This is a genomic window from Rhodococcus sp. 7Tela_A2 (assembly GCF_049311045.1).
GTDB lineage: Bacteria > Actinomycetota > Actinomycetes > Mycobacteriales > Mycobacteriaceae > Rhodococcus.
Window position 1 is genome coordinate 1 of sequence record NZ_JAXION010000005.1, and the last position, 56,636, is coordinate 56,636.

Below are 56,636 nucleotides of genomic sequence, written 5' to 3' on the forward strand. Positions count from 1 at the left end.
GGCCCCCCGCCGGGCCCCCGGAGCGGCCACGACCCGGGGCACCTGCGTCGGTATGCCCGCGTCAGATCAGCGAGATCGCGGCGAACGCGGCGAGGCCGACCAGAGCGGCACCGGTCACGGCCTGCACGCGCCGATCGACGAGGCACATCACCGAGAGGAAGGCGGGCATCGAACCGCCGCGGCGGGTGTGGGCAATGGCAGCGACGCTCGGCATGCAGCGGCCGAGGGACACGACGGTGAACATCGCGGCGCCGAGGGCGGGCGACCCGACGGCGAGCACACCGAGCACGAGCAGGTAGTACGCGCTGGACCGGATGAAGATCAGGAATCCGGGGCCGATGATCGCGCCGAACAGCAGCGACACCTTCCACGGAGACATGGTCCGGCGCAGGTGCCGGGGCAACTGCTGCCGTCGCATCGGAGCAGGCATCGACACGACGCCGATCTCGTGCAAGCCGTAGGCCAGCGCGAACACGGCCCATCCGAACAGCAACCACAACGGAGACAGGTTTGCCGCCGTGACCGAACCGAGGGCGCCGAGGGCAGCACCGGTGACGGCACCGGTGGTCACCGACCCGAGCGCGTGCCAGCCCAAGCGGCGGACAGGTGTGGACGCACCCTTGCGTCCGGGTTGCTTCGGAGCCGCGACGACACCGGCCACGGACATTCCGCAGGTGGACCAGTTCGCCGCGAGTGACGTGACGAGCCCGGCGCCGACGACTGCGGCGGTCAGAGCCGTCGCTGCCGTCGGGGCCGCGAGCGTCGCGGCACCGGCGCCGGCCACTGCGGCACCGACGGCCAGGCCGAGCCGCGCAGTGGTGGATACGGCACCCGCGAGCGTCGGGCGGATGTCGGGGAGATCGGTGGAGATCGGTTCGTGGGTGAGGACGGTGGTCATCGGAAACCTCCAGAGTCGTTGCTGTGTATGAAAATCCCGCTCGTTTCTCAGCGGACGGTGACCGTTCCGGTCATGTACGGGTGGATCGAGCAGGTATAGGTGTAGGTGCCGGGACGGTCGAACGTGTACGAATAGGTGCCGTCGCCGGTGATCCCGCTGTCGAACTCGCCGGGCGACTCCACGTGGTGGAGGAGGCCGCCGTCGTCGAACCGCCATTCGACGGTGTCGCCGACTCCGACCGTGGCGTCCATCGGACTGAACTGCACATTGCTGATCTCGATCACCGCGTCGGGAGTGTCTGCGACGGCGCATCCCGTCAGGGGCACTGCGGCGATCCCGGCGGTGATCGCCCAGCGTCCGATTCGGTTGTGGTGCAGCATTACCGGCTGCCGCACTACTGGACGATGACGGTGCCGACCATCGACTTGTGCGGCGTGCAGTGGTACGTGTAGGTGCCCGGATCGTCGAAGGTGTACTCGTACGTGCCCTCGGTGAGCAGTTCGCTCTGCAGAATGCCTTCGAGCGGACCGTCACCCGCGACGTCGTGGGGCAGGCCGTTGTCGTCGAAGCGCCACTGCACGGTCTGCCCGGCCTCGATCGTGACCGAGGCGGGCGAATAGGCCATGTTCGCCACATCGATGACCACGGCAGGTTCGTCCGAAGTGTCGGACGAACCGCACGCGGTCAGCGCGGCGGAGGCGACCAGTGCCACGGCAAGGGTTGTCAGTTTCTTCACAGCTGTCCTCTCATCGGATGTACCGCAGGTTCGCGGTCATCCCTGCCTCGAAGTGATAGGCATTGTGGCAGTGGAACATCCACTCGCCAGGATTGTCGGCATCGAACTCGATGGCGAGTTCGGTGCCGGGGAGCACGTTGACGGTGTCGCGCCGGAGTCCTCCGTACTCCGGCACCGCGAAGGTGTGTCCGTGCGTGTGCATCGGGTGCCACATCGTGCTGTTGTTCGCCATCGTGATGCGGATCCGTTCGCCTTCGCGCATCACCAGTTTTCCGGCGTCCGGCCCGGCCATACCCCATACGTAGCGGTCCCCGGCCTGGATCAGCTCCACCCGGTAATCCCTGTCGGGCGAACGAGATTCCAGGCGGACCGAATCGGCCGGCCGCAGTGCGCTCTCGGGAAGCAGACGTCCGCCGAGTTCTGCGATCGAACCCCCGACGTCGGGGTTCGGCAGCGGCGCGGCGTCGTTCGAGCGCAGTACCGACGACGCATACCCGTCCCGGCCCTCGACTTTCGCGACGATCGGCCACGCACCGGACTTCAGCGTGACGAGCACGTCGTACCGCTGCGCCATCCCGATGATGAGGGTGTCGGTGGTGGTGGGAGTGACGTCGAAGCCGTCGGCGGCGATCACGGTCAGTTCGTGGCCCGCCACCGCGAACCGGTACGGCGTCTCGGCGGCGGCATTGACGATCCGCAACCGCACGCGGCTGCCGGGTGCAGCCGTGACGACCTCGGGGTCGTTCGGCGGCCGTCCGTTGATCAGGTGCAGCGGGTATCCGATGTGCTGGGTCATGCCCCCGAGAGGCACGGACGAACCGTGCCCCCCGTTCACCAGTGTGTGCGCCACCGACGATTCCTCCGGAGAGGGTTCCGCCGGCGCGCCCCCGCCGTGGCCGCCGTGACCGCCGTGCCCACCCGTCATCGCGGGATTGAGAGCGGCCAGTACCGCATCGGGGGTCGTCCCGAGTCCGTCGACCCAGTCGTCGAGGACCAGGGTGAAGTCGACGTCGGCGCCCGACGTGTCGTCGGGGTCCTCCACCACCAGTGCCCCGAAAAGGCCGCGGTCGGCCTGTAGCCCACTGTGCGAGTGGTACCAGTGCGTGCCCGGGTCGGGAACGACGAAGTCGTAGAGGAAGTCGCCGCCCTGACCGATCGGATCCTGGGTGGCCGGTGCAGCACCGTCCATGTCGTTGCGGATCCGGATGCCGTGCCAATGAACCGTCGTATCCGCAGGGAGGTCGTTGCGCACCGACACGAGCATCTTGTCGCGCACGCTCGCCCGCAGTTCGGGTGCCACCGCGCGACCGCCGTACGACCACGTCTCGACGAGACGTCCGCCGAGGTCGACGGTCGCCACCGCTGCCGTCAGTGAGGCAGCCACTTCACGCCCGTTCCACCCGCGCGCCTGCTCCGCAGCCGCAATCTCGGGATCGGTGGCGGTGATGTAATCAAGCGGGGTGGCGGGATCCGCCGCCGGGCCCGAACCGCAGGACGCCGCACCGAGACCCAGAACTCCGAGTCCCACCGCGCCGGCTCCGAGGGAGCCGACGCGGAGGAAACCGCGGCGATCGAGGGTAGGGCCCGAACGAGTCATTCCAGCACCTGTGGGGTCAGGAGGGTGCTGACGTCGTCGACGGTGCCGGTCACTTCGGCCGAACTGACCTTGTCGCCGGTCTCGGCGGAGACTCCGACGATCGTCTGTGCCGATTCGCCCTCCACCTCGGGTCCGTCGCCCACCACGTACAGCGTCTCACCGTCGACCGAGAAGGCCATGCTCGAGATGCCGGTGAGCCCGAGCGTCGCCAGATCGAGGGTCTTCACGGGCGCGAACGTGGCTGCGTCGTAGAGGTCGATCTTCACGACGTCACCGCCGCGAGCGGAGTGGGGGTGGACCACCGAGTCGGTGTACTCGATTGCGATCCGGGTTCCGGTGTTGTTGATGGCATTGCCCGCGAACCGCCCGGAGTCCTGCCCCGCGTTGCCGATCGGCGTTACGGGGTCCGACGGGAGACCGTTCGAGAAATCGAGGACGAACACGTCGCCGTTCGCCCCCACCAGCAGTGCCGAGTCGGCGTCGTCGGCCCAGGTGACCGTGCGGTTGCTGACGAAATCGTCGGGCAGGACCTTGGCCCGCGCGGTCTCGGTGGGAACACCCGCGTCGTCGATCGAGATCTGGATCAGCTCGCGCGTGTCTTCGCAGACGCTGTAGAGCTCGTGCCCGACCATCCAGGTGAACGGGCCGCAGCCGATGATCTGGAGTGCCCCGCTCTCCTTCTTCGCCTCGAGGTCGACGACCCGCACGCCGTACAAGCCGTCGTCCCAGGTCACGAAGTACTTTCCGTCGGAGGTCACCGCATTCGAGCCCGGCCGCGAGTGGACGCGCGCGTAGTCGGGGAGGAGGACCTCCGACGGCTCGAGCAGGTTGCCCGAGTACGTGCTGACGGTGAAGTCCGCGGCACCGCGCGACCCGCGGGGGCGCCACACCTCGGCCGCGAGAACGGCGGGGTCATCGGGCGTATTACCGACGAATCCGTGGATCACCGGATCCCAGATGCCCGGGCCCACGACGAAACGGCTTCCCGCGACGCCGGTCACGGGATCGAGCGCATTGAGGCCGATCTCGAGACCGTAACCGTCACCGACGGCAAGCAACTCGGTCGACTTGATCGGCTCGATCTCGGAAACGTGCACCGGTTCGGGGAAGGTGGAGCCGATCTCCTGGTCCTCGCTACCGAGACCGATGCCCTCACCGGGTGTCGTGAAAGGCACGGTCGGATAGGTGACCTCGCCGGCGGCGGGACTTTCGTCGTCGCCCGAACTGCATCCGGTGAGAACGATCGCGGCGGCGAGCGGAACGGCGATCGCGGCGGTACGGGGAATGCGCTTGCTGGATCGAGATGTCATGCTCCGGCACCGACCTTCGGACGAGCTGCGGGGCGGGTCTGGCAGTCCTCGCCGATGATGGGCGCCATCGTGCAGGTGTACGCCTGGGACTCGTCCGAGACGCACCAGATGATCTCCTGGTCGTAGCTGCCGGAGACGGGGTTGTACATGATGGCCTGCATGTCGGGTTCGCCGCAGAAGGCGTTGGAGCACGACGGTGCGCCACAGCAGTCGTAATAGGCGATCAGGTAGGTCTTTCCGGTGTCCGGGTTGGTGCAGCAGCCCACCCAGAACTCGGCGCCCGGGCGGCTGCCGGGAGCGCAGGTGGTCACACCGCCGCCGTTGCACGCCGCGCACGAGGTGCCGTCCATGTTGCACCAGCGCCAGTACTCGCACTCCGCCGGATCTTTGCCGTCGAACGTGATGAACTGCGGATCCGGGACCTCGGGGGGCGCGGGCTCCGGCGGCAGTTCCTGTGCCATCGCGCTACGGGTGACCGGCAGCGAGCTGATCAGCGCGACACCCGAGACACCCATTGTCCAGCGGCCGATCTTGCTGAGCATCGAACGGCGCGAGGTGCTTTCGGACAGCTTGCGTCCTGTGCGGCTGACGAAGGATCCACCTTTGCCCGCCATCCAGTCCGCTTGTTCGCGGACGGTGTCCTCATCGACCGGATATCGGTTCTCGGTCATGTTGTGTTCTTCCATGGCATAGGCTCCTTCTCTCTCGGGACGGGTCAGGCAGACTTCGCCTGCGCATGCAGGTGCTGGAGGGACGGAGTGCCGGACTCGAGAGCGTTGAGCAGACTCTCGACCTGGGCCATGTGGTTGCACAGGCCTTTACCGCGGATCTTGCCGTGCTCGTCGAGGATCACCCCGTACGGTGTGGTGCCCACCTGGTAGGCGATGCCCACGTCGCGGGCGTCGATGTAGCTCAGTTCGTCGCCGATATTGCTGCCGGCCAAGAACTCCCGGTGTTCCTCGGGCGTGCCGTCCGAGACGATGACGACGTCGAGATCGGTTTCGGCGCGGGCCATCGCACGCAGGCCGGGCAGCAGACTCTTGCAGGTGCTGCAACTCGGCGCGGTGAACATCAGCAACTGCGCCTTGTCGCGGTGCCCGCCCACCCGCACGGAGCGGCCGACGTGATCGACGAGCCCGGCGAACGACGGGCCGGCCTGCTCGACCTTCGGGCCGGTATCCATCATCCGCGCTCCGAGGGGACCGAGCCGGACCTGGACGCGGCCGATCTCCCGTGCGAGCGCGAGGGTCATGAGGAACAGCAGTGCGACCGCGACGGTCAGCACCACGACGGCCACCAGCAGAAATGTTGTCATCGAAGTAGTCCTATCTGTGCAAGGTGGGGCTGAAGAGAGGGTTAGGAGCCGTACCGCGACTCGGCGCTCACAGCGCGGAGTTTGATCGACGCGGAGGTCAGGTAGTCGTCGACCGGACGCCGGCCGACGTGCACGACGGCTTTGATCTGCACGACCGCGACCACAGCCAGTACGACCAGCAGGCCGCTCGCCGCTCCGATGAGTCGCTCGAGCGGAGCGATCTCCGCGGAACCGGTCGCCGCGAGGACGAGTGCGGCGACGGCGAACGATGCCGCGCGGACCGCGTGGAACCACCCGATCCTCGGCACTTCGTGGGCAGAGAACGCGAAGCAACCGCAGTCGAGATCACGCCGCCCCCGCGCCAGGTTCGCTGTCAGCCCGAACGCGAAGGCGGCGAACAGCAGTGCGGCGCCCGACGCCGCCCACACACCGGCGATCCCGAGGATCAATGCGGTTCCCACCAGAACCTCGACGAGCGGCAGCGAACCCGCCACCACACGTTCCATTCGGTGCGGCAGCAGCCGGTACCCCTTCACCACGGTCAGAAGCCCGTCCCGGTCGCGGAGCTTCGGAATGCCCGCGAGCAGGAGCGTCCCCCCGAGTATCGATGCGACCATCGCCCACAACATGGATCACGCCCTCTCTGTCGTCGGGCCAATCCTGATGAGCAGATGCGGCACTTTTGCGTCGCGCAGGAAAACACTGTGCGGTCGCCGAGTGGAAAAGTGTCCTGCAACGTTCCGGACCTGTTTGTGCTGGTCACCCGGGGCGGGGTGTGACGCGGATCGCGGCGGAGGGCAGGAAGGCGGCGTTGTGGCAGGTGGCGGGGGCTTCCCCGATTTCCACTTGGATTCACACGACCGTCACGTGCGCCACACTTCTGAAACGAATGAGACAAATGAGGCGAAGAAACCAAGTGGAAACACGGGAGTTCTACTGTTTCCGCTGGTGGCCCGGGTCCGAAGACGGGCCGACGGACGATCGGAGTGCCCGTGGCGAGCGGCAGGCGTGGCGGTGGTGGGTCACGGATCGGTGGTGCGCTGGGAGCGGCGATCGCGCGATCCCGGAATACGGCACCGGCCGTCACACCGGTGTTTTCTCCCCTGCGGGCGCTGAACCGACGTCAACTCTCGCAGATCGACCTGATCGGTCAGTCCCTGTCGACGGTGGCCCCCGCGACGGGAATGATCTTCATCGCCTCGTGGATCATTTCCGCCGATCCTGGAGTCGCAGGGCTGGCGGCGATCCTCGGCACCACCGCGGTGGTCGTCGCGGTCGCGTTCTGCATCTCCCAGTTCACCCGCCGGCTCGCTGCCGCGGGGTCGTTGTACAGCTTTGCGTTCCAGGGACTTCCCCGGCGTGCCACCCTCACCATGGGCGCGGCCCTGCTGCTCGGTTATCTCGGCATCGCGATTTCGGTTCTGGCCAACTCCGCGGTGAGCCTGCTGGGAATCGCCACCGCTCTCGGTAGTGCCGTGTCCGGGACTGTACCGCTGCTGGTGTGCGCGGGGCTCGTCGCAGGTGTCGTCGCGACCATTGCGGTGCGCGGTGTCCGTCTCGCGACGCGGGCGATCCTCGTCGTGGAACTGTGTTCACTGGTGGTCATCTGCGCACTGATGGTCACCGACTCCGGGACTCCGACCTCCTCGGTCGCACCCGGCACCGCCGCAACGTTGCCGTTCCTGGCGCTGATGGTGGTGTTCGGGATGGCGGGATTCGAGAGCGCGGCGTTCTTCGGGGCCGAGGCCAGGCGACCCCTGATCACAGTGACCCGGGCAGTGCTGGTCACCCCGATCCTGTGCGGAACAGTTTTCGTCTTCGCCGGATGGGCCGCACTGACCGGGCACGCGGACGTGGTCGTGGCCGCGTATTTCGAGGGCACTGCCTCGGGAGCGAGCACTGCGATGGTGGTGGCGGTCAAGGTCGGAGTGACTTTCTCCTGGTTCGCATCCGCCCTGGGATGTGCGCAGGCGGGTTCGCGGCTGTTGCTGGCGATGGGCATCGAGGGCACCGTTCCACGACGCCTGTCCCGTGTCCATCGACGGTTCCGCACACCGTATGTCGCAGTGATCGTGTTCACCGCCGCGGTGGTGATCGGCGCGTGGATGTACCTGGTGATCTTCCTCGGCGACTCGATCGTGTTCGACGGTTTCGTCGAGGTCGCCGTGGTCGGTGCCTACACGTTGCTCGCCGTCTCGTGTCTGAGGTTCCTGCGACGTATCGGCGAGGATGCCCGCACGACCACCGTGGTCGCAGTGGGTATCGCCTGCGTGGGCGCCGGACTGCTCGGATATCTCACGCTCTCCGGGATCAGCGACGGGCAGTGGGGGATACCGACCGCCGTGCTCGTCGTCGGACTGGCCGGCGTGGTGTGGGCGGCCGTGCTGAAGCGGCTCCGGCCGGAGTCGCTGGCGACGATGGGCGCCTTCGACAGCCCGGAAACCACCGACCTGCTGCCCGGCGCAGGCGAATTGGTACTCGACGACGACGGACGACCGCAACTCGTTTCGGCTCATTCGCTGCCGGGGGACCGGCGATGACCACCCAGTCCGACGCCGCAGTGGGGTTCGGTGGGCAGCAGCCCAAGGCTGTACAGAAAGCACTGGGAATGCTAGAGGCCGTGGCGCATCTCGGACCGGGTGCCACAGCGAAGGAAATCGCCCACTTTGCCGATGTTGCCCCCACGACCGCCTACCGGATGCTCAATCTGCTTGTTGCCGAAGGTTTCCTGGTGCGCGTACCCGACCTGTCGGGCTTCGCTCTCGGGCGGCGCACCGCCGAACTGTCCCGTGCCGCGGTGGAGACGGACACCTCACCCACACTGCACGAGACGGTCGAGGAGTTGCGCTCGCACACCCGTTTCGGGTTGCACGTGGCCTCGTTCGCCGGTGGCAGGCTGCGGTTCGTCGATCAGGACCCCGACCACGAGATCGTCGGTATCGCGCTGCTGGCCAAGAACCTTCACTCGAACGCGCTCGGAAAGGTGATGCTCGCCCACAATCCCGGGATGAGCGTGGGTCTCGAACTCCGCAAACTGACCGAGTACACCGTCTGCGACCCGGATGTTCTCGAATCGGAGCTGTCCAGGACCCGGCTCGTCGGTCACGCGTTCGAGAATCAGGAATGCCGCGTGGGACGATCGGCGCTGGCCGTGCCGATCCGCAACCACGATGCCGAGGTGGTCGGGGGGCTCTGCTTGCAGGGGTCGCCGCTACGCGTGTCCCCGGCGGAGTACGACCAGCTGACATTCCTTCACGACGGCTCGCGGCGCCTCACCGGATTGTTGTGAAGCTCTGCATCATTCCGGAATAACGTTTCGGAGGCGGAGGCGCGAACTCACCGCGCTTTCCTCCGGTGACGAGTCCCATCGTGACCAGCGACTGCACCGTCAGCGTTGCCGCGGTGACACCGTCGACGACGGGGACGCCGAGGTCGGCCGAGATCCGGGCGCACAGGTCTGCCATCCCGGCGCAGCCGAGCACCACGACGTCGGATCCGTCTGCGCACAACGCGTCGAGACAGGCTTCCGTGACGATCTTGCGAGCGTCCGGATCGGTGTCGAGCGCCAGCACGGGGACTTCGCACGCGTGCACACCCCGGCACGAGTCGCGCATGCCGTACCGGCCGGCAAGGTCCCGGGCCCGCCCGGTCGTGCGGCCCAGTGTCGTGACGACCGAGAAACTCCGGCCCAGAAGGGTCGCGGTGTGCATGGCGGCCTCGGCGATTCCCACGACCGGTCCGGTCGCGATCTCCCGCGCCGCATCGAGACCCGGGTCGCCGAAGCAGGCGATCACGTAACCGTCGACACCGTCGCGCTCTCCCTTCTCGATCTCCGCCAGCAGACCGGGGACGGCAAGTGCTTCGTCGTAGTGGCTTTCGATGGACGGCGGTCCCATCTCCGGGCTGACCGCCTCGATCTTGGCGGTCATCGCCCACGTGGTGTTCGGGTTGACGACCTTGAGGAACATGCGATCAGACGGCTTCCTGCGCGGGGGCGGTCTCGGGGATGCGGACTGCCCACCGGGTGCGGGTCGCGAGCAGGTGGTAGACGACGAAGCCGAGCCCGCACCCGATGAACCAGCTGTATTGCGCAGCGGTGCTCATGCCGGGGGCGCTGTTGAACAGCACCGGGGTCATCGCGACGGCCGCACCGACGACGGTGGCGACGACCGCAGCGGGGTTGTAGCCCTTGCTGTACCAGTAGGCGCCCTTCTCGGACATCGTGAACAGATCGTCGACGATCACCTTCTGCTTGCGGACCAGGTAGTAGTCGGCGATGAGAATGCCGAACAACGGGCCGATGAAGGCACCGAGGGTTTCCAGGGTGTAGTGGATGACCTCCGGGTTGTTGTACAGATTCCACGGGGTGATGAGGATCGAACCGACCGCGGCGATCATGCCGCCCGCCCGCCAGCTGATCTTCTGCGGGCTGACATTCGAGAAGTCGAACGCCGGCGAGATGAAGTTCGCGACGATGTTGATGCCGATCGTGGCGATCGCGAAGGTGAGTGCTCCGAGGACGATGGCGAAGGTGGAGTCGATACGGGCGACGGTTTCGACCGGGTCGGTGATCAGTTCGCCGTAGACCGGGAGCGTCAGCGACGCGGTGATCACCACGAGCAGCGAGAAGACCAGGAAGTTGAGCGGGAGACCGAGGAAGTTGCCCTTCTTGACGGCGCCGAACGACTTGCCGTACCGGGAGAAGTCTCCGAAGTTCAGCATGGGGCCGGAGAAGTACGAGACCACCAGGGCGATTGCGCCGAGCATGACCGGCACCGACGACCAGCCGGTGTGCGTGACATCGCCCAGCGTCAGGTCGATCGCACTCCAGCCGGCCTTCGAGATCAGGTATCCGCACAGCAGGAACATCACGACGTACACGGCGGGCCCACAGAAGTCGATGAAGCGCCGGATGGACTCCATGCCGCGCCAGAACACGCATGCCTGCAGCACCCACAGGGTGAGGAAGCTGACCCAGCCGAGAGCGGACAGCCCGGCGAACCCGTAGTCGGCGACCACGGCGTACGGGGCGAGCGAGGGAAACAGCTTGATGAGCACCACGTCGAGTGCGGCCGAGGCGAGAAAAGTCTGAATCCCGTACCACGCCACCGCGATCAGTCCGCGGATGATGGCGGGGATGTTCGCACCCAGCACGCCGAAGACACTGCGGCAGATCACCGGATAGGGAACACCGGTGGCCTGGCTCGGTTTGGCCACGAGGTTGCAGAAGAAGTAGACGATGGTGATGCCCGCCAGGAGGGCGACGAGGACCTGCCAGCTCGCCAGGCCCAATGCGAACAAGCTCCCGGCCGTGACGTAGCCGCCGACGCTGTGTACGTCGGACATCCAGAACGCGAAGATGTTGTACGAGCCCCAGCGCTGGTTCTTCAGCGGTGCCAGGTCGTCGTTGGTGAGCCGCGGATCGTAATCGGCGGCGGACGGACCCGGAACGGGGGCGTCGTCGCGTGGTATCAGCACTTCGGTCATGGGTGCTCCTGGGCGGTGGGGAAACTCGATGCGCCGAACGCTAATTGCGCGAGGTTGCCGCAGGATTACCCGAACTGTATATCTTCCGCGGGCAGCAGCCCGGCACCTGCCGCAAGCGTCGCGATGGCTGCGTCGAGGCGCCGGTTGTGATGCTCGTAGGCCGCGAGCAGTTGCTCGGTGTCACGCGCGAGGAACGCGTCGAGCATGGCCTGGTGTTCGTGGTGCAGGTCGGCACGTTCCGCGTCGCTCACGTGCACCATCGGCTGGACCGGTTCGGTGATGTTCCAGGCATATTCGAGCATGTGCAGAAGCCGGTGCATCCGGGACGGGCGAGCGAGCGTCATGTGGAACACGCGGCTCTCGCGGTGATAGGTGTGCGAGTCGTGCTCGTGCACTGCGCGTTCGAGTATTTTGTGTGATTGCTCGGCGAGCCGGTAGTCCTCCGGGGTGGCGTTGTGCACAGCCGCCGCGAGCGAGGCCGATTCGAGTGTTTCCCGGACGAGATACAACTCGCGCAGTTCCTCGGCCGTCAACTGGGCGACGGTGTACCCGTGATTCTGGCGATGGGTGACGAGTCCTTCACCGATGAGGGTCTTGAGTGCCTCGCGGACGGGGATGCGGCTGACTCCGAACATCTCCGCGACCTCACCCACCGGTATAGGTGTGCCCGGTGGTGCTGCGCCCGAGAGAAACACGCGCCGCAACTCCTCGAGGATCGCGTCCTGGGGCCGTCCGGGTACGTCCACTCGGAGCCGGTCGACAAGCACCGATCTGCGACGTGGCGCCACGGCGGTGGCTCCTTCCTGTCCGGCGAACACGGGCGACGACGACGCGACGGTAAGCCCCTGATGTGTCCGCTGCGTCTCGCTCGTGTGACAGCGACGAGTCGCCGGGCCCTCGGTCGACGCCGAGAACACCAACCGGCATCGGCGGGTGCGCTAGGGGGCCGCTGCCCGCGTGGTCGTCGGGAGCGTGGCGCGCGTCGTGGGCTGGGGCGTGGTCGCGGGGCGCTCGTCCCGCTCCTTGTCCTCCGAGCGACTGTCGTCCTGGGGCTTCGTCCGCCGCGGGTACCGAGTGATGTCGCGGGTTGTGGACGTGACCGACACCTGCTGAGAGGTGGGTGGAGAGGTGCGGGCAGAGGTGGTGACCACGTTTTCCTCGACCGGAATCACCGTGCCGGCGCCGGCGTCGGCACCGGGGTAGACGGTGGTCTCGACGATGGGTTCGGCTGTGGTGCTAGAGATCGGGGGTTCCGTCGTCGGCGTCTCGGATCTGCTTACGGGAGAGGCCGTGACGACGGGTGTCTGGGACGGGGGAAGATCCACCGAACGGGACGTCGGAGAGGGTGGTGCCGACAATTCCTCGGGTTCCGAACCTGGCAGGACGACCACGGCGACTACGGCGAGGACCAGCACCGCTGCCACCGCGGCGATCGCTGCCGTTTTCCGGCGCCCACGGCGGGCGACGGGGAATCCGTTCCGGTTCAACGGTTCGATACGGCGTCCCATGTCGGCGAGTTCCGTGTCGAGGGGCGTTGCCGTGAGCACACGGTCGCGCAGGCGGCGGGGGAGCGGGACGGGCGGCACGGCCGCGAACAATCCGGTCGCATTCGGAACGGCCGGTACCGCCAGGTCGACCGCTTGCTGAGCGCGAGCGAACGGGCGGCCGTCTCCGGCGGCGGATCCGAGGATCGCGTCGATCTCCTGGTTGGTGAAATGATGGCGCACCGCCAGTTCGAGGACCTCGCGTTCGATCGCGGCGAGGCTGCCCACCGCGTCGCGGACCGCGTACAACTGGGGACGGAGCGGTGGCGCCGCGGGATCGGTGGCGGGAACGAAGCCGACCGTGCCGGCAGCACGCCCGGGCTGCGCACACTCGGAGCGGACGATCGCGTAGAGCCACGCCCGCAACAAGCCGGTGTCGCGGAGAGCGTCGATTCGGCGCACCGCGATCCAGATCGAGTCGTGCACGACATCGGAGGCAGTCGATGCGTCGACGAACCCGCAGGCGTACGCGAACAATCCGGGCGCGTACAAGTCGTACAGCCGTGCTGTCGCCGCGGGATCTCCCTGCCGCAGTGCCTCGCCGACCTCGCGGTCGGCAGACCCGTTCCGGTACGCCATCGATGCAACCCCTCCCCTTCGTCCGCGCCCCCGTGTGCCCCTGCGGGACTCGCGCCCGGGTGCACTCTACGAGGCGCGGGGCAGACAGGGAATGCCTCGGTCCGGCGAGAGTCCGGCGAGCCCTGTTGCCGGTTCGGATGCGTACGTAGTGTGCGGGGTATGGCGGCATGGACAGCGAACGACATTCCCGATCAGAGCAACCGCACGGTCGTGGTGACCGGTGCGAACAGCGGCCTCGGCGCCGAGACGGCGCGGGCGCTCGCGCGTGCCGGCGCCCAGGTGGTGCTGGCGTGCCGCGACGTCGCGAAGGGAGAGGAGGTGGCCGCGGACATCGGTCCGAACGCGCAGGTGCGCAAAGTGGACCTCGCCGACCTGTCGTCGGTGCGTGCGTTCGCCGCGGACCTCGCCGCGACCCACCCGACCATCGATGTGCTGGTCAACAATGCGGGCGTCATGGCGGTGCCGCTGCGGCGGACCGCCGACGGCTTCGAGATGCAGATCGGCACCAACCACCTCGGCCACTTCGCGCTCACCATGCTCCTTCTCGGGCGCATCACCGATCGCGTCGTCACCGTGAGCAGCACCATGCACCGGATCGGCAAGATCGATCTGGACGATCTGAACTGGGAGCGGCGCCGCTACGAGCGGTGGCCCGCGTACGGCCAGTCGAAGCTGGCGAATCTCCTGTTCGCCTACGAGTTGCAGCGACGGCTCACCGCGCACGGATCACCGGTGAAATCCTTTGCGGTACACCCGGGTTACTCGTCGACGAACCTGCAGTACCGGAGCGAGTCGCGGTACGGGAAGCTCGTCGAGTGGGTGACTCCGGTCATCGGTCAGTCGGCCGCGATGGGAGCACTCCCGTCCCTCTACGCCGCGACCGCCGCGGATGCGGAACCCGGCGGTTTCTACGGGCCCGGCGGCCTGTTCGAGATGCGAGGACACCCCGGGAAGGTGCAGTCCAACGCGCGGTCGCACGACCGGGGCGTCGCCGCGAGCCTGTGGTCGCTGTCCGAGCAGTTGTGCGACGTGCGGTCACCGCTCACGTCAACGTGAACGACACGGGAGGCAGGGCGTCGCGGCGGCACAGACCGGTCTGGTCGACGAGGTCCAGGGTGCGCAGGTAGCGACGTACGAGATCACCCGCGGAGAGCCCCGATTCCGACGCGACGCGCAGCGCTGCGGCAAGGCCGTCGCCGCGGGCCCAGCTGTGGACGGCCCCGACGGCCACCGGGTCCGGGTCGGGGCTCACCGTCAAACCGTGGCGCTGTTCCGCTGCCGCCAGTTCGCCCCAGAGGCGCGTGGTGACGCGCAGGGCCTCGTCCACCGCCGGGGTGGTCCGTCCGGACGCCGCGGCGGTGCGGTGCCGCGTCTCGCCGAGCACGGTCGAGACCACTGCCGCGAGCTCGCAGGGTTCGAGCCCGTCCCATGCTCCGGTCCGCACGCATTCGGCCACCAGAAGGTCGCTCGTGCAATAGATCCGGCCGAGCCGTCGTCCGTCGTCGGTGACGTACGCCGACTCACCGGCCGGGTCGAGGATCACGTAGCCGCGTTCCTCGAGCACGGCGAGGGTGCGATCGAACGTGGTGCGCAGACGTCCGGTGACGCCCTCGATCCGCACGCGCATTCGTTCCGTGTCGGTGACCAGGGTGCCGAGCCGGCCCGCGACGGCCAGGAGGTGCGCCCGGTCGGGCCGCCGGTGGCCCGGGTGTGAACGCACCGCGCGGGCGAGCGCGGTGACGGTGTCCGCGGATGCCGTGGTGCGCGCGAACGCGAGACGCTCGTACAGACTCCGGTATTCGGTGAAACCTGCTGCATCGGCGAGTTCGGCTTCGAGGTCGGCGATCAGCGCGGTATTCGTCCGTACCGCGTCGGACAGCGCGCGCACCGATCGCTCCGCCTGGAATTGGGCGAACGAACGGTCCAGAAGTGTGCGTGCGCCGTCGAGGCCGACGCGGTCGATCAGATTGACGCAGGTGTTGTAGCCCACGCGCAGCGAGCTGTGCAGGGGATAGGCGCGCGTCGAGGCGAGTCCGGCAACGGTGGCGGGGAGGGTGTCGGGCTGCCAGAGCACCACGGCGTGCCCCTCCTCGTCGATCCCGCGCCGACCGGCGCGGCCCGTGAGCTGGGTGTATTCCCCGGGCGTCAGGCGCACAGGTCCGGCTGCCGTCGGTTTGACGAGACGTTCGAGTACGACGGTGCGGGCCGGCATGTTGACCCCCACCGCGAGGGTTTCGGTCGCGAACACCACGCGGACGAGCCCGCGCGTGAACAGGTCCTCGACCGCGTGCCGGAATGCCGGAACGAGGCCGGCGTGGTGTGCGGCGAATCCACGCTCGAGCCCCTCGATCCAGTCGGAGTAGCCGACCGCGTCGAGGTCGGCCGGGGGCAGAGAAGCCGTGTGCCGGTCGGCTATCGCGCGGATCTGCGGGACCTCCGCCGCCTCGGTGAGACGCAGGGAAGAGTCGAGGCATTCGGTGACGGCGGCGTCGCATCCCGACCGGCTGAAGCGGAACCAGATGGCGGGCAGGAGTTGTTCGGCCTCGAGCCGCGCCACGATCTCCGGGCGATCACCGCCCGCGGGAAGGGGTGCCGAGGTCCGGCGCTTACGGCGTTTCCTTGCTCCGGGGGATGGAGCGGCGTCGGCGAGTTGCCGATGTGCGATGTAACGGTCGAGGGTGTCGTCGATGGTCCCGGTGCCGGGGGAGAAGAGGGCGAACAACCGCCCCCCGGCGAGCATGTGCTGGGTGAGCGGGACCGGGCGGACCTCGTCGACGATCACGGTGGTCTCGCCGCGCACCCGGCGGATCCATGCCCCGAATTCTTCGGCGTTGCTCACCGTGGCCGACAGGCTGGCCAGCCGCACCGAGCGGGGAAGGTAGAGGATCGTCTCTTCCCAGACCGCGCCTCGTTCCCGGTCGGCCAGATAATGCACCTCGTCCATCACGACGTGGGTGAGGCCGTCGAGGAGGGGGGAGCGGGAATGCAGCATGCTGCGCAGGACTTCCGTCGTCATGACGACGACGGGGGCGTGCGGGTGAAGGGTGATGTCCCCGGTGAGCAGGCCCACCTCGCCCTCACCGAATCGCTCGACGAGGTCGTTGTACTTCTGGTTGCTCAGCGCCTTGATGGGCGTGGTGTAGAAGCAGGTGCCGCGAGGAGTGGAGTCCCGGGACGTGGGTGAGCTCTGACGAGACTCGAGCGCGAGGTAGGCCGCGAACTCACCGACCACCGTCTTCCCGGCTCCGGTCGGGGCGCAGACCAGCACGTCTCGGTTCTCTTCCAGCGCACGGCAGGCGTCGATCTGGAAGTCGTCGAGCGTGAATCCCACCTCGGCCGCGAACTTCGCGAGCCGCGACCCGTCCTGCATACCCACGTGTCCACGCTACGCGGACGCGGCGTGGACACGTGGTGAGGCCGGGTGGCCCGGGTAATCGGTCAGTCTTCGGAGATCTCGAGGGTGACCTCGATGTTGCCGCGGGTCGCGTTGGAGTACGGGCACACCTGATGAGCCTTCTCGGTGAGCTCGCGGGCCTGTTCGGCGGACAGCTTCGGCAAGGTGACCTCGAGGGTGACGGCGAGGCCGAATCCGCCACCGTCGGTCGGGCCGATACCGACGCGGGCGCCCACGGCGGAGTCACTGATGTCGGCCTTCTCCTGACGGGCGATCATCTGCAGTGCCGAGTGGAAGCACGCCGCATAGCCCGCGGCGAACAGCTGTTCGGGGTTGGTGCCTTCGCCGTTGCCGCCCATCTCGGTGGGCATGGCGAGGTCGACCTCGAGCTTGCCGTCGCTGGTGCGAGCGTGGCCGTTGCGTCCGGCTCCGGTGGCGAGGGCTTCTGCGGTGTAGAGGATCTTCATGGCGGTCCTACCTTTCCTCGGGGGTGTCGCCGGCTGCGTGCTGCAGCGCGGCGGTCAGGCGGTGGAGCGTGTCGCGGAGTTCGGCGAGTTCCTTGAGTTCCAGACGGCCTGCGCGCGCCACGCAGCCGGGGATGCCCTCGGCTTCTTTCCGGAGCGCGTTGCCGGCGTCGGTGAGGCGTACGACGACACGTCGCTCGTCGTCGCGTTGCCGTGTCCGTTCGACGAGCCCGGCCGACTCGAGTCGCTTCAGAAGAGGCGACAGTGTGCCGGTGTCGAGGTCGAGGGCGTCGCACAGGTCCTGCACTCCGCGCGCGTCGCGTTCCCACAGTGCGAGCAGTACCAGGTACTGCGGGTAGGTGACGCCGAGTCGGTCCAGGAGCGGCCGGTAGACCGCCGTGGTGGCGCGCGACGCGCGGTAGAGCGCGAAGCACACCTGCTGATCGAGAGCGAAAGGATCCGACACGTGAAATAAAGTAGCGCACCGTTGTGTTGTGCACAATACAAAGTCTTCTCGTTCGCCGTGACGTAGCTCACCTTCATTTGCCCTAGGGCTTCGGAATTGATGAAGTGTTCGGCACGTTAGTTGAGTGAGTAAGGCTCAAGTCAAGAGAAAGGCTTCGGAATGACGGCATTCTTCGGGCCTGGCGGACCCGGCCGAATCGACCTCTCCCGCTTCATGAGCCGCGGTACGCAGGAACTGATGGCGGTCGCGGCTCGCTTCGCCGCAGAACGCGGCGACGCCGACCTCGATGCGCTGCACCTCCTCCGCGCCATGGCGGAAACCGATCCGGCCCGCACCGTCATGGCCCGCTCCGGAGCCGATCCGGCCGCGGTCGTCGCGGCTGTCGACCAGCGGTTGCCGCAGAGCAACCCGGACTCCGGCGTGTCGGCTCCCGCACTCAGTGGGGCGGTCAAGACCGCGTTGCTGGAGGCACATCAGCTCTCGCGCGCGCTCGGCTCGACCTACATCGACCCCGAGCACGTGTTCTTCGCGCTCGCCGCGGACCAGACCCGCGCCCCGGGACGGTTGCTCGCCTCCCTCGGTGTCACCCCGCAGTCTCTGCAGACGGCGCTCCAGCCGGTGCCGCCGGCCGAAGCGGGTGGCGACTCCGCGACCCCGACGCTCGACCAATTCGGTGTCGACCTCACCGAGCGCGCTCGGAGCGGTGGCATCGACCCCGTCGTCGGCCGCGCCGACGAGATCGAGCAGACGCTCGAGATCCTGTCCCGCCGCACCAAGAACAACCCGGTTCTCCTGGGCGAGGCAGGTGTCGGCAAGACCGCGATCGTCGAAGGGCTCGCCCAGCGCATCGTGGACGGCGAGGTGCCGGAAAACCTGCGCGACAAGCGAATCGTCCAACTCGACCTGACCGGCATGGTGGCGGGCACCCGCTACCGCGGCGACTTCGAGGAACGCCTCACCAAGGTGCTCGACGAGATCACCGCACAGTCGGGCGCACTGATCGTCTTCATCGACGAACTTCACACCGTCGTCGGCGCCGGTGGCGGCAACGACGGGGCGATGGACGCGGGGAACATCCTCAAGCCCAAGCTCGCCCGCGGCGAACTGCACATCGTCGGTGCCACGACACTCGACGAATACCGCAAGCACATCGAGAAGGACCCGGCGCTCGAACGGCGCTTCGGTCCGGTGATGGTCGGTGAGCCGAGCCGTGAGGACACGGTCGCCATCCTCCACGGACTGCGTGACCGGTACGCCGAATTCCACGGTGTCCGCTACACGGACGAGGCCCTCGACGCCGCCGTCGACCTGTCGGTGCGATACCTGCCCGACCGGCACCTGCCGGACAAGGCGATCGACCTCGTCGACCAGGCCGGTGCGCGGTTGCGGCTGCACACCCCGCGCGTCGACGGTGCACAGCTGCGGGACCGGCTCGTCGAACTCGAAGCCGAGAAGGACCGCGCGGTGCAGGCCGAGGACTACGAGGAAGCCTCGCGCGTCCGCGACGAGATCGTCCGGATCCAGCAGCGCATCGACTCCGGTGCGCCGGCTGATGCGGACGTCCCGGTGGTCGGCACCGAACTGATCGCCGAGGTCGTCTCGCGCGCGACGGGAATCCCCGTCACGCAGATGACCAAGGTGGAGAAGGACCGTCTCCGCACACTGGAGGACGAGCTGCACAAGCGCGTCATCGGCCAGGACGAGGCGGTGCGCGCGGTGGCACGTTCCGTCCGCCGGAGCCGCTCGGGCATGAGCGATCCGCATCGCCCGGTGGGCAGCTTCCTGTTCCTCGGCCCGACCGGCGTGGGCAAGACCGAGCTGGCGAAGGCGCTGGCCGAGGTCCTGTTCGGCGACGAGCGCAAGATGCTGCGTGTCGACATGAGCGAGTTCGGCGAACGACACACCGTGAGCCGTCTCGTGGGCGCACCGCCCGGGTACGTCGGCTACGGCGAGGCCGGTCAGCTGACCGAGCAGGTCCGTCGCAACCCGTACTCGGTCGTGCTGCTCGACGAGATCGAGAAGGCGCATCCGGATGTGTTCAACACCCTGTTGCAGGTGCTCGACGACGGCCGTCTCACCGACGGTGAAGGCCGCACGGTGGACTTCACGAACACCGTCGTCATCATGACCAGCAACCTGGGATCGGACATCATCTCCAGCCGTGGTGGGGCCATCGGGTTCACCACCGGCGACGCGGAGGCGGAAGAGAAGCCGCTGCGCGACCGGGTGATGGGACGGCTACGCGAATCGATGCGGCCGGAGTTCCTCAACCGCATCGACGAGATCGTCGTGTTCCGCAGGCTCGACGACGCACAGTTGCACCGGATCGCCGATCTCCTGCTCGACGAGAGCCGGAAGCGGCTCCAGGCCAAGGGCATCGAGATCGACTTCAGCCCCGAGGCCGTGGAGTGGATCGCCCGTCACGGGCACCAGCCCGAGTTCGGTGCCCGCCCGTTGCGGAGGTCCATCGCACGGGTTGTCGACGACCGCATCGCGGATCTGCTGCTCGACGACACGCTGGTCGAGGGCGGACGCGTCGAAGTCGACGTCGCCGGCGCCGCACGGGAGGTGGAGGGGGGGTGTGCTTCCGAAAAACGGGGGGGGGGGTGGCCGGGCCCCCCCCCCCCCCCACCCGCCCTTTCGTACGTCGGTCGTCAGGCTTTGCACAACCTCCGGATCGCATTGAGGGGCAGACGGAGCCACGACGGGCGGTGCCGCGCTTCGTACACCACTTCGTAGACGGCCTTGTCGATTTCGTACGCACGGAGCAACGGCCCGATGTCGCGCGGATCGGATCCGGATGCTGCGGCGTACCCGTCGCAGAACGCGGCGGAGTTGCGTTCTGCCCATTCCCGCGCCCGGAACTCACGCTGCGCCGTGGCGCCGTCGGGATCCCGCTCTCGCACCGAATGGTGGGCGGCGTAATCGAACGAACGCAACATCCCCGCGACGTCGCGGAGCGGGGTGTCGGGATGCCGGCGTTCGACAAGGGACTTGGCGGGTTCACCCTCGAAGTCGATGAGCAGCCACCGTTCCGGTGTGCGCAGCACCTGCCCGAGATGGAGGTCGCCGTGGATGCGCTGCACCGTGACGGGACCGAGCGCGGCGGCTTCGTCGAACCTCGCCTGTATCGCGGGCACGAACTCCACCAGTTCCTCGACCTCGGCGGCGGCGGCCTCGAGCCTGCGGCTCATCGCGGCCGCAAGTCCGGACGCGGGACGCTGGGATTCCCCGAGCGCGGCGGCGAGATCCGAATGGACCTCGGCGACCGCCGTCCCCATCCGGTAGGACTCACCGGCGAAATCCGTACCGACCTCGTCGGCCCGGAGATCCCCTTCGATGAGGAGATCGCGGATACTTCCGAGCGCCATCGCCCACCCGTCCGCGGAATTGGCGGCGAAATCCTGGGCCATCGCGAGCGTCGTGCGGACACCTTCGACATCGGCGTCGATCCACGCACGGATCGGTGCCACGGAGCGGCAGCCCACTTCGGTCAACGCGAGGTGCAACTCCACGTCGGGGTTGATACCCAACGTGAGACGACGGAACATCTTGAGCAGGAGGCGTTCGCCGAGTACGACGGACGTGTTCGACTGCTCCGCGCCGAGCGGGCGCCCGCGCATGCCCGCCTCGAACTCCGCGCCCGGGAGGGTGTGGAGATCGACGGGCCCCTTCGGGCGGCCACTGCTCAGGCTCTGCGCGTACAGGCCGATGATGTCCTGGTCGTGCAGACCGTCGTAGACGAACACGCTGTGCCCCGCGTCGTCCGGTGTCGCCAACGTCCACGGAGCCAGATCGTCCGGCAGGTGCGATCGGTACCCCAACGGCACCTGGTAGATATGCTCGGCAGTGTCCTCGAAGTCGACGGCCACCAGGACGTGGTCGGCGCCGAACCCGGGTTCGTCGGCGAGTGTCTGCCGCAACACGATCCGCACGCCGGTGATGGTGTGGCCCTTCGCGGCGAACCAGCGCTGGCGTGGGAGCCAGTGTGCCAGGCCCGCTTCGAGGTCGGCGTCCGGATAGCGGCTGTCGTTCTGTTCGGTCATGGCTGCACCGCCGCTTCCGCTTCGCTGCTGACGGGATGTGATCCTGCGCCTTCTGTCGTGGGATCCGGTTGCAGAGCGAACCAGAAGAACCCGTGACCGGGGAGCGTGAGCATGTAGCCCTCCTCGGTGATCGATGGGAACGGCACCGACCCGGTGAGCTCGACCGGGATCCACCCGACGAACCTCGACAGATCCAGCACCACGGCCTGCGGATAGCGGGAAAGGTTGTTCACGCACAGGATGACGTCGCTGTAGTTGCGATCCGGGGTCGTTTCCATCTCCCGGAGATACGACAGGACCGCGGGGTTGGCGCTGCCGAGTTCGGTGAACGCCGCCTTGCCGAACGCGGGGTGCTGCTTGCGGACCTGAATCATCCTGCGAGTCCAGTGCAACAGCGAGTTCGTCGAGTTCAGCTGGGACTCGACATTGACCGCGTTGTACCCGTACGTGGGATCCATGATGGTCGGAAGATACAGCCGCGCCGGATCGGCGCGGGAGAAACCGGCATTGCGGTCGGGAGTCCACTGCATCGGGGTACGCACCGCGTCGCGGTCACCGAGCCAGATGTTGTCGCCCATGCCGATCTCGTCGCCGTAGTACAGCACCGGGGACCCGGGCAGGCTCAGCAGCAACGCCGTGAACAACTCCAACTGGTTGCGGTCGTTCTCGAGCAGAGGGGCCAGGCGCCTGCGGATCCCGATGTTCGCCCGCATCCGCGGGTCGGTGACGTACTCGGAGTACATGTAGTCACGCTCTTCGTCCGTCACCATCTCGAGCGTGAGTTCGTCGTGGTTGCGCAGGAAGATGCCCCACTGCGCGGTGCGGGGAATCGACGGGGTCTGCGCGAGGATCTCCGAGATCGGGAATCGGTTCTGGCGGCGAACCGCCATGAAGATCCGGGGCATGAGCGGGAAGTGGAACGCCATGTGGCACTCGTCGCCGATCTCCGGCTCACCGAAGTACTCGACCACGTCCGACGGCCACTGGTTCGCTTCCGCGAGCATGACCCGGCCCGGGTATTCGGCGTCCATCACCGCCCGGCACTTCTTCAGGAACGCGTGGGTCTCGGGCAGGTTTTCGCAACTGGTGCCCTCGCGCTCGAACAGGTAGGGCACCGCGTCGAGCCGGAATCCGTCGATGCCCAGGTCCAGCCAGAAGCGGAGGACGTCGAGCATGGCGTCCTGGACTTCGGGGTTGTCGTAGTTCAGATCGGGCTGATGCGAGAAGAACCGGTGCCAGTAGTACTGCTTGCGCACCGGATCCCACGTCCAGTTCGAGGTCTCCGTGTCCACAAAGATGATGCGGGCATCCTTGTAGGCCTCGTCGCTGTCGGACCACACGTAGAAATCCCCGTAGGGACCGTCGGGTTCGGCACGCGACTCCTGGAACCACGCGTGGGTATCGGAGGTGTGGTTCATGACCAGGTCCGTCACCACGCGGATACCGCGCTTGTGCGCTTCGTCGAGGAACGTCACGAAGTCGTCGACCGTCCCGAATTCCGGTAACACCGCGCGGAAATCGCGGATGTCGTAGCCGCCGTCCCGCAGCGGGGAATCGTAGAACGGGGGCAGCCAGATGCAATCGGCCCCGAGCCACGCGATGTAGTCGAGTTTTTCGGTCAGCCCCCGCAGGTCACCGGTCCCGTCGTGGTTCGAGTCGTTGAACGCGCGCACGAGAACCTCGTAGAACACCGCGGTCTTGAACCAGTCGGGATCGATCGGAAGGTTGCGTGCATGCGCGAAATCCTCGGACCGTGTCTCGACGATGTGCCCGTCGGGGGTGTGCTCGGGTTCCACAGCTCGGGCGGTCGGATCGGCTGGGCTTTCTGCTGGCATGAAACCTCCGGGCTCGTCATCGTGCAGGGCGGAACCTCAGGGTTCCCCGGCGTCGGCCGGTCCACACCCGGCCCGGCTGAAAGCGAGGTGAGGGCATGCGTGCGCGGATACATTGACGCCCATGACTGCGAATCGGCCGGAGGGCCGGGTGGCCGAACTGTGCACCCGGATGCGTTCCTTCATCGACGAGGAGGTTATCCCGCTCGAGCCGACATTGTCGCGGCAGGACGACGACGGCGCCGCGGCGCTGGACGGGCTGAAGAGCCGCGCGAAGGACCTCGGATTGTGGGCGCTCGGGCACCCGGAGGAGATCGGTGGCGGGGGAGTTCCGTTCCTGGACTTCGTCTATCTCAACGAGATCATCGGCCGGTCGGAGTTCGGTCAGCTCGCGGTGGGGTCGGTGTCGATGCAGGACGCGCTGATGCTGCATCGGCACGGCACCGAGGAACAGCGTCGTCGCTGGGTTCCCGGTCTCGTCTCCGGCGAGATCCTGCCGTCGGTCGGCATGACAGAGCCCGACGTGGCCGGCTCCGACCCGGTGCTCGTGCAGACGACCGCCCGTCTGGACGGAGCGGAGTGGGTCGTCAACGGCCGTAAGTGGTTCACCACCGGCGCCCGGCAGGCCGGCTACTGCACGGTGTTCGCGCGCACCGAACCCGACTCGACGCCGCTTCACCGCAGTATCAGCGCTGTCATCGTCCCGACGGATACGCCGGGCTTCGAGATCGTCCGGTCGATCCCCACGATGGGGTACGACCCGAGCGACCACTACGAGGTGCGCTACACCGACGTCAGGGTTCCTGCAGACAACGTGCTCGGGGGACGCGGCAACGGTTTCCTGGTCGCCCAGGACCGCCTCGGACCCGGCCGGGTCTTCCACTGCATGCGCTGGCTCGGGCAGGCGCAACGGGCATTCGAACTGATGTGTGCGCGCGCCAACGCCCGGTTCGCACACGGGTCGCTCCTCGCCGACAAGGGCGAGATCCAGCGGTACGTCGCCGAATCGGCCGCACAGATTCAGGCGGCGCGCCTCATGACGCTCGACGCGGCCCGGGTCATGGACGCTGGTGAGGACGCCCGGGTACAGATCGGTCTCATCAAGTTCTGGGGCGCGCGGATGCTGCACGACGTCGTCGACCGGGCGATCCAGGTACACGGGGCGCTGGGCCTGACCGCGGATACGCCCCTCGAGGCCATGTACCGGCGGGCACGGTATGCGCGCATCTACGACGGCCCCGACGAGGTGCATCGCATGTCGACCGCCCGCCGGATGCTGCGCGACCCGGAGCGAGTGCCGTGGCGGTAGGGACCGTCTCGTTCGCGCCGCCGAAGGGCGATCCGTTGCTCGGCACCGGGGAGCGGAACGGCGTCGCATACGGCCGCCTCGCGGAGGTGTCTGCTTGCCCGGGAACAGGTTCGGCGAAGATGCACCCGGACCCGAAGTTCCTGCCGGGGAGCGTCGGGGCGAGTCGGTGTGCCGCGTCACAGAACCGGTTCGGCGAGTTCTGGTAGAGTCCGTCGCTATGCAGCGCACCTATTTTTGGTTTAGCGGGCCGGCCCTGGGTGGGTCGGTCGGCGTGACCGCGCGCTGACTTCCTCACCCACGAGCCGGATACAGACCGGCTCGACGGGATCTCAGGGTTCTTCCGGGTCGGCTTCCTTCACCGAGAACAGGAACGCAACCCGATGAGCTCCACCACTGGAATCTCCACCACCAATCTCGACGAGCAGCGCACCGTGCGGGTGAGTCCGCTCGCCGCGCCGTCGGAGATCCGCGCCGAATACGCCCCTGACGCCGTCGTGGCGGCGACCGTGCGATCCGGCCGCGCCGACACCGTCAATATCCTGAACGGCACCGACGACCGCCTCGTCGTGGTGGTCGGCCCGTGCTCGGTCCACGACCCCGCCGCAGCCATGGATTACGCTCGCCGGCTCGCCGCGAAGGCTGACGAATTGCGCGACGACCTGCACATCGTGATGCGTGTGTACTTCGAGAAGCCGCGCACCACGCTCGGCTGGAAGGGTCTGCTCAACGACCCGCACCTCGACGGCAGCTACGACATCAACACCGGCCTGCGAATCGGCCGGAAGTTGCTGCTCGATGTGTCGAGCCTGGGCCTGCCCGTCGGCTGCGAGTTCCTCGATCCGATCCTCCCGCAGTACTACGCCGACCTGGTCACCTACGGCGCGATCGGTGCACGCACTGCCGCCAGCCAGGTGCATCGTCAGCTGTGCAGCGCCCTGTCGATGCCGGTCGGGATCAAGAACTCCACCGAAGGCGACGTGCAGGTCGCGGTCGACGGAACCCGCGCCGCAGGTGCGAGCCACGTGTTCCCCGGCACCGACCTCGACGGCCAGGCCGCGCTCATCCAGACCGTCGGCAACCCGGACTGCCACGTCATCCTCCGCGGCGGCAGCGCCGGCCCGAACTACGATGCCGAGACCGTCGCCGACACGATGGCGCGCCTGCGCAAGGGTGGGTTGCCGGAACGGGTGGTCATCGACGCGAGCCACGGCAACAGCAGCAAGAACCACGAGAAGCAGGTCGACGTCGTGACCGACATCGCCGAGCGTCTCGAAGCCGGAGAACAGGGCATTGTCGGTGTGATGCTGGAGAGCTTCATCGAAGCCGGCCGGCAGGACTTGACGCTCGGCTCGTCCGACGAGCTCGAGTACGGTAAGTCCATCACCGATGCGTGCATCGACTGGGCAACCACTGCAGTCCAACTCGACCGGCTCGCCGACGCGGTGCGTGCCCGTCGCGCCTGATCCACTCGGTTTTCTGCATTCGCTCCGACATCCACGTCGGAGCGAATGCAGGACGCACCGAAGCGCTCTGCAGATGCCGCACATGGCAAATGATTTGTGTACGAGCACCTTTCGGTCTGTCCGGCGTGCAGACGCACGTAGCCGGGTCACCGCCGGCGATCCCGCCCGAAACCCGTATACAGACAATAAGGATCAAACGGTAATCTGGGTGGTACGCAAAGAGAGCCGACCCCACTTGCGGTAGCGTGCCATCACATGGATGGGGAGGCACTGTCGATCGTCGTACCGGCTCGCAACGAGGAGCGGTACATCGGGCCATGCTTGTCGGCGCTTCTCCAGCAGCAAGAGGACATCCTCGAAATCATTGTGGTGGACAATAATTCCACCGACAACACGGTGCAGATCGTCGAAGCTGTCGCGGCCGGTAATCCGATCGTCCGGCTCGTGACGGAGAAGCGCCCCGGTGTCGCGTTCGCCCGCAACGCGGGATTCGATGCCGCCGAGGGTTCGATCTTCGGGCGGATAGACGCGGACACGCGTGTGCGCGCGGGGTGGGCGCGTACCGCACGGGAGTTCTTCGCCAGAGACGACGTGGCAGCGGTCGGCGCGGTCAGCGGTCTCAACAACTCGTACGACTCGCCCTACCGCGGGCTGAAGAAGCGGTACTACGAAAAGCAAGTCGCGAAAGGTCTGTTCGGCGGCGAACGCCGGGTCAACAACATCCACGGCGCCAACATGGTGATCAGGCGCTCCGCATGGGATCAGGTGCGGGAGGCGATCAGTACCGACCCCGGCATCCACGAGGACGTGGACCTCGCCCTCTGTCTGCGCGAGCACGACATCGAGATCGCCCAATTGACGGATCTGTTCGTCGACATCTCTCCCCGCCGGGCGCTGACCCCACCCCTGGAGTACATCGAGTACACCCGTTCCATGGTCCGAACCTACGATGTGCACGGCCTGCTGACCCCGGAGGTCGCACGCGTCGTGCGCCTGCAGTGGCTGGGTCACCTCGGCGTCTATGCCGCATATCGGCTCTACGACCCGGACCGAGGCCGATTCGCACTCTCGCGGGCCTTCTCGGGTGGTGTCGAACGTGCGATGCCCGTCTCGGATCAGACGAGCGGTGTGAAGTCCCGACTCCCCAGATAGGGCGGGCGCGGGTTCTTCGCTGCGAACGGCTCTACCAGGGTGTTCTCCACGCTGTTGAACACCACGAAGAGATTCGAGCGCGGAAACGGGGTGATGTTCCCGTTGGAGCCGTGCATGCAGTTGGAATCGAATACCGTTGCGGAACCTGCGGATCCCGTGAAGGTGGCGATGCCGTACTCGGCGGCCATCCGGGTGAGGCTGTCTTCGTCGGGAGACCCGGTCTGCGGCGCGTGGGTGACGAGCGACTCGCGGTAGTAGTCCTCCGGAGTCTCTCCCGCACACGAGACGTAGGTGCGGTGCGAACCCGGCATGATCATCAAACCGCCGTTGTAGCCGTAGTTCTCGGTCAAGGCGAGCGAGATGCTGAGCGCCCGTGGCTTGGGCATTCCGTCCTCGGCGTGCCAGGTCTCGAAATCCGAGTGCCAGTAGAACGGCCCGCCGCGGAAGCCTGGTTTGACGTTGAGTCGCGATTGGTGGATGTACACGTCGGAGCCGAGCAATTGCCGTGCAATCCCGGCTATTTCGGGACGGCGGACAATAGAGGCCACGAGATCGCTGAGCAGATGGACGTCGAAGATGGAACGGACGTCGCCGCTACCCTGCTCGCGGATCACACGCGCGTCGTCACCCAGTTCACCGCCGAGCCGTGATGTTTCTTCCAGGAGGTTTCCCACGTCGTTCCCGGGAAGAAGCGCTTCTGCAGTATGGAATCCTCGGCGGTCGTATTCGGTGACCGCCTCGGCGGGCAACGGCCCCTCGGCCGCACTTCCCCACACGACCGGATCCGGCCTCGCGAACGATTCGCACTTCGCTCGGCTCCGGGTCGGATACTCATCCTGTACCGCAGCGCGCATAACGGTGTTTCACCCTCTCCCAGGTCGACAGAGCTTCGCCTCCCAGACTTACCCACTCACCGCCACGTTATGCAACCCGGGTGGATTCCGTGCCGGTTCCGGGCACCGGGTTCCCGGGTGCGTCGTCGTGTCCCGGTAGGAGCGGGATTGCGAACCCCGGTTACCGCGGTGAGCGGTAACTGCTCGGGGTGTTGCCCGTCCACCGCTTGAACGCGCGCCTGAAGGCACTCGGCTCGGAGAACCCGAGTCGGGCCGAGAGGTCGTCGACCGACTCGCCGCGCCGCAGCCCGGCGATGGCGAGATCGCGGAGTACTTCCTCGCGCAATTGGCCGAGTGACGTGCCCTCCTGGCGCAGCAGCCGGCGGAGGTGAGGGGTGCTCACGGTGAGCATTCCCGCAATGTCCTCGGCGGTGGCAGTGCGTCCGTTGATTCCCGACTCGAAGATGCGGCGCACCTGCGACGACACGGTCGACTCGTAATCCCGTTCCGACAGAATGAGATTCGGGGAGTCGCGGAGATACTCGTCGAGCGACTCCTCCGACTGCACGAGCGGCGACGTCAGTGCGGAATTGTGGATTTCGAGCGCTGCGCGGCCCGCTCCGAAGGTCACGGGGACACCGAACATCGAATCGTAACTACGAGCAAGAACCGGATCCGGTTCGGCGTACGGCAACATCACCGATTCCAGCCGGACTCTGCCGCCGACCAGCCAGGCCGCGAAGCGGTGCAGCAGCATGAGGAGAAAGTCGACGGTGACGCGTGTCTTCTCGTCGACCACCTCCGGCAGCGCGACATCGAGGTACGTGGTGGTGTCACCCGGGGTCAGCGACAACTGGGGGAGCGACCGGACCACCCGGTTGACCTCGACCATGCGGCTGAGCGCGCGCGCGAGATCGGGGCAGTGGATCAGCGTCAGGCACATCACCCGGAACATTCCGCGAGGGACCGGACCGGGCGCCAGCCCGAACAGTTCGTCGTCCGTGATCTGCCACGCCATCTGGGTGAACCGGCTCACCTGTGCCGGCGTCAGGCGCGCGTGAGGGTGCGCGAGGACCGCGCGACTGATTCTGGCCGCGTCCAGCGCCGGTTGGAGATCGACTCCGGCGTCCGCGCCGGTGCGTACCGCCCGGGATACGAAGTCGGACGGAATGGTGGGCCGCGACATGATCTAGAGGGCCTCCTGCAGCGTGCGCAACCGATCTACCGCTTCCGCGAGCACGTCGTCCCGCTTGCAGAACGCGAATCTCACCAGATGGTTCCAGGCCTGCGTGTCGTCGACGAACACGCTCACGGGGACCGCGGCCACCCCGATCCGTTCCGGCAGTTCACGGCAGAATGCGACACCGTCGCGGTAACCGAGCGGCGTGAGATCGGCGCACACGAAATATGTTCCGGCCGAGTCGAGTACGCCGAACCCGGCGCCCTTCAATGCATCGGACAGCAGAGTGCGTTTGCGTTGCAGGTCGTCGCGCATCGACCTGATCCAGTCCTGCTCGTGGGTCAGGGCGTGGGCGACTGCGGGCTGGAAGGGTGCGCCGCCCACGAAGGTCAGGAATTGCTTCGCCGCGCGCACGGCGTCGATCAGCTCGCTGGGCCCGAGCGCCCAGCCGATCTTCCATCCCGTGACGTTGAACGTTTTCGCGGCACTCGACACGGTGACCGTGCGCTCCGCCATTCCCGGCAGAGACGCGAGCGGGATATGCCGGCGGCCGTCGAACACCAGGTGTTCGTACACCTCGTCCGACAACACCAGAAGATCGTGTTCGCACGCCAACTCGGCCAGGGCCGTCAGGGCCGTCTCGTCGTACACGGTGCCGGTGGGGTTGTGCGGGGTGTTGACGATGAGCATGCGCGTGCGGTCGGTGATCGCGGCGCGCAGGGCGTCCACGTCCAGCACGAAGCCGGCTCCCGCCCGGGCGAGCGGGACGGTGCGGCGAGTCGCGCCGGCTAGCGCGACCGCGGCGGCGTACGAGTCGTAGTACGGCTCGGTGAGCAGCACTTCCTCGCCCGGCTCGACGAGCCCGAGGACAGCCGCGCTGATGGCTTCGGTGGCTCCGACGGTGACGAGTACTTCGCAGTCGGGATCGTGTTCGATGCCGTAGCGGTCGGCGCGGTCCGCGGCGACGGCCTGCCGGAGCGCGGGAATACCCGACCCGGGCGGGTACTGGTTGACCCCGTCGGCGATGGCCTGTCGCGCGATCTCGAGCATCTGCGGTGGACCGTCGACATCGGGGAAACCCTGGCCCAGGTTGATCGCGTCGTGCCGGATCGCCAGGTCGGTCATCTCGGCGAAGATCGTCGAGGCGAACGGTCGTAGCCGGGCGACGGTGCGCACTGCCGCTGCCGGTCTCCTCGAATCAGCCACTCGTGAAGCCTATCGTCCGCCCTGTCACATCCGGGACGGCTGCCTCGTCAACAGTACGAACGGCTCGGCCGGGACCGGCGAGGAGTCCCGGGGCCGCGAGAAAACCGGAGGACGTCATGCCGCGAATCGAACCGGTCACCCCCGAACGGGCCGGCCTGGCCACCCGCGCGACCTATGCCTTTGCTGCGCGCCGCTACGGGGTGGTTCCCGAGCCGTTCGCGGTGCTCGCGCACCACCCGGCGTTGATGCGCGCGACCGGAGTACACGAGATGCTGGTCGAGCGAGCCTCGAAGGTGCTTCCGGCCAACGTGCGTGAACTCGCGGTGTACCGGGCAGCGTGGACTCTCGGATGTTCGTGGTGCGTCGACTTCGGCACGATGCTGCAGCGCCTCGACGGACTCGACACCGAGCGCCTCGCCCACATCGCCGACTATGCGACGTCGGACCTGTACAGCGACGACGAGAAGGCTGCGATCGCATACGCGGACGCGGTCACCGGGGATGTTGCCACCGCCGTGACAGACGAGCAGGTCGCGGATCTCGAACGGAGATTCGGGCGGGCCGGGGTGGTGGAACTGACCTATCAGATCGCTCTCGAGAACATGCGGGGCCGGATGAACTCGGCACTGGGCATCCAGGAGCAGGGCTTCAGCACCGATGCGTGTCGTGTGCCGTGGGCGGACGACGCTGCGGCGGCGGGGAAGTGAGTTACTCGGGTATCACGATCTCGGCGATCGAGCCCGGATTCCAGGCGACCTCCCAGCGAAAGCCGTCGGGGTCGGCGAAATAACCGGTGTAACCGCCCCACAGGCGGTCGGTGCCGCCCGACACCGGATCGGCGCCTGCCCGTCGGGCGGTCTCGAGCACGACGTCCACTTCGTCGCGGGTCGCGACGTTGTGGGCGAGGGTGACGGGTGGAACCCCGCTCCACGATGTCGGGCCGACCTCCGCCTCGAATTCGGTGCGGGCCCACAACGACAGGATCACGTGGGCGCCGACACGGATCATCACCACTTCGCCGGGTTCTTCGACCACTGCGGACCAGCCCAGTCCGTCCACGTAGAACTCCCGGGCGCGGTCGACGTCCTCGACGGCGAGGGTCACGAGACTGAGACGCTGGTCCATGCGCCCGACCCTAGCGGTGGCGCCGGGGTCCGGGCGACGGATCAGCGCCGGCCCAGGGGTACGAGAACGCCGCGCCGCAATTTCTCCGGGTTGGCCAGGTCGTAGGCGGCCCAGACCCGGCCGTCGCGAACCGTGCATCCCGTCACGCGGGGCGGGTATCCGCGCCGACCGTCGCCGCCGAGCCCGTGGTTGAGCAGGCCGAGTTCGCCGTTGACGCGGACCGGTTCGAACGCCGCGAACGACTCCGGGCCGTACCGGCGTATCAGCCCTGCGAAGAACCGGGCGAACTTCTCCGCACCGAACACCACGTTGAGTGCGGTCGAGGTGGTGCCACCGGCGTCTCCGATCAGCCGCGCATCGGGGTGCAGCGCCGCGATCACGCCGTCGATGTCTCCCGCGGCGAACGCCGCCACCAGCACGGCGACGGCGTTCTCGTGTTCGGCGGTGGGGGTCGGGGGCGGTGTGTCGGCCACGGCACGGCGAGCGCGGGAGGCGAGTTGCCGCGCCGCTGCCGACCCGATGCCGAGAACGGTCGCCACTTCGTCGAACGGCACACCGAACCCGTCGTGCAGCACGAACGCGATGCGCTGCGGCGGCGGCAGCACATCGAGGACGATCAGCGCGGCGAGCCGGTTGTCCTCGTGCTGCACCACCTGTTCGAGCGGGTCCGGCGGGCTGGTGCCGCCGAGTGGCGTGACAATCGGTTCCGGCAGCCACTGTCCCACATATTTCTCGCGCCGTACCGCGGCGGACCGGAGCTTGTCGAGGCACAGCCGGCCCACGACAGTGGTCAGCCACGCACGCAGATTGCCGATCTCGCCGGCATCGACGGTCGCGAGCCGGAGCCAGGAGTCCTGCACCGCGTCCTCGGCGTCGGCGACACTGCCCGTGAGCCGGTACGCGACCGTCAACAGGTGGGCGCGGTGTTCCTCGAATGATTCCGCAAGCCCGGACGCGCGCATATTCTCGATGCTACGAGCAGGATCACCGTCGCGGGCAGGACTCCGGGTGCATCCGACACGGTGCACGGAGGTGAGCGATGCCGGTGACGAGCGCAGGTCTGCTGCTCTACCGCGTCGACGACACCGGGCTGCTCGAGCTGTGGCTCGTGCATCCCGGCGGCCCGTACTGGACTGGAAAGGACACCGCCGCCTGGTCGGTGCCGAAGGGAGAGTACGGACCCGAGGAGGAGCCCCGCGAAGTCGCGACCCGTGAGTTCGAGGAGGAATGCGGCTTTCCCGCGCCGGACGTGCCGTTGTCGCTGCTCGGCCGTTATCGGCAGGCGTCGGGCAAGATCGTGAGTGTCTACGCCGGCGAAACCGACGCCGACCTCCGGTTCGTCTCGAGCAACACGTGCGAGATCGAATGGCCGCCCCGGTCGGGGAAGCGGCTGACGATTCCCGAAGTCGACGATGCCCGCTGGATCACGTTCTCCGACGCGGAAACCAAGCTGGTGAAGGGCCAGCGCCCGATTCTGGTGGCGCTGCGAGCACGGCTCGACGACGTGGGCCGCCGGTACCGCACCGAATAGGGCTGGCCTGTCGAGGTTTTCGCTGATTCTGACGCGTGCGTGCGCTCCCATCGGCGGAGCACACGGCATCGTCCGTACCGAATCGGGGGATACTTGCCCAGGCAACAAGATCGTCGACTCGAGTGAGGACCCACATGCGTTTCGGACTTTTCATCCCTCAAGGTTGGAGACTGGACCTGGTCGGTATCGATCCCGCCGATCAGTGGCCCGTCATGCGCGATCTCGCGTTACGCGCCGACAAGGGCCCGTGGGAATCGATCTGGGTGTACGACCATTTCCACACCGTCCCCGAACCCACCGACGAGGCCACCCACGAGGCGTGGACTCTGGTGTCCGCATTCGGCGCCGTGACCAGCCGGGTGCGGCTCGGTCAGATGTGTACGGCCATGAGCTACCGCAACCCTGCGTATCTCGCGAAGGTGGCTGCGACCGCCGACATCATCTCGGGCGGCCGCGTGGAAATGGGTATCGGGGGCGGGTGGTACGAGCAGGAATGGCGTGCCTACGGCTACGGCTTCCCGTCCGCCGGAGAACGTTTGCGCCGCCTCGACGAAGGCGTCCAGATCTTCAGGCAGGCCTGGACCACGGGCACGGCAACGCTCGACGGCAAGCACTACCAAGTCGACGGAGCGATTGTGCGTCCGCTGCCCCTCCAGGAAGGTGGGATCCCGCTCTGGATCGCCGGCGGCGGGGAAAAGGTGACGTTGAAGATCGCGGCGAAGTACGCGCAGTACACCAACTTCGACGGAACCCCCCGGGGATTCGCGCACAAGTCGCAGGTCCTGCGAGAGCACTGCGCCGAGGTCGGCACGGATTTCGATGCCATCGTGCGGTCCGCCAACTACAACGTCGCGATCGGACGGACGGAAGCGGAGGTGCAGGACAGGCTCGAGGCGCTGCGTGCACGACTCGAACCGATCGTCGGTGCCGAGAAGGCGGACGGGGCGCTGGACGCATTCCGGGGTATGCCCGCGGTGGGAACGCCCGAGCAGATCGTCGAGAACCTCACGGCGCTGAAGAAGCAGGGACTCGAGTACGCGATCTTCTACTTCCCCGAAGCGGCCTATGACACCACGGGACTCGAATTGTTCGAGCAGGAGGTGCTTCCGCACCTCGCGTAGGGGACGTCAGACCGGCCAACCGTCGGCCGGTTCGCGGGGGTCGCCGGGCAACAGGGCCGCCACCCACACGTCGCGCGGGACTCCCCGTTGCAGGAGGCCGTGTCGGGCGACCCCCTCGAACCGGAAACCGAGGCGGCGTGCGACGGCCGCGGACGGCACGTTGCCGACCAGCGCTCGCCACTCCACACGCCATGCCTGCAACCCGTGCCGGCCGAAAGCGAAGTCGCACACCAGACGTGCGGCGGCGGTGGCGAGTCCGCGGCCGCGGGCCTCGGGAGCCAGCCAGAAACCGATCTCGGGCGCTGCGCTGCCGTGCTGCACGAAACCGATCATTCCGAGCAGCGGGCCGTCACGACTCGTGCGGATTCCCCAGTCGGGAAAACCGTTGGCCCACTTGTGCGGAACGATGTCCTCCACGAACCTGACGGCGTCGGCACGGGTGTACGGGTGGGGGACTGTGGTCCATTTTGCGACCGCGGGATCACTACAGCCGTCGGTGATCGCGTCGATGTCCCCGCTTCCGGGGACGGACAGGACGACGGTGCCGTCGGTGAGGATCGAGGGCTGCATGTCAGCGCAGTTCCGGTGGAAGTTCCCTCAGGTCCAGTTCGACTCGTCGCTCGTCGCTGGCGTTGATCTCGTCCGCGGAAGACAGCTTGGACTTCAGCAGTTTCCATTCGGATTCGTCGATCGCCGCCGTGGCCTTCGCCAGGACCGCAGCATCACGAGTGGCCCACGCAAGAGGCATCGGGCTGACCATCTGCCACACCCCGGACTTGTTGCGTGTGGTGCGGTCGGAGAGCACGGCGACACAGGGAACCCGTTCGCCCACCTTCGCGCGGTGCCCCGGGATGGCCTGGACGTCCCGGGTGACGAGGGCGTAATGATGGCGCCCGGTGCCTTCCGCCGCGCCGTCGGTGGGCTTGGCGATATCGATCAGGGCGAGCAGGGTCAGACCACGGGCCCGGGTGGTCGCGACCAGCGCAGGAACCAGTGGGCTGTCGCGGTAGAGGTCTTCGATCGTGCCGACTTTGCGGGGAGCCCACAACGCGACCCACACCGACGTCACCGCGGCCACGACGAGCACCGATCCGACGATGTACGACCAGGCGTGGCCGAGGACGAAGAGCCACACCGCACCCGCGGCGCACAACAACGCGACGATCACCGCGGATCGTCGCAGACTGCGCACCTCCGCGAGCGTCTGGTTCACGGCTTTCGCGTGGGGCAGGTCGACGGGAAACTCGAATCGGCGCACGTGATCCAGCATATCGGCCACGCGCGCGGCCACGTTCACCGGAAGCATCCGGCTGGCGGGCGCGCCCGCTCGGTGGCCGGCGGGTCTCAGCCGATCTGCGGTCCGAGAAGATCGTCGGCGTCGGTGATCCGGTACGCGTACCCCTGTTCCGCGAGGAACCGCTGCCGGTGGGCGGCGTACTCGGCGTCGAGGGTGTCGCGGGCGACCACGGAGTAGAAGTGGGCCTGCCCGCCGTCGTGCTTGGGTCGCAGCAGCCGGCCCAGACGCTGGGCTTCTTCCTGCCGGGACCCGAACGTTCCGGACACCTGCACGGCGACCGACGCCTCGGGCAGGTCGATCGAGAAGTTCGCGACTTTCGAGACCACGAGCACGCCCAGCTCGCCCGCCCGGAACCGGTCGAACAGCGCTTCGCGTTCCTTGTTCCGTGTCGACCCCTTGATCACCGGGGCGTCGAGAGCGGCACCCAGCTCGTCGAGCTGGTCGATATAGGCGCCGATGACGAGCGTGGGAGCACCGGCGTGTTTCGCGAGAATCGACTCCACCACCGGGATCTTGGTCCGGGCGGTCGAGCACAGCTTGTACCGCTCCTCCGGCTCGGCGACCGCGTAGGCCATCCGCTCCGCGTCGGTGAGCGTGACTCGCACCTCGACGCAGTCCGCCGGGGCGATCCACCCCTGGGCCTCGATGTCTTTCCACGGCGCGTCGTAACGCTTCGGGCCGATCAGGGAGAACACATCGCCTTCACGACCGTCCTCGCGCACGAGGGTCGCGGTCAGGCCCAGCCGGCGACGCGACTGGAGGTCGGCTGTCATCCGGAACACCGGTGCGGGAAGCAGATGCACCTCGTCGTAGATCATCAGGCCCCAGTCCCGGGAGTCGAACAGCTCGAGATTGCGGTACTCGCCCTTCGTCTTGCGGGTGATCACCTGATACGTGGCGATCGTGACGGGCCGGATCTCTTTCCTTTCCCCGGAGTACTCGCCGATCTCCTCTTCGGTGAGGGAGGTGCGCGCGATCAGTTCGCGTTTCCACTGCCGCCCCGCGACGGTGTTGGTCACCAGGATCAGGGTCGTGGCACCGGCTTTCGCCATGGCTGCTGCGCCGACCATTGTTTTCCCGGCCCCACACGGCAACACCACGACCCCGGATCCGCCGGCCCAGAACGCATCCGCCGCCATCTCCTGGTAGTCACGCAGATGCCAGGGGTTCGATTCCATGTCGAGGGTGATCGGGTGCGCCTCACCGTCGACGTAACCGGCAAGATCCTCGGCGGGCCAGCCGATCTTGAGCAGCATCTGCTTGACGCGGCCACGCTCGCTGGGGTGCACCACGACGGTGTCGTCGTCGATGCGGGCGCCGAGCATGGGCGCGATCTTCTTGTTTCGGAGCACCTCTTCGAGAACCGCACGGTCCAGGCTCACCAGGGTGAGGCCGTGGACGGGGCTCTTCACCAGTTGCAGTCGCCCGTAGCGGCCCATGGTGTCGACGATGTCGACGAGCAAAGGTTGGGGGACCGCGAAACGCGAGTGACTGACCAGCGCATCGACGACCTGCTCTGCGTCGTGGCCCGCGGCCCGCGCATTCCACAGGGCGAGCGGTGTGACCCGATAGGTGTGGATGTGCTCCGGGGCGCGCTCGAGTTCGGCGAACGGCGCGATGGCTTGTCGGGCTTCGGCGGCACGTGGGTGGTCGACCTCGAGCAGCACGGTCTTGTCGGACTGGACGATCAAGGGTCCGTCGGCCACGAATGCCTCCTGGGATAGAGAGTAGAACTCTCCTATTCTCCTGACTGGAGACGCGATCCGCCACCCACGGGCCGCGTGTGCCGCCGACGTCACCCCGTGAGAGAGCGACGTACCTCCATCAAGCACACCAGCGCCTCGGAAATTCCGGAGCGATAGCCCGCGTCCTTTTCCGACAGTGCCGGTGAAGAATCCAATTCGTGCTCGAGGCGTTCCTGAATTCTATCCAGGGCCGACATCGTCCTTTTCACTTGTGAAATCCTGTCTTCTGATTCTTTGTTGCCGAATTGCTGAAAAAACCCGAGGGTCACACCATCCGGGAGAATTCACCGGCCTGCGCGTCGAGCACGAAAAGGCGTGCCCGCGCGAGTGCGGACCGGAAGCCGTGCGCGAAGGGCGACGGCGAACCGTCGTCCCCCGCGCGCTCCGAAATGTCTGTGAACTGCTCGTACAGGTCGTCCAGCAGGGTGGCTGAGGATGTGGTCACTCTGTGTCCCGAGGTGGTCGTGCGCCGGAAAGCCGTCAGTGCCGCTTGCGCTTCTTGATGAATTCGGTGTCGTCGGTCTGTTTCTGGCGCTTTTCCGCGCGCCGTTCCTTGAGGGACTGCGACGGTTTCTTGAGAGTTTTGCCCTTGTCGGCCATTGTCGTTCCTTTCGGGAATGGTCGAACACTCGACAAGTCCAGACCATAACCCATTTACAGAAAAAAGCCAGTCGCGCAGGAAAGGGTCGGTCCGCACCGCGATACCGCACGAAAAGGTGACGGCGGTAGGTTGTGACGGCGAACACCGTGCCGCACCCGCGCGGTCGGGCGAAGGAGGATGTCGTGCACGGTGAACAGGCACATGCGATCGACGCGCTGCCGCAGTCCCTGGGGCGGCTGCGGACGCGGTTCTCCGAGTTGCGGGCTCCCGCCCCGGCAGATGTGCAGGGGACATACCGCGCCGTCTTCGTGGGTCCGGCACTCCTCCGCGCGGTCGCGCCGCGCGCCATCGCCCTCGGGGGCATGCGCGGCTGGCACGGTAAGCGTTTCGACGGTGCGGGCGGCGCCGTCAATGTGCTTCGCGACGGCGACGGCGCCCTGCGCGACAGCCTGCCCGCCACGATCTCGACCGACGCGTCGTGGCTCGACGGCAGCGAAGCCTTGGTCGTCTCCTACGGAACCGGACCCCAGGGGTCCGCGCCGGTGCCCTGGCGCTGGGTGCGCGACGAGTTCCGCTCCCTCGACGACGGCACGCTGCTCGGACTGACCTTCGTGGGCGGACCGTGGTCCCGCCTCGCGGCGTCGCCGTTCGCGCTCGTCCGCGAGCGGTGACCAGGCGCCGGCCCCAGCCTGCCGGGGGTCACGTCGTGGGGGTGTGCCGCCGCACGAGATCCGATGCGAGCTCGGCTATCCGCCGCCGCGCGTCCGCAGGCGTGAGAACCTCGAGGTGATCTCCGAACTGCAGAAGCTGTCGCACCGACTCGATGTCCGGGTAGACGATCCTCACGGCACACCAACCGTCCTCGGGGGGTTCGACGTCTTCGAGCCGCGAACCCAGAATGCGTCCGGCGAGGTCGAGCCGATCTTCCCGTAGCCGCGCCCGCACGGCGACCCGGCCCGGTGTCTCGGTGCGCCGCACCAGCCCGGCCCACACCGAGCGGAGGTCGTGGCCCGAGCGGAGTCTCGCCGGTTCGGAAAGGGTCTCGTAGCTGTCGAGCCGCTCCAGACTGAACAGTCGTGGTCGTTGCTCGTCGTCGGCGACGAGGTACCACCTGCCCGACTTCGCCGCCAGGCCGTACGGATCGACGACGAGGGACGAGGCGCGGTCGTCGCCGCTGCTCCGATAGCGCACCCACAGGCGGGGCCGATTCAGGAGATCGAGCGCCAGGTCGGCCACGCTCGCCGTATCCCGCTGCGGAGCGAGCCAGCCGGCATTGTCGACGACGACGAGATCGGCCAGGCTCGGTCCGGTCCCCGTCGCGGCCCTGCGCGCCGCGATCTTGCGGTCGGCCATGTCGCGGGATCCGTCCAGGCCCAGCTGTGCGAGTTGCGCCCGATCGAGGCCCGCTATCGACAACGCCTCCATCTCCGGGGGCTCGAGATGGGAGGCGTTCAGGCGCGCCCCGGGGAGCAGGACGATGCCCCCGTGCCGGCCACGTTCGGCGTAGACGGGCACGCCGGCAGCCGAAAGCGCTTCGACGTCCCGCAGGACCGTACGACGGGATACCTCGAGCCGTTCGGCCAGCTCAGTCGTAGACACGCGCTGACGCGTTTGCAGGAGCAAGAGCAGTGCGAGCAGTCGAGTGGCCTTCACGAATCCCGATTCTCACGGAAAACATGACAGGTTCTGACGCGATTGCGCGGTTGAGTCGGTCCCGTCCGAGCAACGAAGTATCGAGGAGGACCGATGCCCGCACCCAACCTGTTTCTCGTCTACGTCCGCGACGCGGCCGCGGCGACGGCGTTCTACCGCAACCTGTTCGACATCGAACCGGTGTTCGTCAGTCCCCGCTACGTCGCGTTCGGGGTGGCTCCGGGGGTGGAGTTCGCACTGTGGTCCGGCCGGAGCGACCACGCGACCCCGGGCACGCCCCGCACCTCCGAGATAGGCCTCACCGTTCCGGGGCCCGCCTCCGAGGTGGACGAGATCTTCTCGCGGTGGAGTGCCACCGGCGTCGAGGTCGTCGAGAAGCCTCACGACGACGTCTACGGCCGCACCTTCGTGATTGCGGACCCGGACGGAAACCTGATCCGGGTCGCGCCGGTGGACGGCTAGCCGGTCGAAGGGATCAATGTGCCCGCGGGGAAGCGGCGGTCGTCAGTCGACGAGCGCAACCGATGTCACGCGGTGCAGCACGAAACTGCGGACGGTCCCCGAGGCGGGATCGAAGGCTTCGAGTTGCCCACCGCCGACAGCAACGGGATCGACGATGCGGCGGGTCGCCACGCCCTGCGCGTCGACGTAGCCGAGTGTGATGCTGCGGTGTGCGTGCAACGCGAGTTGCAGCAGCGCGAGGGTCGCTGCGCCTCCCGTTCGGCTGCCGTCCCCGCGAGCGGAGGCACCCGACGACGCGGACTCCGTACGGTCTCCGGCACGCAGGGTACGGACGAGGGTCGCGAGTTGTTCCTCGTTCGGAGGCATGGGCCCCGCGTAGCGCGCGCGGGTCCGGGGCACCGTGCCCCGCGCTCCGCGCGGCCGCAGCTCGACGCCCGTGCCCGCCGAGTCCTCGCCCGCGGGGGAGAACCCCGCGGCACGCAACTCGGCGAGTACCTCGGCGAGCGGCGCCTGCGAGATCGCCACGGTCGGAGCGACGGCGCGCAGGGCGAGGGTGGCCGCAACGGGCGCGGAGAGCACCTCCGCCAGCAGGGCGGGATCGTCGGCGCGGACGAACGAACTCGCCACTCCCGCTCGCAGCCGTCCGTGCCGTCGGGCGACGTCGTCGATCAGGTAGGTGAGCGCCTGTGGCACCGGGGTGCGGGAGTGGGCGGCGAACAGTGCGTGCAGGTCACCCGCGCCCACCCCGGCGTCGAGCGCCCGCCGCACACTGGCATCGCTGATCCGGTACACGGTCGCGGCACCGGCCGACTCGATATCGGCGACCAGCGCGATCCGGTCGGCGAGTTCGGGCACGAGACGACCGGGAGCAACGATCGTCAGGTCGGCCTGGACGAGTACGTAGTCGACAGCCTCCGGCAAGGCCGCGGCGATCTCCGACTCGGCGTCTCCGCCGTGCAAGAGGGCCTTCCCGGCGGAGGAGAGGCTGTCGTGTGCGACGAGGGCGAGTGCGGTGGCTTCCCGGATGGTTTCGGTGACGGTGTCGAGGTCGAATCGGCCCGCCCAGCGCGGCCTGCGCCACGCCGCGACGGCGCGGATCTCTGCGACGGTGGGCGCGGAGCCGGGGACGTCCGCGAGAACTTCCAGCAGTAGCCGCCTGTCGCGGACGGCGGTCGTGGATTTCACTTCGTCGGACAGCGCCGCGATCGGCTTGTCGTTCTGGTCGCGTCGGCCCGCGAGCCACGGTCGGCGGGACATGTCCAGCCACGCGCCCGCCAGAACGGCCCAGCGGTGAGCCGGGGGAGCCGCGAGCCAGCCGTCGGCCGACGTGGTGGGGGCCCAGTAGTCGTCGATATCTCCCGGCGGAGGAGGGTCGGGAATACCGCGGGCGAGGAGACCGGCAGCAGCGAGCACCTCGACGAGCAGCGCCGCGTGCTGGTCCTCGATACCCACGGCCTTCGCAAGACGGTGGAGTTCGCGTACTCCCAGCCCTCCGGCCTTCAGAACGGGGGCGGGTTGCTCGCCGAGCGTCGACAGAAGATTCTCGCAGTGCCGGAGGAGTTCGAGCGCGGCGCCGGCAGCGGTCGCATTGACATCGGCGAGTGTGCGGACGGCTTTGGAGGCGCGGGGTGCGGTCAGCGAGCCGGGATCGAACGGCGCATCGCCGCGGATCGCCTGGCCCACCCGATGCGGCAGTTCCACGGTCTCGTCGTCGATTCGGACGAGCAATCCGGCGGCGAGAAGTCTCTGGACGGGCCGGTCCTCGGGAGTGCCCGGTGCGGCGTCACGGGTGCGTCCCACCGGCGAGGTCCGGGCGAGGGTGTCGAGAATGCTGCGCTGCGAGGGTTCGAGCTCGGCGAGCATCTCCTCGACTTCCTCCCGGGACGGCAGGTCGGCGTCGCCGGCCCGGCCGATCCGCCACGGAACGGCGTCCACGGATGCGGCGACGAGCCGCAGCGCGTCGGCGGGACCCCACACGAGCAGCAACCCTCGGAGCTTGTCGAGTATGCGGTCGGTCGCCTTGGCGCCGAGACGACCGCCGAGCGCGTCGAGGAGCGTGCTTCGGGGCACGGCGGCGTCCACGGCACCGAGGCCCGCCAGAGTGGCAATGATCCCGAAGTCGGCGGTGGTCAGTTCGTCGGCGGCGCGAAAGACCGAAGCCCGCTGCTGCGCGCGACTCGCCAGAACAGTCATCGTCGCAGGTGGGGGCACGACCAAGTCGGGCCGCGCGTGCAGTGCAGCAGCCAGTTCGGTGTCTCGCCGACCGGACAGCCACCGGGCGAGGGAGTCCGGTGCGGTGTCGGGTGCAGGCGTGGTCGAGGTCATCCGTTTCAGATTAGAGACCTGAGGTGGCCCACCACGAACTCACCTGCCAAAATGAGCGGCATGGCTACCTCTTCGAAGAAACAGTATGTCGACCACGGATGGCCGGAGCTGGCCGACGGAGACCATGCGGTCACCGAGTTGTCCTCCACGCGTTCCGGCCCGCTTTCGCCGTACGGCGAGGACATGGTCTTTCCGCTGCCGGTCGAGGACCTGCCCTACACGCATCCCCGCACGGTCATCAACCGCTGATTCTTCGTCCCGCCCCCGCGCGGGGGGGGGGGCTCTTTCGTGTCTGTGGGGACTTACTGGGGGAGAACGGCGCGAACGGCGTCGAGGACGCTCGGATCGAGCTGGATGCCGGCGTCCTGGAGAGCCTCGACGCCCTGCTCGAAGCCGGCGATGATGTTCTGAGCCTCGGGCGGCAGTGCGGGAGCCTCGGGCAGCTGCGGCACGGGGTTGCTGACACTCGGTGCCGACGGTGCGCTCGGAGTGGCGTCGACGGCGCGTTCCGTCGGAGCGCTGGACAGGCCCAGGCTCGAGGAGCACGACGGCCATGCGCCCCATCCCTGGCCGGCGAGCACGCGCTCGGCGACAGCGATCTGCTGCTCGCGGCTGGCCTCTGCTGCGGTCGGGGCGTAGTCGCCACCGCCGTAGGCGTTCCAGGTGCTGGGGGAGAACTGCAGGCCACCGTGGTAGCCGTTACCGGTGTTGATAGCCCAGTTGCCGCCGGACTCGCACTGTGCGAGGCGATCCCAGTCGGAGTCGGGGGCTGCCGCAGCCGTGCCGCCGAAGGCGACGCCGGTGACGCCGAGAACGGCGCCGGTCAGCGCGAACTTCGCGACGGTACGACCGGTGTTGGAGGGCTTGCGATGGCGTCCGCTCATGTTCCGAATTTCCTCTCCGTACGCACCTACGAGGTCAGCTGTCGGGTTCGGGCTGAAGAGGTAGCCCGGCCGTCGCGTCCCGTCTGTGACGGTTCGCACGCTCCGTGGAGCGGTACGGCTTCACCCCTAGGGTCGTTGCTCGCGCATCGGCCCGGGCCTCCTGGAAACTGTCCGGCGAACCGGGCGATTTCCTGGGAGACCGGTTGGGTCCCCCGTTTCCTGTCCCCGTGGATCTTTCGTCGGGACCTCCGAGTCCGCGGGACAGGAATTTGGCGCGGCGGATTCGGACCGGCCGAGCCAGGCGGTTCGACCGGTCATGACCGTAACGGTTGGGCGGGGGAGTGTCACCATTTGATAACGCACGACTAGTCCGGCCGGGCCTGGGGTAGATGGGCGCACGCGTCGGAGAAGGCGCAGGTAGCCGCGGGCGTTGCGACTCAAACCTGTTTCGAGTCTCGTTTGTTACTGCACCGTGATGTGACTAAGGTCACAGGTATTGCGGGCGTGAATCCACCGAAACGATTTCCTTGCCGAGCGGCATCAGAGAGATCGGGACCATCTTGAGATTGGCGATGGCCAGGGGGATGCCGATGATCGTGATCGCCATGGCGATCGCGGTGGTGATGTGGGCGAGGGCCAGCCAGATGCCCGCGACCAGGATCCAGATGACATTTCCGATGAGCGACGCCGCGCCCGCGCCCGGCCTGTCCACGGTCGTCTTGCCGAACGGCCACAGCGCGTAGACGCCGATCCGGAACGACGCGATGCCGAACGGGATCGTGATGATGAGGATGCAGCAGATCACACCGGCGAGGAAATAGCCGAGGGCGAGCCACAGGCCGCCGAAGATCAACCAGATGATGTTCAGCAGGACCCTCATGTATTCCGTCCGTTCCGGGCGCGACGGCCCGACTGCAGGGCGAACCCGATAGCGAGAGCGAAACCGAGCGGCCACGCCAGGGTGAGGAGATAGAGCACCAGACCCGGTGTCCCATCGGTGAGCGCGGGGATCAAGAAGATGGCGACGACCGCGACGATGCCGACGGCGAAGCACGCCACCGCGGCCTTCAGGAGGCCGTTGCGGGGAGGTTTGGGGGAAGCGGAGGAAGAAGTGCCCACGCGTCCACGGTAGTCCTCTGCGGACGGAACCGGGCAAATGGCTCGGGGTACACTGGGAATCGTCTACGCGTCCCGCTCCAACCGAGTCGGGGCGCGTTGTGCATGTCCAGTTGTTGTGCAATCCACGCGTGCCCACGGGGCGCGGCTGTCGAGGAGCGGGTGAGCGCGGTGCCAACCGGCAAGGTGAAGTGGTACGACGTCGAAAAGGGATTCGGGTTCCTGTCCCAGGACGACGGTGAGGACGTCTACGTCCGCGCCTCCGCGCTGCCGGACGGCGTCGAGGCCCTCAAGCCCGGGCAGCGTGTCGAGTTCGGCATGGCAGTGGGCCGACGGGGTCCGCAGGCGCTCAAGGTCGAGTTGCTCGAGCAGCCGACGCTCCGCCAGACCGCCGGCCGGCGCGAGGCAGCACCCCAGCAGAAGCGGCGTTCGCCCGACGAATTGCACGGCATGGTCGAGGACATGATCAAGCTGCTCGAGGCGACGGTTCAACCCAACCTGCAGCGGGGACGCTACCCGGACCGCAAGGCGGGGCAGACGATCTCCGAGGTCATGCGCGCGATTGCCCGGGAACTCGATCACTGATTTCCGACGCGGCTGTTCGTCGGCCTTACGCCTGTGGCGCATCGGATCCGGAAACGGACCCGATGCGCCATTCGCTTTTTCGGACTACTGCGCGCCGGCGCCGATCCGACGGTCTGGGGTCAGAACGTCTGAATAGCCCAGACAGCGTGCGCGATCGGTTCGCCCGCCTCGTCGACGACGGCCGACGGGAGCTGGACTTCCACGCCCAGCAACTGCATCGACGGGTCGCTGGGCACGGTCACGGCCCGCTGCGCGCCGGACTCGAACATGACGCCGTCCAGGAACGTCTCGCCGGTCTCGACGTCGCCGTACACCGCGATGAGGCGCCACGGAGCGTCGGAGATCTCCGCGGGAAGCGACAGCTGGAGCGGGTAGCCCGCCGGCACGGACAGCGTCGTGATCGCGTTCTCGGTGCAGTCCTCCAGATAGAGGTTGCAGTACTGGGTGGGGTCCGCGGTCACCGCGGTACCGGCGGCGTAGGCGGTGATCTGGGGCGGCGTGGGCTCGGCGGAGTCGACGAGCTTCCACACCACCACGGTGAAAGCCGCCGCGACGACCACGAGGGCCACCACGATCACTCCGATCGTCTTCTTCGTCCGAGCTTGCAGGTTCATCGATTCCCATTTCCGGTTGCGTGTCCACCGGGGCGAACGGTCCGCCCGGTGCCTGTCTCTGTGGAGACGTGTTCTGGCCTGCGCCCGCCGAGTCCCGGCAGGAGTGTGCTCCCACGGTAGGTGAGCAGAGTCTGTGCGAAACCGAGGATCAGGATGACCGTCACCACGGAAAAGCCGAGCCACAACTCGGTGGGGAGCAGTACGCCCATCGCGCCGCCGAAGACCCAGCTCAGCTGGAGTACGGTCTCGGACCGGCCGAAACCGGACGCGATCGACTCTTCGGGAAGGTCCTGCTGGAGCGACGCGTCGAGAGACACCTTCGCCAGCGCGCTCGCGCATGCGGCGACGAGCGCGGCGAGCGCGGCGGCGAGCACATGATCGGTCGCGGCGACGATCGCGGCGACGATCACCACCGCGGCGGCGCAGCGCACCACGATCACCGCGGGGCGTCCCAGCGTCAGCCGCGCACCCGTCGCGTTGCCGGCGAAGTTGCCGATCGCGGCAGCGGCGCCGACCAGGCCGAGGGTCGCGGCCTGCATGATCGGATCGTGGTCCGTCGTGGCCTTCGCGACGAACGCGATGAACAACGTCAGAAACCCGGTGAGAACGCGGATCGTGCCGTTGCCCCAGAGACCGGTGACAACCGTCCTGCCGAGTGGTTGTTTCCGTTTGCCGTTGCCCGTGTGGATGACTTCGGTTTTCGTGTCGAGCACTTCGGTCGGTGCCTCGGACCCGCGGTACGACAGCGTCGCGGGAACTTCACCTTCGGTGACCTCCACCCACGCGGGGATCCGCATGCTGAGGTAGGCGCCGAACGCCGCGATGGCGGCGCACAGCCACAGCGCACCCGACGAGCCGAACGCCCAGGCGGCGGCCGCGGCGACGGCACCGGCGCCGATCGTGCCGCCGACCAGACCGAACACGGTCAGTCGCGAGTTGACGCGCACCAGGTCTATCTCGGGTGGCAGCACTCGGGGCGTCACCGCGGATTTGAGCACGGCGAACGATTTGCTGAGCACCATCATCGCCAGCGCCGCGGGATACAGCGCCCAACTGTCGAAGTTGAACACCAGGACCACCGCCAGCACCGTCCGCAGTGCGAACGACGTCGCGAGCGCCAGACGCCGCCCGTGCTGGAGGCGGTCGAGCAGCGGCCCGATCAGGGGAGCGATGACCGCGAACGGCGCGATGGTGATGAGGAGATACAGCGCGACCTTGGTCTTGTCCTCCCCGGTCGCGGCGGAGAAGAACAGGGTGTTCGCCAGTGCCACCGCGATGGCCGCGTCGGAGGCGAAATTCGCCATCGTCGCGTAGGTCAGCGCTGTGAGTCCCGACTTGTCGGCGCCGTCCGCCGTCGCTGCTCTCCGGAAGGTCGCGATGCCTTTGTGGGTGAGTTCGCGGCTGCGCAGCGCGGCAACCCGGGTCACCGTCAGCTTGCGAGGTATCCGTGGAGCCCGCGGCGGCGCCTCGGACGACGAGCGATCGCCGTCGCGGCCGCCCGCGGCTTTCGTTCCTGGCGGTCGCGCGGTCTCGTCGAGGGGATGGAGCGGAGGCAGGGGCGTGCGGCGTCCCGACACGCGTCGAGGCGGCGGGTAGTTGCTGTAGCCCGGATGCCGCGAGCCCGGGGCACGGCCGTCCGCCCTGTCGGGGCTAGCTTGCTCGTGCGGCTCGGTCACGTGATCGATTCTTCCCCACGACGCGCCCTGCGTGCAGGCGGGCATGCCGTGGAGTCGCCCACCACGGGCGAGCACCGCCCGCGCGCTGCGAAGGCGATCACGGCACGAAACGCACTTCGAACAGGGCGGGCCAGTACTTGCCGGTCACCAGAAAGCGATCCGTGCCGGGTATCTGCGCGATTCCGTTCAGTACGTCGACAGCACCCGCGTCCTCGGCAGGCAACTCGTCGCGCAGTGCAGAAGCGTCGATCTGTGCCTCCACCCGCCCGGTGGCCGGGTCGATGCGCAGGATCTCGTCGGTCTTCCACACGTTCGCGTAGACCGTGCCGTCCTCGGCGCACTCGAGTTCGTTCAGTTGCGAGACCGCGCGACCGTCACGGTGCACGGTGACCTGCCCTCGTTCGGCGAAGGTGACCGGATCGCGGAAGGTCAGTTCCGACGATCCGTCGCTCATGACCAGGTCGTCGGATCGGGCGCACAGCCCCCAGCCCTCTCCGTCGATGTCGACACGGCGACGCTCGCCGAGGGTGTCCCGGTCGCGGGCCAGTGCCACGCCGTCCTTCCATGTCAGTTGCCAGACCGTGTCGCCCGCCACCGTGATGCCCTCGCCGAAGAGGTCGTCGTCGAGCTCTACGCGGGTCCGGTCGTCCGGTGCGATCACGGCGGGCACCGTCGAGGTGTCGAGCGGACGCGCCGAGAGCCACGACCGCCCCTCGAGTCCGGTTCCCTCCAGGAGTTCGCCGCCGTCCACCTCGAGTCCCTGGGTGAACGCGCCCGGGTCGTGCGGATGGGTCGCGAGGACTTCCACCCGGAGTTGCTCGGGCGGTTCACCCGGCTCCGCGACCTGTCTGTCCGCACATCCCGCGACGGCCGCCCATGCCGTCAGGACGAGCGTGGCGGAGAGGAAAAGGCGGCGCACGCGCTCATCATGGCATCAGGTTCCCGCTACCCGGGGGCGCGCCGCCGGGGTGGTGCGGCAGAATGGGCTTCGTGAGTGTTGTGCCTTCTGCCACTGCCCCCGGTACGGATCCTGCGGTCGACCCCGCGGTGCGATCTCTGCTCGCCGGGGCCGTCGACGTCGCCCGAACCGCGCTCGTCGAACTCGGAGAGGGCGGAATCGGTGCATATCTGGGCGTGACCTTCGAGAACGAGTACGCGGCCACGCACCGCTTCGCGGCGGAACTTCCCGGGTACCGCGGGTGGCAATGGGCCGTCGTGGTCGCGGCGGTTCCGGGTTCGGACCATGTGACGCTGAGTGAACTCGCGTTGCTGCCCGGGCCTGATTCGCTGATCGCCCCCGCGTGGGTTCCGTGGAACGAGCGGATCCGGCCCGGTGACCTCGGACCGGGTGATCTGCTCGCGCCGGTTCCCGATGATCCCCGTCTCGTGCCCGGCTATGTGCAGTCCGGCGATCCGGAGGTCGACGAGACCGCCCTCGAGATCGGGCTGGGCCGCAAGCAGGTGATGAGCCTCGAAGGACGTCTCGAGGATGCTCAGCGCTGGTACGAGGGCGACTACGGCCCGAACTCGGAAATGGCCAAGGCGGCTCCTTCCACGTGCGGGCTGTGCGGCTTCTACCTCCCGCTCGCCGGATCGCTGCGCGCCGCGTTCGGCGTGTGCGGAAACGAGTTCGCTGCCGACGGGCACGTCGTGCACGCCGAGTACGGATGTGGTGCGCACTCGGACACGACCCTTCCCACGGGCGCAGGCTCGCCGCAGTACTCCGCGTACGACGATGCGGCCGTGGAGATCGTCGAGATTCCGCGCGCCCGCACCGAGAGCGACTCGACCGAGACGAGCGACCCGGCCGAGAAGGCCACCTCGGATGAGGAAGACGCCTCGGACGGGAAAGACGTCTCCACCGAGGTGAACGACGCGACCGAGAAGAACGACGCGACCGGGCAGACCGACTGACGTGCCGGCCCCAGACTCCGCGGATCCGTTCGGTACCGCGGCGCTCCGGGACGGCATCGTCGCGGCGTGGCGGTCGTCGCCCACTCGGTTGCGTGAGGACGCCGCCACCGAAGCCGACTATGTTCGCGCGGGTTACCGCGACCGGGTTCTCACCGAACTCGCCCAGAACGCTGCCGACGCCGCCACTCGCGCCGGCATCGCCGGTGAGATGCGGGTCTGGTGCGACGGCGACGCGCTCCACGTCGCGAACGTCGGAGAACCACTCGACGAAGCCGGATTGCAGGCACTGACGGCGCTGCGCGCGTCCAGCAAGAAGCAGGGCGTCGGGCAGTTCGGCGTGGGTTTCACAGCCGTCCTCTCGGTCGCCGGCGAGATCGAGGTGCGCTCCCGCACCGGGTCCGTTCGCTTCTCGGAATCCCGCACACGCGACGTCCTCGCCGAACACGATCTTCCGGTGCCCACATCGGGGATCCCGGCCCTGCGACTGGCGTGGCCCACCGACACCGCACCCACTGACGGCACCGACACGGAGGTCGTGCTGCATCTCAGGCCGGACATCGACGCGCAAGGTCTGCTCGACCGCTTCCGCGACGAGGCGGCCGACGTACTGCTCGAACTGCCGGCCCTACGCACCGTGGTCGTCGACGGGCACGAACTGACACGCACGGAGGCACCGCTCCCGTCCGGGCTGCACGACGTGCGGATCGGGGAACTGCGCTGGTGGGAGTACCGCGGCTCGTCTGCGCGGTGGCTCGTGCCGGTCGTGCGCGGCCGGGTTCGGCCCGTCACCGCCGACGTGCTTCGAGCACCCACTCGCTCCGACGAGGAACTGTCCCTGCCGGCGCTGGTCGTCGCCGATGTGGCGATGCAGCCGGACCGTCGCCGGATGCTGCCGGGCGGACACCTCGAGACGGCGGGCGAGGGTTATGCGTCCTTCGTCGCGGCACTGCCGGCCGACCAGCGACTCGACCTCGTGCCCACGCCGGGCTTCGCGCGCAGCGACGCCGACCACCGACTGCGTGAAGCGGTGCTCGACGATCTTCGAAGCCGGCCGTGGTTGCCCGCCGCCGACGGCAGTGCAGACCTGTTGCCGTCGCGCGCGGTCGCATTTCCGGGTCTCACCGACGAGCTGGCAGAGGTGCTCGCCGACATCGTTCCCGGGCTGATCTCGCCCGCGCTGTGTACGCCGCGCTGCGCTCCGGCCCTTGCCGCGGTGGACGTCCAGCTCATCGGCCCCGCGCGACTCGCCGAACTGCTCTCCGGCCACCACCGAGAACCGCACTGGTGGAACTCGCTGTACGAGGCGCTGATGCCGCTCGTCGTCGACGGGGTGGTCGCGGAGGAACTCGCCTCCCTGCCGGTCCCGTTGTCGGACGGGCGCACGGTGACCGGTCCCCGCACCACGGTGCTGGCCTCCGACCTGCCCGAGGTCCGGGACCTGGCGTTGCCGTGGGTGCGGCTCGTGCATCCCGACGCGGCCCATCCGCTGCTCGTGCGGTTGGGCGCGGGCACCGTGAGCGCCGCCGATCTCCTGTCCGACCCGGCGCTCGTCGCGGCGGTCGAGGACGCCGACCTCGACGATCCCACGGACGACACTCCCGCGACGCTCGCCGATGTCGTCCTGCGACTGGTCACGCATGTGCCTGCGAGTGCCGTTCCCCGCGAGCTGGGCGCCCTGCCACTGCCCGACGCGCAGGGCGAACTCACCCCGGCGGACGAGTTGCTCCTGCCCGGCGCACCGCTCGCGGAGGTCCTCGTCGACGACGCCCCGTTCGGCACCGTCGCGTCGGACGTCGTCGAGAAGTACGGTGCCGATGCACTCCGCGCAGTCGGGGTCGGGTGGGGATTCACCGTCCTGCGAGCCGAGTTGCCCACCGGACCGGACCACAACCTGCCCGACGAGGACCTGTGGTGGGAGACGGTCGACACCGATCCGGACACGCTTGTGGCGGTGCGTGACCTCGACCTGGTCGACGAGGACCGCTGGGCGCAGGCACTCGCCCTGCTGGCGTCCGACCCGGCGACCGCCGCGGCACTCGCCGACCGCACCGGGTACACGGCGTGGTGGCTGCGCAACGAAGCGATCCTCGACGGGCAACGGCTGGGCCGGTACCGATGGGCCGACGACACCACCTTCGAAGGCCTGCTCGACCCGTGCACACATCCCGATGCGGACGCGTTCCGCAGCTGTCTCGCCGGTGACGGACTCGACGACCTCGATCTCGCTCAGACTCTCCTTGACCGGCTGGCCGACGCGGCACGTCACCCCACACCTGCGGTGATCGTCGCCGCCCACACGACTCTCGCCCGCGCGTTCGCGTCCGGCACCGTCGAGGCCGACGCCGTGACACTGCCCGACGGTGTTCGGGCCGTATCCGGGGCGGTGGTCGACGCCGCCGACGCGCTGATCCCGGACCGGCCGTGGTGGGCCGGGGTGATTCCGCCCGATCGGCTCGTCACGGGTGCGGCGGGAACCGCGTCGGCACTCGCCGATCTTCTCGACCTGCCGGTCGCCTCGGCTGTGGTCACGGCCGAGCCCACCCGGCAGGGCCGAACCACGACGTGGGACCGCGAACCCGCTGCGGTCGCCGCCACGGTGATGACGGGCGCACCCCTCCCGAAGGGCCGGCTCGTCCTGCACGACCGGCTCACCGTTCGCTGCTCCGGTGCCTTGACCGGCGACCACGACGTGTCGTGGTGGGTCGACGCCTCGGGAACGACCCACAGCACCGTCGAGGGGTTGGTGCCCGCTGTCGCGGCGGTAAGCAACGCGCACGCTGTCGCGGGACCGGACGGCACAGGATCGTGAGCCCCGACGCCGATGTGCTCGAGTGGGCGGTCACCGTCCGCGAGCCGTGGCTGACGTCGCTGATGACCGGCATCACGCACACCGGCGGTGTCGGCGCCACCATCGTGCTCGCCCTGATCGCTGCGGTGCTGCTCATGCGGGCCGGCAGGACGGGCGACGCAACTCTGGTCGGCGGAGCCGTGCTGACCGGGTGGCCGGTGATGTCCCTGCTGAAAAACCTGTTCGGGCGGACCCGCCCACCCGAACCGGAGCGGTTGATCGTGATCCAGACCGAATCGTTCCCGTCGGGTCACGCGATGATGACCGCCATCCTCGCGACGGTGCTCGCCGTCGTCGTGGTGCGGACCTGGCCGCGCGGGGACCGGCGGCGGATCGCCGCGTTCACCGTCCTGGCCACCTACTCCCTGGTCGTGGGGTTGTCCCGGATCTACCTCGCCGCGCACTGGACGACCGACGTGGTCGCGGGCTGGATCTGCGGGGTCGCGTGGGCATTGCTCTGGGTGTGGTTTCTCACTCGGGTGCGCCCGGCCCGATGAGCGCCGCCGGGTCCGTTCCGGCGTACCGGCGGCTCGCGACGAGGCTCAGTCCAAGCCGACCTGCGCGCCCCGATGCCCCCGTCGTGCCGCGCGCCGCTGCGCGAGAAACAGAGCAGAACCCAACAGCCCCACCAGAATTCCCGCGATACAGACCGGCAGGATGTCGCTCCAGCGGTCCCCGCCGAGCAGGACGACGACGGTCGCGACCACCCACAATGCGGTTCCGATTGCGAGGACGGGGCGCGGATCGGCGAGACGCCGGGTCCGGGCTGCGGCGGTGTGGGCTGGATTCACGATTTGCAGATTAGTTCGTTTCGACTGCAATAATCTTCTCCCGTTGCGACGCACCGTACTCGACGAGCGGAATTCATGGACATGGCAGTGGGCACCGAACCCAAGCGATCATCCTTTCTGGATACGTATTTCAAGATCTCCGAACGCGGCTCGACGCTGTCCCGCGAGGTGCGTGGCGGCATCGTCACCTTCTTCGCGATGTCCTACATCGTTGTCCTCAACCCGCTGATTCTCGGCAGTTTCTCCGCCGACGACGCGACCGCCAAGATCGACGTTCTCGGCAACATCCTTCCGATCAACCAGGTCGCGGCGGTCACCGCACTGGTCGCGGGTCTGATGAGCATCGTCTTCGGTGTCGTCGCGAACTATCCGTTCGCGATCGCAGCCGGACTGGGCATCAACAGCCTGCTCGCTGTGAGCATCGCGCCGCAGGTGACGTGGCCCGAAGCGATGGGCCTGGTCGTCATCGACGGCATCATCATCGTGGTGCTGGCCCTCACCGGCTTCCGTACCGCCGTGTTCAACGCGATCCCGCCGGCCCTCAAGGCTGCGATCGCCGCCGGTATCGGCGCGTTCATCGCGATGATCGGCCTGGTCGACGCAGGTTTCGTCCGCCGCATCCCCGATGCCGCCGGGACGACCGTGCCGGTCGGACTGGGCATCGACGGGTCCATTGCCTCGTGGCCCACCTTCGTGTTCGTCATGGGCGTGCTGATCATGGGCGTGCTGGTGGCGAGGAAGGTCCGCGGCGGTCTGCTGATCGGCATCGTCGTCACCACGATCATCGCGATGATCGTCGAAGCGGTTGCCGACGTCGGCCCGTCGCTCGGAACGAACCCCAAGGGCTGGAACCTGAGCACGCCGGAGGCTCCCGGGTCGTTCCTGGGCATTCCGGATCTGAGCCTGGTCGGCCAGTTCGACCTGTTCGGAGCGTTCACCCGCATCGGCGTGATCGCCGCGACGCTGCTGGTGTTCACCCTGGTCCTCGCGAACTTCTTCGATGCCATGGGCACCATGACCGGTCTCGGCAAGGAAGCCGGACTCACCGACAAGGACGGCAACCTGCCCAACGTCGGGAAGGCCCTGGTCGTCGAGGGTGCCGGCGCGATCGTCGGTGGTGGCGCGTCGGCGTCGTCGAACACGGTGTTCGTCGAGTCGGCCTCGGGTATCGCCGAGGGTGCGCGCACCGGTCTGGCGAACGTCGTGACCGGCGTGCTGTTCCTGCTGGCCATGTTCCTCACCCCGCTCTACGAAGTGGTTCCGATCGAGGCGGCCGCGCCCGCACTGGTCGTCGTGGGTGCGCTCATGATCGGTCAGGTCCGCGACATCGACTTCTCCGATTTCGCCGTGGCGCTGCCCGCCTTCCTGACGATCATGGTGATGCCGTTCACCTACTCGATCGCCAACGGCATCGGCGTCGGATTCATCACCTGGGTGGTCCTGCATGCGGCCGGCGGGCGGATCCGCACGATCCACCCGATTCTCTGGATCGTCGCGGCGCTCTTCGCGGTGTATTTCGCGATCGATCCGCTCACCGAAATTCTCACCTAGTCGCGTCGGGCCGCGTCCGGGCCCAGGTGACGTATTGTGCTCGCCATGATCTCGGATACACGCGCACTAGCAGGCGACCTCGCGATCGCCGTTGTGCGTCTGACGCGTCATTTACGGGGGAGACGCACAGATTCCCGGGTCACCTTGACTCAGCTGTCGGCTCTGGCGACGCTGGGTTCGGAGGGGGCAATGACACCGGGGGCGCTGGCAGCCCGTGAGCGCGTTCAGCCGCCGTCGATGACACGGGTCATCGCGTCACTGCACGACCTGGGCTTCGTCGGGCGCACGCCGCACCCGACCGACGGCCGCCAGATCATCGTGACGCTGTCCGATTCCGGGAAAGAGATGCTCGCCGACGAGGCGCAGGCCCGTGAAGCATGGCTGACGGAGCGTCTCGAGAAGCTCGATCCGGCCAGCCTTACGACGCTCCGCAGCGCCATAGATATCCTCTCGGCGCTGGTGAACGACGAGAACTGATCCGCGACGGGGGGCTGAACAGGTGACACGCGAGAGCGACGAGGTCTTACCGACTCCACCCGACCTGCTCGGCATGCCGGGATACCTCGCGCGCCGGCTCTACCAGGCGTACACGGCGTACTGGGGCAAGTACGTCGATCCTGTTCTGACCGGACCGCAGTTCTCCGTGATGACCGCGGTGCGCCTGTTCCCGGGCTCCGATCAGGGAAGCATGGCCGTCGCGGTCGCCCTCGACAACTCCACGATGGCCGACCTCTCGCGCCGCCTCGAAGTGCGCGGCCTGCTCGCCCGGATCCCGGACACCTCCGACGGCCGGAGAAAGTTGCTGTACCTCTCGCCGGAGGGTGAGACGGTGCTCGACAAGGTGACGGCGCGGGTGACCGCACTGAAGGGGCCGTTGCTGTCGCCCCTGCCGGAGGACGAACAGGTGCAGTTCATCAGGACGCTCCAGCGCGTCGCAGAGCACTGGGAACGGCTCGCCGGCAGCTGAGCTCGAACCGCCGTCGCACGCGGTGACCGCGCAGAATTCACCGATGGCCGGTCGGGTGCCCCGGCCCGGCCGTAGCATCGGGGTGTGGTTCTCTTCTACGAGATCTTGCTCGTGCTGGCGTCCGTGGCGATCGTCTGGTTCTCGATCTACGTGCTGTACCGCCTCGTTACCGACGGTTCCTCCGACCACCGCTGACGCCACGCGCCGTTCAGGCCCGCACCCGGAAGGGTGATCGGGCTCGCTCGTGGTCCCGGACGGGCCGAGGTACCGCCGCCCCGCGCCTGCGCGACCGGTCCGGACCCGGCGGGTTCGTGCTCCGGCCTGCTGGGACAATGAGCATGTGGTTCACGTTATCGACATCGACGACCCGGCCGACCCGAGGCTGGACGACTTCCGCGATCTCAACTCTTCGGATCGCCGGCCCGACCTTCCCGGCGGCAAAGGACTCGTGATCGCCGAGGGCGTTCTGGTGGTGCAGCGGATGCTCGATTCGCGGTTCGCGCCGACAAGCCTGCTCGGCGTCGACCGGCGCCTCGGGGAACTTGCCGACGACCTGCGCGACGTCGACGTCCCGTTCTTCCGGGCCGACGCCGACGTCATGGCCGAGGTGGTGGGGTTCCATCTCAATCGCGGTGTCCTCGCGGTTGCGAACCGTCCCGAGCCGCTCGAACTCGGCGACGTGCTCGAGAAGGCCACGACCGTCGCGGTGCTCGAAGGCGTCAACGATCACGAGAACATCGGTTCGATGTTCCGCAATGCGGCCGGGCTCGGAGTCGACGGGGTGCTGTTCGCGAAAGGCTGCGCCGACCCGCTGTACCGGCGGGCGGTGCGGGTGTCGATGGGGCACGTCCTGCGGGTGCCGTTCGCCTCTGTGGACCGGTGGCCGCACGATCTGGATATCTTGCGGAACAAGGGTTTCCAGCTGATCTCGCTCACTCCCGATCCGCACGCCGTCCCCCTTTCCGCAGCGATGACCGGCGAGAAAGTCGCGTTGCTCCTCGGCGCCGAGGGCCCCGGAC

The 56,636-nt window shown here is 67.8% G+C and carries 55 protein-coding genes, 1 pseudogene and 1 riboswitch (1 of these 57 running past the window's edge); of the genes and pseudogenes, 21 read left to right on the forward strand and 35 right to left on the reverse strand.

Translation table 11 applies throughout. The features are described 5' to 3' along the window. Positions 1-61 precede the first annotated feature (61 nt). Genes TVH25_RS01795 through TVH25_RS01830 form a run of 8 tightly spaced genes read right to left on the reverse strand, consistent with a single transcriptional unit; the run spans position 62 to position 6,473 of the window. Positions 62-898: a methylamine utilization protein gene (locus TVH25_RS01795; RefSeq protein WP_422423225.1), complete on the reverse strand. Its 837-nt coding sequence runs from the start codon at positions 896-898 to the stop codon at positions 62-64. Between the two features lie 47 nt (positions 899-945). Then, the gene (locus tag TVH25_RS01800) at positions 946-1,278 is read right to left on the reverse strand and encodes a plastocyanin/azurin family copper-binding protein (RefSeq protein WP_422423258.1); all 333 of its coding nucleotides are present in this window, start codon (positions 1,276-1,278) and stop codon (positions 946-948) included. A gap of 14 nt (positions 1,279-1,292) precedes the next feature. Continuing rightward, the gene (locus tag TVH25_RS01805) at positions 1,293-1,634 is read right to left on the reverse strand and encodes a cupredoxin domain-containing protein (RefSeq protein ID WP_296551048.1); all 342 of its coding nucleotides are present in this window, start codon (positions 1,632-1,634) and stop codon (positions 1,293-1,295) included. 10 nt (positions 1,635-1,644) lie between these two features. After that, positions 1,645-3,231 (reverse strand): multicopper oxidase family protein, encoded by a 1,587-nt coding sequence (locus TVH25_RS01810; protein ID WP_296551049.1) that lies wholly within the window; start codon positions 3,229-3,231, stop codon positions 1,645-1,647. Continuing rightward, positions 3,228-4,541, reverse strand: coding sequence for a hypothetical protein (locus TVH25_RS01815; protein ID WP_422423226.1), 1,314 nt, complete (start codon positions 4,539-4,541; stop codon positions 3,228-3,230). The genes TVH25_RS01810 and TVH25_RS01815 overlap by 4 nt, the downstream gene beginning before the upstream one ends. Then, a complete protein-coding gene (locus tag TVH25_RS01820; RefSeq protein WP_206036962.1) occupies positions 4,538-5,227 on the reverse strand; it encodes a methylamine dehydrogenase light chain in 690 nt (229 codons plus the stop codon). Before TVH25_RS01820 ends, TVH25_RS01815 begins: the two co-directional genes overlap by 4 nt. 29 nt (positions 5,228-5,256) lie before the next feature. Further along, positions 5,257-5,856 carry a redoxin domain-containing protein gene (locus TVH25_RS01825; protein ID WP_169621220.1) on the reverse strand — a complete coding sequence of 200 codons (600 nt, stop codon included), beginning with the start codon at positions 5,854-5,856 and terminating at the stop codon, positions 5,257-5,259. A 41-nt stretch (positions 5,857-5,897) separates the two neighbouring features. Then, positions 5,898-6,473 carry a MauE/DoxX family redox-associated membrane protein gene (locus tag TVH25_RS01830; RefSeq protein ID WP_296551051.1) on the reverse strand — a complete coding sequence of 192 codons (576 nt, stop codon included), beginning with the start codon at positions 6,471-6,473 and terminating at the stop codon, positions 5,898-5,900. A 375-nt stretch (positions 6,474-6,848) separates the two neighbouring features. On the opposite strand from TVH25_RS01830, the gene TVH25_RS01835 reads away from it, so the two are divergent. Next, a complete protein-coding gene (locus tag TVH25_RS01835) occupies positions 6,849-8,396 on the forward strand; it encodes an APC family permease (protein ID WP_296551052.1) in 1,548 nt (515 codons plus the stop codon). Further along, positions 8,393-9,145, forward strand: a complete 753-nt coding sequence (locus TVH25_RS01840) for an IclR family transcriptional regulator (RefSeq protein ID WP_422423227.1) — start codon at positions 8,393-8,395, stop codon at positions 9,143-9,145. The genes TVH25_RS01835 and TVH25_RS01840 overlap by 4 nt, the downstream gene beginning before the upstream one ends. Here the strand turns inward: TVH25_RS01840 and TVH25_RS01845 are convergent. From TVH25_RS01845 to TVH25_RS01860, 4 genes are all read right to left on the reverse strand, one after another. Then, positions 9,129-9,824: an aspartate/glutamate racemase family protein gene (locus TVH25_RS01845; RefSeq protein WP_422423228.1), complete on the reverse strand. Its 696-nt coding sequence runs from the start codon at positions 9,822-9,824 to the stop codon at positions 9,129-9,131. The genes TVH25_RS01840 and TVH25_RS01845 overlap by 17 nt on opposite strands. 4 nt (positions 9,825-9,828) lie before the next feature. Next, positions 9,829-11,343 (reverse strand): NCS1 family nucleobase:cation symporter-1, encoded by a 1,515-nt coding sequence (locus TVH25_RS01850; RefSeq protein WP_422423229.1) that lies wholly within the window; start codon positions 11,341-11,343, stop codon positions 9,829-9,831. A 65-nt stretch (positions 11,344-11,408) separates the two neighbouring features. Beyond that, positions 11,409-12,131, reverse strand: coding sequence for a GntR family transcriptional regulator (locus TVH25_RS01855; RefSeq protein ID WP_169651914.1), 723 nt, complete (start codon positions 12,129-12,131; stop codon positions 11,409-11,411). Between the two features lie 150 nt (positions 12,132-12,281). Further along, the gene (locus tag TVH25_RS01860) at positions 12,282-13,466 is read right to left on the reverse strand and encodes a sigma-70 family RNA polymerase sigma factor (RefSeq protein WP_422423230.1); all 1,185 of its coding nucleotides are present in this window, start codon (positions 13,464-13,466) and stop codon (positions 12,282-12,284) included. 159 nt (positions 13,467-13,625) lie between these two features. On the opposite strand from TVH25_RS01860, the gene TVH25_RS01865 reads away from it, so the two are divergent. Beyond that, a complete protein-coding gene (locus tag TVH25_RS01865; protein ID WP_422423231.1) occupies positions 13,626-14,522 on the forward strand; it encodes an oxidoreductase in 897 nt (298 codons plus the stop codon). On the opposite strand, the gene TVH25_RS01870 is transcribed toward TVH25_RS01865, so the two are convergent. From TVH25_RS01870 to TVH25_RS01880, 3 genes are all read right to left on the reverse strand, one after another. Next, entirely contained in the window at positions 14,509-16,836 is a 2,328-nt protein-coding gene (locus TVH25_RS01870) for a DEAD/DEAH box helicase (protein WP_422423259.1), read from the reverse strand. The two genes, TVH25_RS01865 and TVH25_RS01870, sit on opposite strands and share 14 nt — an antisense overlap. Before the next feature lie 68 nt (positions 16,837-16,904). Beyond that, a complete protein-coding gene (locus TVH25_RS01875) occupies positions 16,905-17,327 on the reverse strand; it encodes an organic hydroperoxide resistance protein (protein WP_422423232.1) in 423 nt (140 codons plus the stop codon). Between the two features lie 7 nt (positions 17,328-17,334). Then, positions 17,335-17,790, reverse strand: coding sequence for a MarR family winged helix-turn-helix transcriptional regulator (locus TVH25_RS01880; protein WP_422423233.1), 456 nt, complete (start codon positions 17,788-17,790; stop codon positions 17,335-17,337). A 159-nt stretch (positions 17,791-17,949) separates the two neighbouring features. Here TVH25_RS01880 and TVH25_RS01885 point away from each other — a divergent pair. After that, positions 17,950-20,343, forward strand: a pseudogene (locus TVH25_RS01885) (ATP-dependent Clp protease ATP-binding subunit); the annotation flags it as partial. Positions 20,344-20,444: 101 nt separating this feature from the next. On the opposite strand, the gene TVH25_RS01890 reads toward TVH25_RS01885, so the two are convergent. Together TVH25_RS01890 and treS are read right to left on the reverse strand one after the other, a co-directional pair. Next, positions 20,445-21,836: a maltokinase N-terminal cap-like domain-containing protein gene (locus TVH25_RS01890; RefSeq protein ID WP_422423234.1), complete on the reverse strand. Its 1,392-nt coding sequence runs from the start codon at positions 21,834-21,836 to the stop codon at positions 20,445-20,447. After that, on the reverse strand, positions 21,833-23,671 hold the full coding sequence (gene treS / locus TVH25_RS01895) for a maltose alpha-D-glucosyltransferase (RefSeq protein ID WP_296551058.1): 1,839 nt from the start codon (positions 23,669-23,671) through the stop codon (positions 21,833-21,835). Before treS ends, TVH25_RS01890 begins: the two co-directional genes overlap by 4 nt. Before the next feature lie 121 nt (positions 23,672-23,792). Here treS and TVH25_RS01900 point away from each other — a divergent pair, with 121 nt between their 5' ends. The 3 genes from TVH25_RS01900 (at position 23,793) to TVH25_RS01910 (ending at position 27,592) form a co-directional block, all read left to right on the forward strand. Further along, positions 23,793-24,977 (forward strand): acyl-CoA dehydrogenase family protein, encoded by a 1,185-nt coding sequence (locus tag TVH25_RS01900; RefSeq protein ID WP_422423235.1) that lies wholly within the window; start codon positions 23,793-23,795, stop codon positions 24,975-24,977. Between the two features lie 380 nt (positions 24,978-25,357). Next, positions 25,358-26,440, forward strand: coding sequence for a 3-deoxy-7-phosphoheptulonate synthase (locus tag TVH25_RS01905; protein ID WP_422423236.1), 1,083 nt, complete (start codon positions 25,358-25,360; stop codon positions 26,438-26,440). A 255-nt stretch (positions 26,441-26,695) separates the two neighbouring features. Next, positions 26,696-27,592, forward strand: a complete 897-nt coding sequence (locus TVH25_RS01910) for a glycosyltransferase (protein ID WP_422423237.1) — start codon at positions 26,696-26,698, stop codon at positions 27,590-27,592. Here TVH25_RS01910 and thpD read toward each other — a convergent pair. From thpD to TVH25_RS01925, 3 genes are all read right to left on the reverse strand, one after another. Next, positions 27,556-28,446 carry an ectoine hydroxylase gene (thpD, locus tag TVH25_RS01915; protein ID WP_422423238.1) on the reverse strand — a complete coding sequence of 297 codons (891 nt, stop codon included), beginning with the start codon at positions 28,444-28,446 and terminating at the stop codon, positions 27,556-27,558. The two genes, TVH25_RS01910 and thpD, sit on opposite strands and share 37 nt — an antisense overlap. Before the next feature lie 160 nt (positions 28,447-28,606). After that, positions 28,607-29,611, reverse strand: a complete 1,005-nt coding sequence (locus TVH25_RS01920; RefSeq protein ID WP_169621203.1) for an AraC family transcriptional regulator — start codon at positions 29,609-29,611, stop codon at positions 28,607-28,609. A gap of 3 nt (positions 29,612-29,614) precedes the next feature. Next, positions 29,615-30,811 carry a pyridoxal phosphate-dependent aminotransferase gene (locus tag TVH25_RS01925; RefSeq protein ID WP_422423239.1) on the reverse strand — a complete coding sequence of 399 codons (1,197 nt, stop codon included), beginning with the start codon at positions 30,809-30,811 and terminating at the stop codon, positions 29,615-29,617. A 116-nt stretch (positions 30,812-30,927) separates the two neighbouring features. Here TVH25_RS01925 and TVH25_RS01930 point away from each other — a divergent pair, with 116 nt between their 5' ends. Further along, positions 30,928-31,518 (forward strand): carboxymuconolactone decarboxylase family protein, encoded by a 591-nt coding sequence (locus TVH25_RS01930; RefSeq protein WP_296551063.1) that lies wholly within the window; start codon positions 30,928-30,930, stop codon positions 31,516-31,518. 1 nt (position 31,519) lies between these two features. Here TVH25_RS01930 and TVH25_RS01935 read toward each other — a convergent pair whose 3' ends face one another. Beyond that, complete coding sequence (locus tag TVH25_RS01935) at positions 31,520-31,936, reverse strand: VOC family protein (protein ID WP_296551064.1); 417 nt, start codon at positions 31,934-31,936, stop codon at positions 31,520-31,522. Between the two features lie 41 nt (positions 31,937-31,977). Further along, positions 31,978-32,898, reverse strand: coding sequence for an RNA polymerase sigma factor SigJ (sigJ, locus tag TVH25_RS01940; RefSeq protein WP_422423240.1), 921 nt, complete (start codon positions 32,896-32,898; stop codon positions 31,978-31,980). Positions 32,899-32,975: 77 nt separating this feature from the next. Between sigJ and TVH25_RS01945 the strand changes: the two genes are divergently transcribed. Together TVH25_RS01945 and TVH25_RS01950 are read left to right on the forward strand one after the other, a co-directional pair. Then, entirely contained in the window at positions 32,976-33,467 is a 492-nt protein-coding gene (locus TVH25_RS01945) for an NUDIX domain-containing protein (protein ID WP_169621198.1), read from the forward strand. A 134-nt stretch (positions 33,468-33,601) separates the two neighbouring features. Beyond that, positions 33,602-34,588 (forward strand): LLM class F420-dependent oxidoreductase, encoded by a 987-nt coding sequence (locus TVH25_RS01950; protein WP_422423241.1) that lies wholly within the window; start codon positions 33,602-33,604, stop codon positions 34,586-34,588. 6 nt (positions 34,589-34,594) lie between these two features. On the opposite strand, the gene TVH25_RS01955 is transcribed toward TVH25_RS01950, so the two are convergent. The 4 genes from TVH25_RS01955 to TVH25_RS01970 all read right to left on the reverse strand — a co-directional run bounded on the left by TVH25_RS01955 (position 34,595) and on the right by TVH25_RS01970 (position 38,075). Next, the gene (locus tag TVH25_RS01955; RefSeq protein WP_169621196.1) at positions 34,595-35,158 is read right to left on the reverse strand and encodes a GNAT family N-acetyltransferase; all 564 of its coding nucleotides are present in this window, start codon (positions 35,156-35,158) and stop codon (positions 34,595-34,597) included. Between the two features lies 1 nt (position 35,159). Further along, complete coding sequence (locus tag TVH25_RS01960) at positions 35,160-35,846, reverse strand: DUF3239 domain-containing protein (RefSeq protein WP_422423242.1); 687 nt, start codon at positions 35,844-35,846, stop codon at positions 35,160-35,162. Positions 35,847-35,932: 86 nt separating this feature from the next. Beyond that, positions 35,933-37,591, reverse strand: a complete 1,659-nt coding sequence (locus TVH25_RS01965; RefSeq protein WP_169621194.1) for a DNA repair helicase XPB — start codon at positions 37,589-37,591, stop codon at positions 35,933-35,935. 304 nt (positions 37,592-37,895) lie between these two features. Further along, positions 37,896-38,075 (reverse strand): hypothetical protein, encoded by a 180-nt coding sequence (locus TVH25_RS01970; RefSeq protein ID WP_169621090.1) that lies wholly within the window; start codon positions 38,073-38,075, stop codon positions 37,896-37,898. A 338-nt stretch (positions 38,076-38,413) separates the two neighbouring features. Here TVH25_RS01970 and TVH25_RS01975 point away from each other — a divergent pair, with 338 nt between their 5' ends. After that, positions 38,414-38,902, forward strand: a complete 489-nt coding sequence (locus TVH25_RS01975) for a hypothetical protein (protein ID WP_422423243.1) — start codon at positions 38,414-38,416, stop codon at positions 38,900-38,902. Between the two features lie 28 nt (positions 38,903-38,930). Here the strand turns inward: TVH25_RS01975 and TVH25_RS01980 are convergent, their stop codons facing one another. Continuing rightward, complete coding sequence (locus tag TVH25_RS01980) at positions 38,931-39,884, reverse strand: helix-turn-helix transcriptional regulator (protein ID WP_422423244.1); 954 nt, start codon at positions 39,882-39,884, stop codon at positions 38,931-38,933. 93 nt (positions 39,885-39,977) lie between these two features. Between TVH25_RS01980 and TVH25_RS01985 the strand changes: the two genes are divergently transcribed. Beyond that, the gene (locus TVH25_RS01985) at positions 39,978-40,346 is read left to right on the forward strand and encodes a VOC family protein (RefSeq protein ID WP_296551070.1); all 369 of its coding nucleotides are present in this window, start codon (positions 39,978-39,980) and stop codon (positions 40,344-40,346) included. Positions 40,347-40,388: 42 nt separating this feature from the next. Here the strand turns inward: TVH25_RS01985 and TVH25_RS01990 are convergent, their stop codons facing one another. Then, positions 40,389-42,671 (reverse strand): helicase-associated domain-containing protein, encoded by a 2,283-nt coding sequence (locus TVH25_RS01990; RefSeq protein WP_422423245.1) that lies wholly within the window; start codon positions 42,669-42,671, stop codon positions 40,389-40,391. 60 nt (positions 42,672-42,731) lie between these two features. Here TVH25_RS01990 and TVH25_RS01995 point away from each other — a divergent pair, with 60 nt between their 5' ends. Continuing rightward, on the forward strand, positions 42,732-42,920 hold the full coding sequence (locus TVH25_RS01995; protein ID WP_169621191.1) for a hypothetical protein: 189 nt from the start codon (positions 42,732-42,734) through the stop codon (positions 42,918-42,920). Positions 42,921-42,973: 53 nt separating this feature from the next. On the opposite strand, the gene TVH25_RS02000 is transcribed toward TVH25_RS01995, so the two are convergent. The 3 genes from TVH25_RS02000 to TVH25_RS02010 all read right to left on the reverse strand — a co-directional run bounded on the left by TVH25_RS02000 (position 42,974) and on the right by TVH25_RS02010 (position 44,674). Next, entirely contained in the window at positions 42,974-43,555 is a 582-nt protein-coding gene (locus tag TVH25_RS02000; RefSeq protein ID WP_169621190.1) for a transglycosylase family protein, read from the reverse strand. Positions 43,556-43,562: 7 nt separating this feature from the next. Next, a riboswitch (cyclic di-AMP (ydaO/yuaA leader) is annotated at positions 43,563-43,795 on the reverse strand. 247 nt (positions 43,796-44,042) lie between these two features. Beyond that, positions 44,043-44,435, reverse strand: a complete 393-nt coding sequence (locus tag TVH25_RS02005; RefSeq protein WP_169621189.1) for a YccF domain-containing protein — start codon at positions 44,433-44,435, stop codon at positions 44,043-44,045. Then, the gene (locus TVH25_RS02010; protein ID WP_169621188.1) at positions 44,432-44,674 is read right to left on the reverse strand and encodes a hypothetical protein; all 243 of its coding nucleotides are present in this window, start codon (positions 44,672-44,674) and stop codon (positions 44,432-44,434) included. The genes TVH25_RS02005 and TVH25_RS02010 overlap by 4 nt, the downstream gene beginning before the upstream one ends. A gap of 168 nt (positions 44,675-44,842) precedes the next feature. On the opposite strand from TVH25_RS02010, the gene TVH25_RS02015 reads away from it, so the two are divergent. Further along, positions 44,843-45,256, forward strand: a complete 414-nt coding sequence (locus TVH25_RS02015; RefSeq protein ID WP_296551088.1) for a cold-shock protein — start codon at positions 44,843-44,845, stop codon at positions 45,254-45,256. Positions 45,257-45,375: 119 nt separating this feature from the next. Here the strand turns inward: TVH25_RS02015 and TVH25_RS02020 are convergent, their stop codons facing one another. The 3 genes from TVH25_RS02020 to TVH25_RS02030 form a co-directional block, all read right to left on the reverse strand. Further along, the gene (locus tag TVH25_RS02020) at positions 45,376-45,870 is read right to left on the reverse strand and encodes a DUF2771 domain-containing protein (RefSeq protein WP_240952269.1); all 495 of its coding nucleotides are present in this window, start codon (positions 45,868-45,870) and stop codon (positions 45,376-45,378) included. Further along, a complete protein-coding gene (locus TVH25_RS02025) occupies positions 45,867-47,546 on the reverse strand; it encodes an MFS transporter (protein WP_296551072.1) in 1,680 nt (559 codons plus the stop codon). Before TVH25_RS02025 ends, TVH25_RS02020 begins: the two co-directional genes overlap by 4 nt. Positions 47,547-47,643: 97 nt before the next feature. Further along, on the reverse strand, positions 47,644-48,465 hold the full coding sequence (locus TVH25_RS02030; protein ID WP_422423248.1) for a glutaminyl-peptide cyclotransferase: 822 nt from the start codon (positions 48,463-48,465) through the stop codon (positions 47,644-47,646). Between the two features lie 62 nt (positions 48,466-48,527). Between TVH25_RS02030 and TVH25_RS02035 the strand changes: the two genes are divergently transcribed. From TVH25_RS02035 to TVH25_RS02045, 3 genes are read left to right on the forward strand one after another with little or no spacing between them, the layout of a single operon-like run. Then, positions 48,528-49,460, forward strand: coding sequence for a DUF3027 domain-containing protein (locus tag TVH25_RS02035; RefSeq protein ID WP_169651902.1), 933 nt, complete (start codon positions 48,528-48,530; stop codon positions 49,458-49,460). Position 49,461: 1 nt separating this feature from the next. Then, the gene (locus tag TVH25_RS02040) at positions 49,462-52,269 is read left to right on the forward strand and encodes a sacsin N-terminal ATP-binding-like domain-containing protein (RefSeq protein WP_422423249.1); all 2,808 of its coding nucleotides are present in this window, start codon (positions 49,462-49,464) and stop codon (positions 52,267-52,269) included. Beyond that, on the forward strand, positions 52,266-52,805 hold the full coding sequence (locus tag TVH25_RS02045) for a phosphatase PAP2 family protein (protein WP_422423250.1): 540 nt from the start codon (positions 52,266-52,268) through the stop codon (positions 52,803-52,805). Before TVH25_RS02040 ends, TVH25_RS02045 begins: the two co-directional genes overlap by 4 nt. Before the next feature lie 45 nt (positions 52,806-52,850). On the opposite strand, the gene TVH25_RS02050 is transcribed toward TVH25_RS02045, so the two are convergent. Continuing rightward, positions 52,851-53,099, reverse strand: a complete 249-nt coding sequence (locus TVH25_RS02050; protein WP_169621181.1) for a DUF2530 domain-containing protein — start codon at positions 53,097-53,099, stop codon at positions 52,851-52,853. Positions 53,100-53,180: 81 nt separating this feature from the next. On the opposite strand from TVH25_RS02050, the gene TVH25_RS02055 reads away from it, so the two are divergent. The 4 genes from TVH25_RS02055 to TVH25_RS02070 all read left to right on the forward strand — a co-directional run. Continuing rightward, positions 53,181-54,650, forward strand: a complete 1,470-nt coding sequence (locus TVH25_RS02055) for an NCS2 family permease (RefSeq protein ID WP_422423260.1) — start codon at positions 53,181-53,183, stop codon at positions 54,648-54,650. A gap of 45 nt (positions 54,651-54,695) precedes the next feature. Further along, on the forward strand, positions 54,696-55,127 hold the full coding sequence (locus tag TVH25_RS02060) for a MarR family winged helix-turn-helix transcriptional regulator (protein ID WP_169621180.1): 432 nt from the start codon (positions 54,696-54,698) through the stop codon (positions 55,125-55,127). A 22-nt stretch (positions 55,128-55,149) separates the two neighbouring features. After that, entirely contained in the window at positions 55,150-55,617 is a 468-nt protein-coding gene (locus TVH25_RS02065) for a MarR family winged helix-turn-helix transcriptional regulator (RefSeq protein WP_206036957.1), read from the forward strand. Between the two features lie 340 nt (positions 55,618-55,957). After that, positions 55,958-56,636, forward strand: partial view of a TrmH family RNA methyltransferase gene (locus TVH25_RS02070; protein WP_169621179.1) — the 5' portion only. The gene runs 128 nt beyond the window's last position; the window shows 679 of its 807 coding nt (coding positions 1-679); its start codon is at positions 55,958-55,960; its stop codon lies beyond the right edge, outside the window.

Coding starts and splice junctions, on each gene's coding strand:
- TVH25_RS01795 (WP_422423225.1), bottom strand. CDS start 898: ATGACCACCGTCCTCACCCACGAACCGATCTCCACCGATCTCCCCGAC.
- TVH25_RS01800 (WP_422423258.1), bottom strand. CDS start 1,278: ATGCTGCACCACAACCGAATCGGACGCTGGGCGATCACCGCCGGGATC.
- TVH25_RS01810 (WP_296551049.1), bottom strand. CDS start 3,231: ATGACTCGTTCGGGCCCTACCCTCGATCGCCGCGGTTTCCTCCGCGTC.
- TVH25_RS01815 (WP_422423226.1), bottom strand. CDS start 4,541: ATGACATCTCGATCCAGCAAGCGCATTCCCCGTACCGCCGCGATCGCC.
- TVH25_RS01820 (WP_206036962.1), bottom strand. CDS start 5,227: ATGGAAGAACACAACATGACCGAGAACCGATATCCGGTCGATGAGGAC.
- TVH25_RS01825 (WP_169621220.1), bottom strand. CDS start 5,856: ATGACAACATTTCTGCTGGTGGCCGTCGTGGTGCTGACCGTCGCGGTC.
- TVH25_RS01830 (WP_296551051.1), bottom strand. CDS start 6,473: ATGGTCGCATCGATACTCGGGGGGACGCTCCTGCTCGCGGGCATTCCG.
- TVH25_RS01840 (WP_422423227.1), top strand. CDS start 8,393: ATGACCACCCAGTCCGACGCCGCAGTGGGGTTCGGTGGGCAGCAGCCC.
- TVH25_RS01845 (WP_422423228.1), bottom strand. CDS start 9,824: ATGTTCCTCAAGGTCGTCAACCCGAACACCACGTGGGCGATGACCGCC.
- TVH25_RS01850 (WP_422423229.1), bottom strand. CDS start 11,343: ATGACCGAAGTGCTGATACCACGCGACGACGCCCCCGTTCCGGGTCCG.
- TVH25_RS01860 (WP_422423230.1), bottom strand. CDS start 13,466: ATGGCGTACCGGAACGGGTCTGCCGACCGCGAGGTCGGCGAGGCACTG.
- TVH25_RS01865 (WP_422423231.1), top strand. CDS start 13,626: ATGGCGGCATGGACAGCGAACGACATTCCCGATCAGAGCAACCGCACG.
- TVH25_RS01870 (WP_422423259.1), bottom strand. CDS start 16,836: ATGCAGGACGGGTCGCGGCTCGCGAAGTTCGCGGCCGAGGTGGGATTC.
- TVH25_RS01875 (WP_422423232.1), bottom strand. CDS start 17,327: ATGAAGATCCTCTACACCGCAGAAGCCCTCGCCACCGGAGCCGGACGC.
- TVH25_RS01890 (WP_422423234.1), bottom strand. CDS start 21,836: ATGACCGAACAGAACGACAGCCGCTATCCGGACGCCGACCTCGAAGCG.
- treS (WP_296551058.1), bottom strand. CDS start 23,671: ATGCCAGCAGAAAGCCCAGCCGATCCGACCGCCCGAGCTGTGGAACCC.
- TVH25_RS01900 (WP_422423235.1), top strand. CDS start 23,793: ATGACTGCGAATCGGCCGGAGGGCCGGGTGGCCGAACTGTGCACCCGG.
- TVH25_RS01905 (WP_422423236.1), top strand. CDS start 25,358: ATGAGCTCCACCACTGGAATCTCCACCACCAATCTCGACGAGCAGCGC.
- TVH25_RS01910 (WP_422423237.1), top strand. CDS start 26,696: ATGGATGGGGAGGCACTGTCGATCGTCGTACCGGCTCGCAACGAGGAG.
- thpD (WP_422423238.1), bottom strand. CDS start 28,446: ATGCGCGCTGCGGTACAGGATGAGTATCCGACCCGGAGCCGAGCGAAG.
- TVH25_RS01920 (WP_169621203.1), bottom strand. CDS start 29,611: ATGTCGCGGCCCACCATTCCGTCCGACTTCGTATCCCGGGCGGTACGC.
- TVH25_RS01930 (WP_296551063.1), top strand. CDS start 30,928: ATGCCGCGAATCGAACCGGTCACCCCCGAACGGGCCGGCCTGGCCACC.
- TVH25_RS01935 (WP_296551064.1), bottom strand. CDS start 31,936: ATGGACCAGCGTCTCAGTCTCGTGACCCTCGCCGTCGAGGACGTCGAC.
- sigJ (WP_422423240.1), bottom strand. CDS start 32,898: ATGCGCGCGTCCGGGCTTGCGGAATCATTCGAGGAACACCGCGCCCAC.
- TVH25_RS01945 (WP_169621198.1), top strand. CDS start 32,976: ATGCCGGTGACGAGCGCAGGTCTGCTGCTCTACCGCGTCGACGACACC.
- TVH25_RS01950 (WP_422423241.1), top strand. CDS start 33,602: ATGCGTTTCGGACTTTTCATCCCTCAAGGTTGGAGACTGGACCTGGTC.
- TVH25_RS01955 (WP_169621196.1), bottom strand. CDS start 35,158: ATGCAGCCCTCGATCCTCACCGACGGCACCGTCGTCCTGTCCGTCCCC.
- TVH25_RS01985 (WP_296551070.1), top strand. CDS start 39,978: ATGCCCGCACCCAACCTGTTTCTCGTCTACGTCCGCGACGCGGCCGCG.
- TVH25_RS01990 (WP_422423245.1), bottom strand. CDS start 42,671: ATGACCTCGACCACGCCTGCACCCGACACCGCACCGGACTCCCTCGCC.
- TVH25_RS01995 (WP_169621191.1), top strand. CDS start 42,732: ATGGCTACCTCTTCGAAGAAACAGTATGTCGACCACGGATGGCCGGAG.
- TVH25_RS02000 (WP_169621190.1), bottom strand. CDS start 43,555: ATGAGCGGACGCCATCGCAAGCCCTCCAACACCGGTCGTACCGTCGCG.
- TVH25_RS02005 (WP_169621189.1), bottom strand. CDS start 44,435: ATGAGGGTCCTGCTGAACATCATCTGGTTGATCTTCGGCGGCCTGTGG.
- TVH25_RS02020 (WP_240952269.1), bottom strand. CDS start 45,870: ATGAACCTGCAAGCTCGGACGAAGAAGACGATCGGAGTGATCGTGGTG.
- TVH25_RS02035 (WP_169651902.1), top strand. CDS start 48,528: ATGGGCTTCGTGAGTGTTGTGCCTTCTGCCACTGCCCCCGGTACGGAT.
- TVH25_RS02055 (WP_422423260.1), top strand. CDS start 53,181: ATGGCAGTGGGCACCGAACCCAAGCGATCATCCTTTCTGGATACGTAT.
- TVH25_RS02060 (WP_169621180.1), top strand. CDS start 54,696: ATGATCTCGGATACACGCGCACTAGCAGGCGACCTCGCGATCGCCGTT.